Consider the following 57671-nt stretch of genomic DNA (forward strand, 5'->3'; position numbering starts at 1 on the left):
GCCTTGAACTGGGGACTGAACTTACGCCTGGATCTTCCTGCCATGTCCTTGATCCTTCCTCATAGAAGACTGTCCAAGAACCTTGGTACACCCCACCGCCGACCCGGTGCCCAGGTGGTGCGCCGCCGCGGCCGCCTGTACGTCATCAACAAGAAGGAGCCCCGCTTCAAGGGTCGCCAGAAGGGCTGACGGTGAGGGTAGGGCGCCAGCGGCTATCTCGGTCAGGCGCACCAGGCATCCAGCGGGCCTCTCACAGCTCCCGCTCCCGCGGGGATTCGACCTTCCGCTCAGGCAGCTCGAGATCGCGGGGTCGATCGCCTGGACCATCTCCGCCTGGCGCAGCAGGACGGCGCGGCCCACGTCCTCCTTGGACGCAAAGTGGAAGTACATCGCCCCTTTGGTCACGCTGCTCTCGCGCAGGATATCGGCGACCGATGCCTTCTCGTAGCCGCGCTCGTCCGGTGCTTCGACGCGTCTCAAGGCATGACAGTTTCCGACGTTGCGCGGACGGCGATCCTCGAACGTCTCGAGGATGTGCATGATGAGGGTGAGCTGCGGAAGGCGATTGCTGAGGACACCGGGGAACGGTTCAGCATCGATGACGTTCTCGCGGACCTCGAGCAATGACCTCCACCTCGTGACCGCTCGAGTTGAGAGACCTCGGGAGCAGTACTCCGCACGCGTCAGCCCAGGTCGGGGCCGCCCTCCAGCCATTCGAAGGCACGTTGCTTGTCCGGGGTCAGGTCGTAGTTCACGACACCATCCATGGCGGGATCGAAGGCATCGTCGGTGAGCATGAGCTCTGAGGATGGGGCGGGCTCGCGCTCTTCGTCGTCGGGAGCGCACTCGCCAGCGACCATAAGAGCGGTGAAGAGGCGGCTGACGCCGAGAATCTCGCGAAGCCGACGCGCGATCTCCCCGGTCCGCACGCGAACAGCCTGCTGCACGAGACCCCAGTCGGTCTCCGGATATTCCATAGCGTAAATACCCTCACGCTCGCAGTACCGAGCGAGCTCGATCACGGTGATCTTGGGGCGAAACTCTCCCACGGGCTCAACACTCACCTCCAGGTCGCCATCGACCCCTGCAGCCACCTCACCGAAGACATCGCTGAGATGGGAGAGCGCGATGATCGTGATGAGGTGCCGGGGGTAATCGGCGTCATCCTCGCCCACTGTGGGCGGAACGTCTCCGGCGCGCGCCAGCACGGCCCACGCCCACTGGACCCAGTGGCGGTTGTCGTAACCGAAGCGGTTCGGGCAGGTCAGCTCAAGGACCTCTGATGAGATGGAGTATTCAGCGGTCTCGGCCAGCGGCATCGGGGCTCCCCTCGTCGTGCGATCTGGTCACGATGAGCGTTGCACAGGCCCCCGACATTCGTCCGCGGTGCGAGCTCAGGAACCGGCATGCCGCCTTGAGACTCTCGCTGCAGTAGGAGCGTGGTCAGTCAGACAATGAGGGAACTGTGGATCTCACCGAAGATCCACAGCGCTGGCTAGTGGCTGCCGAGGTCCAGGCGGAGGATACGAACCACGGGGCTCGGCTCCTTGCCCTCGGTCACCTGGATGCGCGGGTGGAACTGGTAGTCGATGCGGGCCATGGAACTGGCCTCGTAGTGGTAGATGTGCGACCAGCCGTTCTTCGCGTACTTGTCCATTCCCCGCAGCTTGCTGCACTGGCCGATAGGAGGCGGGCTCCCGGGCTGCATCGCCAGGTGGTCCCACGCACGCTGTGCGTTCGCGAGACCTACCCGATCGACGAACACTTCCCAGCGCGCCAGGTACTTGTGGTGGATCAGAACCCGGTACTTCGGCTTCTCGCTCGGTTTCCCACCCGGTCTGCGGGCGGGAGCGTAGGGCGAGTAGGCACTGTTGGTTCCCGGACTCACGTGCTCAGTCCTCTGATTCCTCGGGCCGCAGCACTTCGTGGAAGCCCTCGATGCCTCCATCGAGGGCAGCGACGGCGTCCGCGTCTGCCATGAAGGCGGCCGTAGCCCGCCACTCATCAAGCAGGCTGTCGACGACGTCAACCCCGGAGAATGCCCGCATGAGCGCATCGCTCACCTCATCGCGGAACTCGGCCAGTTGTTCCTCATCCAGCGAGGAGGCAAATGCCCAGGCTCCGAAGTCAGTCGCCCGCCTCTCAGCACGTGGACGCCGAAGAGCACTCTCCAGCATGACAAATCCGAGAGCGTGGTCACGGATGTGGGAGAGTCGCTCCAGCTCAGCTCGCGGTAGGAAGGCGAGCGCGTCCCCGCTGGGGGTTCTCAGCAGCGTGGTGCCCCGCTGGGCGGCCTCCACGATCTCCTTACGCCGAGAGCCAGCCAGGTCAGAGCTCTGGTAGATGTGATGGGTCGCGACGCTCATGCACCTACCATAGCCCTTACCCCAAAATCGTAGGCAAGATCTTGGTAACGACGGGCCAGCCGACCGCACCCCGCACAACAACACCCCTGACCTATCACTGCAGGTCAGGGGTGTTTCTGGTGGAGCCTAGGGGACTCGAACCCCTAACCCTCTGCTTGCAAAGCAGATGCGCTACCAATTGCGCCAAGGCCCCGTCGCGCCAGTGGCGCTGGGTGGTGGTGCTGTGCGGATCAGGAGCGGGAAACCGGCACCTTATGTGCTTCGGCGTCCTGCTTGTCGAAGGCGTTCTCGGCCTCGGTCCACAGGTCGTTGCGGATGCGGTCGGCCTCGACCTTGCGCCAGGTGAGGATCCCGGCGAGGGACGTACCGATCAGGAGCACCGCGGCCGTGATGAACTTCTTCATGAGTTCCTCCGATCCTCGGGGTGGGCCTAGCTGGACTTGAACCAGCGACCTCTGTCTTATCAGGACAGCGCTCTAACCGACTGAGCTATAGGCCCGTGGGCCATCGACCACCATCATGCCTGGTGTCGACCACCGACGCACTACTTTACGGCCCGATCCGCGCTGCGTCCAACCGGAAACGGTGCTTGTACGCGAGGTCACAGGCACGCAGCCGACCCGTCGGCCCCACCGTGCTAGCCGCCGATCCGTGCCCATCTGACACAAACATAGTGCGATCCGTTCCCATCCGATCCGGGCATCGGCTCCGAACCCATCATGAGCCGCCCTCCCCGGGGCGCCCGGTGCCAGGCTTCCCGCCAGCACTGCCGAACACGATGAAGGAGACCGACATGACCGCGCGCACCACGCTTCACCGCCTCCACCCCGCTGGAGGCCCTCACCGACTCCCGCGACTCCCTGCTGGCCGTCGGCATGAACGGCGCCCCGCTGTCCGCTGACCACGGCTACCCGGTGCGGATGGTGGTGCCCGGGCTGTACGGCTACGTCTCCGCCACCAAATGGCTGACGGAGCTGAAGGTCACGCGGTTCGGGGACGACGTCGCCTACTGGTCCACCCGCGGCTGGTCCGAGCGCGGGCCCAGCAAGCTCGCCTCCCGCATCGACGTGCCCCGAGGCCGCGCAACCGTGGATCGTGATGACCAGGGGGCCGTCATGCTGGGCGGCACCGCGTGGGCGCAGCAGCGCGGCATCGCTGCCGTGGAGGTGCGGATCGACGACGGTGACTGGCGGCCCGCCGAGCTCGGTGCCGAGGTCAACGATGACACCTGGACCCAGTGGTCGCTGCGTTGGGAGGACGCGACCCCCGGGAGCCACACCGCCACCGTGCGCGCTCTGGCCGGGGACGGTGAGCTCCAGACCGCGGAGCAGGCCAGCCCCGCCCCGGACGGCGCAAGCGGCTGGCACCAGGTGCAGTTCACTGTGCGCTGAGCGCCCCCGCGCACCACGCGGAAACGGCTGCGTTTCGGTGGGAATACTCCAGGAGTTTCCACCGAAACGCAGCCGTTTCGCGGAAGAGATGCGGGGCGCCGGGCCGGCCCCCTCCGCCTCAGTCGTCGGTGAAGGTCATCTTCAGCCCGCCCAACAGCGCCGCCACCAGGTTGTACAGGAACGCCAGGAGCGTGCCGAGCGCGGTGATGACCACGACGTTCACGACCGCGACGATGGTGGCGTAGCTCGTCATCTTGGAGAAGCTGAAGAACTCCATGAACGGCAGCGGCTTGCCGTTGTTGAGGTCGCGACCGATCTGCTCGATCTGGCTCCACAGGCCGATGGCCTCCACCAGGTTCCACAGCACGATCGCCGCGACCACGGTGGCGATGCCGATCCCGATCGCCACCAGGAACGACAGCTTCATCACGGAGAACGGGTCCAGCCGCGCGAGCGTCAGCCGCACCCGCCGCGGCCCGCGCCGCTCCGCAGGCACCGCGGCCGTACCGCTCGAGGACCGCACCGGAGAGCGGCTCGCGCCCTTGGACGCCGAGCCCTTCCCGCTGCCCATGCGCGAGGATCCCTCACGCCCGGCATCGCCCGACGCAGACCCCTTCGAGCCCGTCGCCGCGGTGCGGGAGGACCCCTTCGAGCCCGTCGCCGACCCGTCGGCCCCGGAGGTCCCGCCGCGCGCACCGGAGGACTTCTCCTCGTAGGCGGGCAGCTTGGAGGTCTCGTCAGGGGATCCCGTGGACCGCTTCGCGGTCGTGGAGTCGCTGGTGCTCACGGATCACTCCTCGTCGGGGGCGGGCGTCTCGGAGGCTTCGGCTGAAGCCTGCCCTGAGCCTAGTGCGTCTGAGTCCGCAGACCCGTCTGCATCACCGGGTGCGTCCGGGATCTCCACAGCATCCCCGCTCTGCGCACCGTCAGCATCCTCAGCGCCGGCAGAATCCTCAGCGCCTTCGGTGTCCTCGATGACCGGTGCTTCGGTCTCCTCCTCATCCACCTCGGTCTCCTGACCGGTGGCGACCAGCAGGATCCGGTCGCCCTTGTCGGGACGGGCGAAGGTGACGCCCATGGTAGTGCGGCCCTTCGGCGGGATCTGCGCGACCTCGGAGCGGACCACGCGGCCCTTCTCCATCACCACCAGCAGCTCATCGGACTCCTCCACCACGGCGGCGCCCACCAGGTGCCCGCGGTCATCGGGCAGCTTCGCCACCCGGATGCCCAGGCCCCCACGGCCCTGCAGACGGTACTCGTCGATCGTGGTGCGCTTGGCGAACCCGCCGTCGGTCACGGTCACCACGAAGGTGTTCGGCCGCACCACGTCCATGGCCAGCAGCTCATCGTCGTGGCGGAACTTCATGCCGGTCACGCCGCTGGTGGCACGACCCGTCGGGCGCAGCGTCACATCATCGGCGGGGAACCGCACGGACTGGCCATTGCGGGAGACCAGCAGCAGATGGTCGTCCTCGTTCACGGCCCGGGCGGCGATCACCCGGTCCATCTCGGTGCCCTCCGCGGTGTGGATCTCGCGCAAGTTGATCGCGATGATGCCGCCGGTGCGGTTGGAGTCGAAGGCCGGCATCGGCGTCTTCTTCACCAGACCCGAGCGGGTGGCGAGCACCAGGTACTGGGCGTCCTCGTAGCTTTCGAGCACCAGCACCGAGGCGATCCGCTCCTCAGGCTGGAAAGCCATCAGGTTCGCCACATGCTGGCCCTTCGCGTCCCGTGGCGCCTCCGGCAGCTCGTAGCCCTTGGTCCGGTACACGCGGCCCTGGTTGGTGAAGAACAGCAGCCACCGGTGGGTGGAGGTGGTGAAGAAGTGCTCCACCACGTCGTCCTCGCGCAGCGCCGCGCCGCGCACCCCCTTGCCGCCGCGCTTCTGAGCACGGTACTGGTCCTCGCGGGTGCGCTTGACGTAGCCGCCGCGGGTGATGGTGACGACCATGTCCTCTTCGGGGATCAGGTCCTCCATCGACATGTCCCCGGCGTCCGGCACGATCTTGGTCCGACGGTCATCGCCGTAGCGCTCGACGATCTCATCGAGCTCCTCGGAGACGATCTGCCGCTGCTTGGCGGGATCGGCGAGGATCGCGGTGTACTCCTCGATGAGGGCCTGCAGACGGTCGTGCTCCTCCACGATCTTCTGCCGCTCCAGGGCGGCCAGGCGCCGCAGCTGCATCGCGAGGATCGCATTGGCCTGGATCTCGTCGATCTCCAGCAGGTCCATCAGCCCCACGCGGGCCTCGTCCACGTCTGGGGAGCGGCGGATCAGCGCGATGACCTCATCGAGCGCATCCAGCGCCTTGAGGTAGCCGCGGAAGATGTGGATCTGCTCCTCGGCCTTCTTCAGGCGGAAGCGGGTGCGGCGCACGATCACGTCGATCTGGTGCTTCGTCCACTCCCGCACGAAGGAGTCGATCGACAGGGTGCGCGGCACCCCACCGGCGAGCGCCAGCATGTTCGCGGAGAAGTTCTCCTGCAGCTGGGTGTGCTTGTAGAGGTTGTTCAGCACCACCTTCGCTACGGCGTCCCGCTTGAGGGTCAGCACGAGGCGCTGGCCGGTGCGGCCGGAGGTCTCATCGGTGATGTCGGCGATGCCCTGGAGCTTTCCGAGCTTGACCATCTCCGCGATCTTGCGGGCCAGGGTGTCGGGGTTGACCTGGTAGGGCAGCTCGGTGACCACCAGGCACATGCGCCCGTTGATCTCCTCGGTGGAGACCACGGCGCGCTGCGTGATCGAGCCGCGACCGGTGCGGTAGGCATCCTCGATCCCCTGAGTGCCAACGATCGTGGCGCCGCCCGGGAAGTCCGGGCCCTTGATGTGCTCCAGGCACGCCTCGAGCAGCTCGGGCTTGGTGGCCTCGTGGTTCTTCAGCAGCCACTGCACGGCGGAGGCGACCTCGCGCAGGTTGTGCGGCGGAATGTTCGTGGCCATTCCGACGGCGATGCCGGCCGAGCCGTTGACCAGCAGGTTCGGGAAGCGGGCGGGCAGCACGGCCGGTTCATCGACCGTGTTGTCGTAGTTGCCCTGCATGTCCACGGTGTCCTGCTCGATGTCGCGCACGAGCTCGAGGGCCAGCGGCGCCATCTTGCACTCGGTGTACCGGGGGGCGGCCGCGCCGTCATCGCCGGCGGAGCCGAAGTTCCCCTGCCCGAGGATCAGCGGGTAGCGCATGTTCCACGGCTGGACCAGACGCACCATGGCGTCGTAGATCGCGGAGTCGCCGTGGGGGTGGTAGTTGCCCATCACCTCGCCGACGACCTTCGCGCACTTGGAGAAGGAGCGGTCGGGCCGGTAGCCGCCGTCGTACATCGCGTACACGATGCGGCGGTGCACGGGCTTGAGGCCGTCGCGCACATCCGGCAGGGCGCGCGAGACGATCACGCTCATCGCGTAGTCGAGGTAGGAGCGCTGCATCTCCTGGTTGAGGTCCACCTGCATGATGCGGTCGATCTCGCCCTCATCGAGGGGGTCCACGAGGGTGACGGTGCGGGAGGCGACCTCATCGGCACTGACCTCGGTGGTGCCCTCGGGGGTGTCCTGGCCGCCGAGGCCCGCGGTCTCGGCGCGGCTGCTCTCCTCGGGGGCGGGGGTGCCGTCCTGCGCGGTCGGGTCGGTGGGCTCGTTCGGGGTGTCGCTCATGGGAGCTGGGGCCTTTCGGGTGAAGCCGGTGGGTCAGGGGGTCCCGGGGGCGCGCCAGGGTGGGCGCCGCGACCGGGGCCGACGGGTCAGATGTCCAGGAACCGCACGTCCTTCGCGTTCTCCTGGATGAAGCGCCGACGGGATTCGACGTCATCGCCCATGAGGACGGAGAAGATCGTGTCGGCGTTCGCGGCCTCGTCCACGGTCACCTGCTTGAGGGTGCGGGAGGCGGGGTCCATCGTGGTGGTCTGGAGTTCCTTCCAGTCCATCTCGCCCAGACCCTTGTAGCGCTGGATGCCGTTGTCCTTGGGGATGCGGCGCCCGGCGGCGCGGCCCGCCTCGAGCCGCTCATCGCGCTCCGCATCGGAGAACACGTACTCGTGCGGGGCGTTGGACCACTTCAGACGGAACAGCGGCGGCATCGCGATGAACACGTGCCCCAGCTCGATCAGCGGCCGCATGTAGCGGAACAGCAACGTGAGCAGCAGGGTGCAGATGTGCTGGCCGTCCACGTCGGCATCGGCCATGAGGATGATCTTGTGGTACCGCAGTTTCGTCGCATCGAAGTCCTCGCCGATCCCGGTGCCGAAGGCGGTGATCAGGGAGCGGATCTCCTGGTTGTCCAAGGCGCGATCCAGCCGGGCCTTCTCGACGTTCAGGATCTTGCCGCGGATGGGCAGGATCGCCTGGGTGCGGGGGTCGCGGCCGGAGACGGCGGAGCCGCCGGCGGAGTCACCCTCGACGATGAAGATCTCGCATTCGGCGGGGTTGCGGCTGGAGCAGTCGCGCAGCTTGCCGGGCATGCCACCGGCCTCCAGCGGGGACTTGCGGCGCGTGGCGTCGCGGGCCTTGCGGGCGGCTTCGCGGGCGGCCGCGGCGGCCTGCGCCTTGATGAGGATGGACTTCGCCTCCGCGGGGTGGGCGTCGAACCAGTCCTGCAGCCTGTCGGTCATGACCTTGACCATGAAGGTGCGGGCAATCGTGTTGCCCAGCTTCGTCTTGGTCTGACCCTCGAACTGCGGCTCCTCGAGCTTGACGGACACCACGGCGGTGAGGCCCTCGCGGATGTCCTCACCGGTGAGGTTCGCGTCCTTCTCCTTGATGAGGCCCTGGGCACGGCCGTAGCGGTTCACGATCGAGGTCAGGGAGGAGCGGAAGCCCTCCTCGTGGGTGCCGCCCTCATGGGTGTTGATCGTGTTGGCGTAGGTATGGACGGACTCGGAGTAGGCGCCGGTCCACTGCATCGCGACCTCGACGGAGATTCCAGAGGAGGTGTCCTCGGACTCGAAGGAGATGATCTCGGGGTGGATCACCTCGGCGCGCTTGGCGGCGTTGATGAACTCGACGAAGTCCTGTAGCCCGCGCTCATAGCGGTAGGTGACGGTGCGGGGGCCGGAGGTGTCAGCCTCACCCTCGGCCTCGAGCTCAACGTCCACGACGTCTTCCTCGTCCTCATCGGCGGGCTGGGCGCGCTCGTCGGTCAGTGACAGCTGCAGGCCCTTGTTGAGGAAGGCCATCTGCTGGAACCGCTTGCGGAGCGTCTCGAACTCGTACTCGACGGTGTCGAAGATCTCCGGGTCCGCCCAGAAGGTGATGATGGTGCCGGTCTCGTCTGTCTTCTCGCCCTGCTCGAGCGGGGCCACGGGGACGCCGCGCTCGTAGGCCTGGCGCCACACGTGACCCTGGCGGCGGATCTCCACCTCCATGCGGGTGGACAGGGCGTTGACCACGGAGGAGCCCACGCCGTGCAGGCCGCCGGAGACGGAGTAGCCGCCGCCGCCGAACTTGCCGCCGGCGTGCAGAACGGTCAGCACCAGTTCCACGGCGGGCTTGTTCTCGGTGGGGTGCATGTCCACGGGGATGCCGCGCGCGTGGTCCACCACGCGCACGCCGCCGTCAGGCAGGATCGTCACCTCGATGGAGTCGCCGTGGCCGGCCATCGCCTCATCCACGGAGTTGTCCACGATCTCGTAGACCAGGTGGTGCAGGCCCCGCTCCCCGGTGGAGCCGATGTACATGCCGGGGCGCTTGCGGACCGCCTCGAGGCCCTCGAGGACGGTGATGTCCGAGGCGTCGTAGTGGTCCTGGACCGGGGCGGCGCCGCTGGCCTCCGGGGCATCCTCGGGCATGGGGTGGTCGGTCTCGCTCACGAGATGGTGCTCCTCGCAGTCCGCTTCCCCCGGGACGGGAACGCGCCGGGGGTGGTCCGGCCCCGTTCCGAGGTCGCGCCCCAACTGACTCCCGCGCGCGCACGCGCGCGCGTGCGCTCGCGGCGCAGCAGTGCGAAGCAGATGGGGGCTTCCCGAAGGACGACGCTCGACGTCGACCGAACCTCCCCGAGTCTACCGGAGATCCGCTCTCAGACCTATTTCACCGCAGTGCGGTGTGGCCGACGGTGCGCAGAGACGCGCACAGGCGGTGCGCCGCGGCACCACCACCGATCTGTCGGAGCGGTCGCCAAGGGGCCCTACTCCCCTACGCAGTTCCGTCCCGCTACGGCGCCTCTGGCGCATCCGGGAGGTCAGGGATCGGTGCGGCCGCTGCGTCGAGGACCCGTGCTCTCACGCACCGACAGCTCCATCGGCAGCCGCTGCACGGCCTCATGGGGCTGCTGCGGATCCTCGATGAGCCCTCGCAGACGCCGCACCGCCAGCCGACCCTTGGCCGCCGCGTCCTGACCGACGCTGGTCAGCCTCGGTCGCACCCAGGTGCAGTGCTCCTGGTCATCGAAGCTCGCGACAGAGACCTCGTCGGGGACGACCACGCCCGCATCGGCGAGCGCGCCCACCAGGGGCACGCCCAGCAGATCGCCGAAGGCCACCACCGCGGTGAACCGCCCCGGATGCCGCACCACCTCGTCGACGACGGCGGTGACGGCGGTGCTGTCCGCACCCACGTCGAGGGTGGTGATCTCCGGCTCGGCTCCGGTCCCCTCGGCGACGCCCTGGCGCAGTCCCGCCAGGCGGGTGCCCACCACTCCGCGGCGCTCGTGGACCGGTCCAGCGAACAGGATCGAGCGATGCCCCAGCTCTCCCAGGTGCCGTCCCAGCAGCACCCCGCCGTGATGATCGTCCACCCCGACGATCTCGACCGCGGCGGAGGCCGAATGGTTGTCGAGGAAGACGATCGGCTTGGAGGTCAGTCGGCCCAGGGCGTCGACCTCCTCTGCGACCGATCCGTACACGAGCAGGCCGTCGATCTGCCAGGACGCCATCTCCCGGGCGGCCTGGACCACATCGTCCCGCGCCGCGTAGACGAAGCTCAGACCGCCCTCGCTGAGCTCTCTCTCGACCGCGTCGACCAGGAGCGCGTCATGGGGGTTGCGCAGCGCGGCCCCGTCCTCCGGGGGCCTGCGCACGATCATGCCCACCATGCAGGTGCGCCCTGCGGACAGCGAGCGGGCCTGAGCGTTCGGGACGTAGTCCAGCTCGTGGATGGCAGCCTGGACCCGCTCGAAGGTCTGGGCCGAGACCTTGTCGCGGCGGTTGTTGACCACGTTGGAGACGGTCATGACGCTGACCCCCGTGCGTGCCGCGACGTCCCTCAGACCGACCACGTCATCCCCTCCTGTCCACGTCGAAGCCGCTCCGCGCCGGTGATCGCGCCTGACGTGCACGCATTCCCCCGGTCTCACCTTAACGATCTGAGCTCGATGGACCGTCCGGTCTCCCAGACGCTCGTCGGCGGCGGCACTTCCGTGTACGATCCGACACACCTAGGATTAGCGTTAAACCTACCGGAAAACGTCTGCCGCCGCCTCCTCAGCGCGAGGGTTCCGGGCACGAGCCGACGGCCTCGACACACGAAGGAGTGACCATGTCGAACACCCACCTCTCCCCCCTCCCGCGTCCGAGCCGACGAACAGTCCTCGGGACGACCGGTGCGCTCGCTCTGTCCTCCCTGGCGATCGGATGCCGCACCGACGGCGCGACCTCGAAGGACGCCTCCGTCACCGATGGGAGCAACCTGCCGTCGCATGTGCCCAGCGATGCCGTCACCCCTGACATCCCCAGCGTCAACGGCTCGACCCCCGGCTACCTGAGCTACCCCGCGGAGCGCCCCCAGACCGTTCCCGAGCCGCCCGGCACCGGTCAGACCTTCACCGCGATGGTCCCCACCTGGAGCGCGGTGACCTCGAACCTCAAGAACGCCTACACCGACACCCTCGATGCGGCCCTGGGCTCCCGGCTCGAGTTCCAGATGACCACCGGCAACGACTACATCGACCGGCAGTCCGCGGTCTTCGCCGCTCCGGACGACGTCGCCGACTGGGTCTCGGTCTTCGGCTGGAACCCTCCGCCGCGATTCGCCCAGGCCGTCGAAGCCCTCTTCCAGGACCTCACCGACTTCCTCAAGGGCGACGCCATCGAGAAGTGGCCCAACCTCGCCGCGCTGCCCACGGAGGCCTGGCGGTTCGGGATGTTCGACGGCAAGCTCTACGGCATCCCGGTGCCCGGCGAGATCGTGACCGACGCGATCTACTACCGCGCGGACATCTTCGAGAAGCTCGGCCTCGAGCAGCCGCACACGGCCGACGAGTTCCTCACCGTCTGCAAGGAGCTCACCGCTCCCGACAAGAACCAGTGGGCCACGAACGACCTCGCGACCGCGGCGCCGAACCTGCTGTTCGGGGCGCCGCCGGCCTGGCGCGAGCGCGACGGGAAGCTCGAGTACCGCTGGGAGACCCAGGAGTACCGCGACGCCCTCGAGTTCCAGATCGAGCTGTTCGAGAAGGGATACGTCCACCCCGACGTCGCTGCGGACGCCGGCGACGCCAAGCAGCGTTTCGAGTCCGGCAAGGTGGCGATCCACTACGACGGGGTGGGGGCCTGGGGCGAGGCCAACAAGCGCCTCAAGCAGGCCAATCCCGAGTTCCGCCAGCTGGCCATGTCCGCGCTGTCCGCCTCGGGCGGGGATCCCGTCCGCTACACCGGCAATGCGGCGAACTTCTTCAGCTTCCTCAAGAAGTCCGACGATCCGGCCCGCATCGAGGAGCTGCTCGGGATCGCGAACTACCTGGCCGCCCCGTACGGCACCCAGGAGTGGGAGACCATCAACTTCGGGGAGGAGGGCGTCCACTTCACCCGCGGTGAGAACGGTGAGCCCATCGCCACCGAACAGCTCGGCGAGGAGCATCCCGGCGTGCTGTCCACCCTCGTGGCCCCCGCCGTCGAGAAGCACGACTTCGAGGACCCCGACTTCGTCACCACGTACTGCGAGTGGATGCAGGGCGAGACCGAGTTCATGGTCGAGGGGCCCTTCTACGGCTACCAGGTCCAGCGTCCGGTGCAGTGGGCCACGCTCGACCAGCCCATGTGGGATCTGGAGAAGGACGTCGTGCGCGGCCGCAAGACCATGGACGACTTCGACGCCGCGGTCACGAACTGGCGTGACAGCGGCGGCGAGGAGATGCGCGAGCACTACCAGGGGATCCTCGAAGAGATCCGCAGCGAGTCCTGATCGGAGAAGTCGTGGCATCCACGAAGACCCGCCGTCCCGTGCGGACCGTCTCCTTCCGGAAACGGCTCGCACGGGACTGGCCCCTGCTGCTGATGGTCTCCCCGGCCATCGCGCTGGTGGTGCTGTTCATCTACATCCCGATGGCAGGGAACATCATCGCCTGGCAGGAGTACTCCCCCTACACCGGCATCACCGGCAGCCCGTTCGTCGCCTGGGACAACTTCATGAGGGTCTTCCAGAGCACCAGCTTCTGGAACGCCGTCGTCAACACCCTCACGATCTCGGCGTTCCAGCTGGTGTTCTTCTTCCCGGTGCCGATCATCCTCGCGCTGCTGATGAACTCGATCTTGTCCCCGGCGATCCGGACCACGATCCAGTCCATCGTCTACCTGCCGCACTTCTTCTCCTGGGTGCTGGTGGTGACGATCTTCCAGCAGGTTCTCGGGGGTGCCGGGCTGCTGAACCGGCTGCTGCGGCAGAGCGGCTTCGAGCCGCTCGAGATCATGACGAACCCGGACACCTTCCTGCTCCTCGTCACCTCGCAGGTGGTCTGGAAGGACGCGGGCTGGGGCATGATCATCTTCCTCGCCGCCCTCAGCACCGTCGATCCGGCCCTCTACGAGGCCGCGGCCGTGGACGGCGCCGGGAAGTGGCGACGGCTGTGGAACATCACGCTGCCCGCGATCCGCCCGACCATCATCCTGCTGCTCATCCTGCGGCTGGGCGACTCGCTGACCGTCGGCTTCGAGCAGCTGATCCTGCAGCGCGGGGCCGTGGGCGCCGGGGCCGCCGAGGTCCTGGACACGTACGTCTACTACCAGGGCGTCCTCGGCGGGGACTGGTCGTATGCAGCGGCGGCCGGACTCATCAAGGGAGTCGTGGCGCTCATCCTGGTCCTCGGGGCGAACAAGCTCGCCCATGCCTTCGGCGAGTCCGGCATCTACCGACGGGAGGCTCGATGAGCACATCGCTCGGCCCACAGACCACCGAGGCGCCCGACGAGATGCGCCCCGACCCGGCAGCGGCTCCGCGACGAGGGCGCCGCCGCTCCACGCGACCCGTCTGGGACGAGGAGCCCTCGCTCCTCACGCAGACCGCCAAGACTCTGACCCTCGTCGTGATCTGCGCGCTCATCCTCATCCCGCTGTACACCGTGGTGCTCACCTCGCTGTCCACCGAGGCGACCATCAACGCGGCCGGCGGGATGGTGCTGATCCCCGGCGAGCTGACGCTCGAGGCCTATACGACGATCCTCAGCGGCGGTGTGGTGACGCGCTCGATCCTCATCAGCATCGGCATCACCACCGTCGGAACGCTGATCTCGACCACCGTGTCCGTGCTCGCCGCCTACGGCCTGTCCCGGACGGACTCGCTGTTCCATCGGCCGCTGCTGTTCGTCTTCATCATCACGATGTTCTTCAGCGCCGGCCTCATCCCGACCTATCTGGTGGTCTCGTCCCTGGGGCTCATCAACTCGTACTGGGCGCTGATCCTCCCCGGGGCGGTCTCGGCCTTCAACATCATCATCATCCGATCGTTCTTCATGAACATCGACAGCAGCATCCTCGAGGCCGCGCGGATCGACGGAGCCAGCGAGTTCCGGATCCTCGGGCAGATCGTGCTGCCGATGTCCATGGCGGTGGTCGCCGTCGTGGCGCTGTTCTACGGCGTCGGGTACTGGAACTCGTTCTTCAACGCGATGCTCTACCTGCCCGACAGCAGCAAGTGGCCGCTGCAGATGGTGCTGCGCTCCTACGTGCTGGAAGGGGTCACCCTCCCGGGATCGGAGACACGTCCGGTCGGGGTGGAGGGCTACCGGCCCCCGGCCAGCCTCGCGCTCCAGATGGCGATCGTCGTGATGGCCCTGGTCCCGATCCTCCTGGTGTACCCCTTCATCCAGAAGCACTTCACCAAGGGCGTCATCTTCGGGGCGATCAAGGGCTGACCCTCGCGCGCTGCCGCTGCGTCCCCGTCATCCGTGCCGACCCCTTTCCCACCGCTCAGAGGAGCACTCCCCATGCCCAGCGCACTGCGCCGCACCCCCCTGGACTCCGGCTGGTCGATCTCGATCACCGACGGCCCCGCCCCGTTCGAGGTGCAGGACCTCCCGGCCGAGGTGCCGGGGACCCTCATCACCGATCTGCTCGCTGCCGGGCTCATCGACGATCCCTACGTCGACGACAACGAACACGCGCTGAGCTGGACCGGTGAGGTCGGCATCCGGTACCGCACGGAGTTCTCCTGGGACCCGGCCCCGGACGACGAGGTCGATCTGGTCGCGCACGAGGTCGACACGATCGCCGAGCTCCGGCTCAACGGCTCCGTGATCGGCACGGCCTCGAACCAGCATCGCCTCTGGCGCTTCCGCGTGACCGATGCGCTGCAGCCCGGCCGGAACGTCCTCGAGGTGCAGTTCACCGCACCGCTCGCAGCGGCGCGCGCCTTCGAGGCGCAGCACGGTCGGCTGCCGTTCAGCGGCAACAAGCTTCCGTACAACGCGATCCGGAAGATGGCCTGCAACTTCGGCTGGGACTGGGGCCCGGTGCTGACCACCAGCGGTCTGTCCGGTCCGGTGCAGCTGGAGTCCTGGTCAGCAGCCCGCCTCGGCACGATCCGCCCGCAGGTGACGGTCCGCGACGGCGCGCAGGGCGAGGTCCGGCTGGACGTCCCCGTCGTCCGGGCACAGGAGGGACCGCAGGCCGACGTCCGAGCCTCGGCACGGCTGACCGGTCCGGACGGCGCGGTCGTGGCGCAGACCCAGCTGCCGGCGACCACGGATGAGCAGCTCATCCTCGAGCTCGTGGTCGAGGACCCGCAGCTGTGGTGGCCGCGCGGATACGGGGAACAGCCGCTGTACGACCTCGAGGTGATGCTGCACAGCGCTGCGGGCGACGTCCTGGACTCCCGCGCCTCGCGCATCGGCTTCCGCAGCGCCGGTTTCGTGCAGCGGGACGACGAGCACGGACGGTCCTTCCAGGCCGAGGTCAACGGACGTCCGGTCCTGATCAAGGGCGCCAACTGGATCCCGGAGGACTGCTTCCCCAGCCGCCTCACGCGGGAGCGCCTCGCCGCTCGGATCCAGGACGCCGCCGAGTCCGGCATGAACCTCCTGCGGGTCTGGGGCGGCGGCCTCTACGAGTCCGAGGACTTCTACGAGCTCTGCGACGAACAGGGGATCCTCGTCTGGCAGGACTTCGCCCTGGCCTGCGCCGCCTACTCCGAGGTCGAGCCCATGCGCCGCGAGATCGAGGCCGAGGCCCGGCACCAGATCGTCCGCCTCGCCTGGCATCCCTCGCTGATCCACTGGAACGGCTCCAATGAGAACCTCGTGGGCCACCGGGCCTGGGGGTGGTCGGAGAAGATCGAGGAGGGCGTCGGCTGGGGGCTCCATTACTACGACGAGCTGCTGCCCGGTCTGGTCAAGGAGCTCGACCCCACCCGCTCGTACTCGCCCTCCAGCCCGTTCTCCCGCCCCGGGGTGGAGAACCCGCAGGATCCCGGCTCCGGGACCATCCACCAGTGGGGGGTCTGGAACGACCCGGTCGTGGGCGATCCCGTGCACTACCGCGACTCCACCCCACGGTTCGCCGCCGAGTTCGGGTTCCAGGCCCCCGCCACCTGGGCGACCATCTCCCAGGCCGTCACGGAGAGGCCGCTGGACGAGGATTCGCCGGTGATGCTCTCGCACCAGAAGGCCTTCGAAGGACAGCAGAAGCTGCGCCGGGCCTATCGGAACCACCTGCCGGAGCCGACCAGCTTCGACGACTTCCTCGCGTCCACCCAGCTCATGCAGGCCCGTGCGCTCGAGATCGGGATCGGCCACTACCGCTCCCACTGGCCGTTCTGCGGCGGGACCATCATGTGGCAGCTGAACGACTGCTGGCCCGTGACGAGCTGGTCGGCCGTGGACGGCGGCGGCCGCCGCAAACCGCTCTGGTACGCCCTGCGGTCCGTGCATGCTCCCGTGCTCTGGACCATCCAGCCCCGCGACGGCGGCTGGAGCCTGTGCATCGGCAACGACACCGACGAGGACCTCGTGACCACGGCGATCCTCGAGCGCCGGCGGCACGACGGGACCGTCCTGCATGCCCTGACCGAACCCCTCCAGGTGCCGGCCCGCCAGAGCGCCGAGCTCCCGCTCCCCGCCGAGCTGACCATCCCTGAGGACCCCGCCGCGGAGCTCCTGGTCTGCTCCTCCGCGGACTCACCGCACCGGGCTGTCCATCACTTCTGCGCGGACAAGGACTCCGCCCTCGCCCCGGACGCGCTCGAGGCCTCGAGCACACGGGTCGAAGGCGGGGTCGAGCTGCGGCTCACGGCTCGGTCCACCGTCCGGGACGTCATGGTGTTCGCGGACAAGGTGGATCCCTCCGCCCGATGCGACCGTCAGCTGGTGACCCTCCTGGCCGGGGAGACGGCGACGGTGCGCATCCGCACCTCCTCGGCCGATGCCGAGGCCTTCCTCGCACCCGAGGTCCTCATCAGCGTCAACGATCTGCTCGCGCGCGGCGGGCCCTGCGTCCAGGAGGACCCCTCGCCCACGACCCCCACCTCGACCGCCCCTGCGGCACCCTGACCGGCCGCCGGAGACGACGCACGAGGCCCCGGGCGGCCGCGGTGCCTGAAGCGCCCCGGTGCGCTTCAGGCGCCGACGGTGCGGCGCCGTCGGCCGCGCACCCCACCTCACCCGTAGGTGTCGCGCGGTCCTCTCCAGGTCACGGTCCGGCGTCCCTTCTTCCAGGAGCGCTGTGCGGCGGCCGGGCCGGTGACCTTGAGCTCGGAGATCACGTGGGACCCGATGTGCTCCTCGATCGTGGTGATCAGCTGGGGCGTCAGCATCCGCAGCTGGGACGCCCAGGCCGAGGAGGAGGCGCTCACCACCAGGACCCCGGCCTCGAGGGAGACCGGTCTGCAGTGCGCGGCGAGGCGCTCGCCCACGATCTCGTCCCACTCCTCGAGCACTCTGCCGCTGTTCATCCCCTCGGTCCATCCCAGGCCGCCCAGCACCTTCCTCAGCACCGACTCGATGTCCTGGGGGTCGCGCGGATCGGGGCGGGACCCCGAATAGCCGGGTGCCCGCCCTGAGCGGTCCCGCAGATCTCGGGCCTGGGTCTTCGCAGAGATGGGGAAGAGGCCGCGGTCGCGCGCGGCGGCACGGGAGCGGTTGACGGTCCGCCGGGCGAGCTCGAAGGGATCGGCGGCGCTCGGCAGCTCCGGCGGGTCGTACAGCGGTTCGGCGTCGTCATCGCCGCGCTCGGCGCGAGCTGCGGACGCCGCTCCGGCCCTCGGCCGCCACGGTGCGCGGTCCCGGCCGCGCGTGGCCGCGGCAGCGGCATGCCCGGGATCTTCCGCGCGCTGGTCGCCGTCGGCCGCGGCGGCGGACCAGGTCCCGAGGTCGTAGGGGTTGGCGAGTCGCGGGCGCTGGGCCGCCGGACGAGGGGTGCTCATGAGAGCCCGCCGTCCCTCGGGACGGCTCGGCCCAGCTCCACGTCGACCACGTGGATCTCCCCGTGCAGGGAATCGGGGATGTCCGTGTCGTTCGCGGTGGTGATGAGGACCTGGGAGGCCCCGGTGATGATCCGTCCGAGCCGGTCCCGCCGATGGACGTCCAGCTCGCTGAACACGTCATCGAGGATGAGGATGGGTTCGCCGTCGCCCAGGTCCCCTTCCTCCAGGCGCAACAGGTCGTAGCTGGCCAGGCGCAGGGCGAGGGCGAGTGACCAGGATTCGCCGTGGCTCGCATAGCCCTTGGCGGGGAAGTCGTGCAGGCGCACCTCGAGGTCATCGCGGTGCGGGCCCACGAGGTTCACGCCGCGGTCGATCTCCTCATCGTGCCGCTCACCCAGCATGCGCAGCAGCGCATCGTGGATCTCGCGCGTGGGGGGAAGGTCGCCGGGTCCGGCGCCGAGCTCGTCGAGGATCGCGGAGCGGTAGGCGGCGTCGGCCGGGGAGGTGACCTCTCCGCGCTGTCCGGGCGGAAGGTCCAGGGCTTCCTCTGCGCCCTCATCGGTCGCGACCCGCAGGTAGGAGTAGCCCAGGTGCGGGCGCAGGCGGTTCACCAGGTGCAGCCGGGCGCGAAGCAGCTCCGCGCCATGGCGGGCCAGCTGCTGATCCCACACCTCGAGGGTGCTCGCCGCCGCCTCGGCCGGATCGAGCCCGCCCGCGCTGCGGCCAGCGGCGCCGCGGCGCATGGAGCGCATCTGCTTCAGCAGGTTGCCGCGCTGCTTGAGCACGCGGTCGTAGTCGGCCTTCACGGCGGCGAAGCGGGGGGCGATGACGAACAGCAGCTCATCGAGGAATCGTCGGCGGCCCTCCGGATCAGCCTTGATGAGCCCCAGGTCCTCGGGGGCGAACAGCACGGCGCGCACTTCGCCCAGGAGGTCCCGCAGGCGTGGCACGTTCTGGCCCTGCAATCGGGCGCGGTTCGATCGTCCCGGGGTGATCTCGAGGTCCACCTGCAGGGGTCGGCCGGCCCGCTGGAAGCTCGCGCGGATGATCGCGCTCGCGCTACCGCGATGCACCAGGGCAGCGTCATGCGGGACGCGGTGGCTGGAGAGGGTCGCGAGGTACCACAGGGCCTCGACGATGTTGGTCTTGCCCTGCCCATTGGGGCCCACCATCACGGTGATGCCGGGGCCGATGGGCAGGGTGAGGCTCGGGTATGAGCGGTAGTCGGTGAGCTCGAGGGCGGTCAGCTGCACGGAGAGGTGACCTCCCGCGCTCAGATCCGCATCGGCATGATGAGGTACTTGTAGCTGGTCTGCGGCTCACCCTCGAGCGACTCCTGGCCGCTCATGACGGCGGGCTTGATGGAGTCGGTGAAGGTCAGGCGCGCGAACTCGGTGCCCAGCGCCCCGAGGCCGTCGAGCAGGAATCCGGAGTTGAAGCCGACGACGAGGTCCTCGCCCTCGAGGCTCGCCTCGAGCACCTCGGAGGCCTGCGCGTCATCACCGGCGCCGGCCTCGAGAGCCACCTGGCCCTCGGTGAAGGACAGGCGCACGGGGGTGTTGCGTTCGGCGACGAGGGAGACGCGCTTGACGGCGTCGATCAGCGGGCCGGTCGCCACCACGGCGGTGATCGCGGAGGTCTCGGGGAACAGGCGGCGCACGGGCGGGTAGTCGCCGTCGACCAGGGTAGAGGTGGTGCGGCGGCCGCCAGCCTCGAAGCCGATGAGGTTCGCCGCGGCGTCCTCCTCGAGGGCGATCTCGACGCTGCCGCCGGTGGCCAGCGACCGTGCGACCTCGTGCAGAGTGCGGCCGCGCACGAGGGCGGTCAGCTCGGTGCCGGGGGTGGCGGGGTTCCAGGTGATCTCGCGCAGCGCCAGGCGGTAGCGGTCGGTAGCCATGAGCGTCATGGTCTCGCCGCTGATCTCGACCTTCACGCCGGTCAGCAGCGGCAGGGTGTCGTCCTTCGATGCCGCGACGGTGACCTGGGAGATCGCCTCGGAGAACACGTCGGCGCCGACGATGCCTGCCACGGGCGGCATGGCCGGCAGCTGCGGGTACTCCTCGACCGGCAGGGTGGCCAGGGCGAAGCGGGCGCTGCCGCAACGGACCTGCAGCTTCGTGCCCTCCAGAGCCACGGAGACGTCCTTGTTCGGCAGCGCGCGGACGATGTCGGAGAGCATCCGGCCCTGGACCAGGACCTCGCCGGATTCCTCGACCTCGGCCTCGAGGTGGATCTGCGCGCTGACCTCGTAGTCGAAGGTGGACAGCTGCAGTTCGCCACTCGTATCAGCGACGATCCGCACGCCCTGCAGGATCGGCATCGCGGGCCGAACGGGGAGGGTGCGGGTGGCCCAGGAGACGGCGTCACCCAGGACGCCGCGGTCGAGGTGGAACTTCACCGTTGCCACTCCTTCGCAGTGGTCGAATGCCAGAACGCGCCCCAGCGTATCCGGTTCTCGCACCTGCTCGCGACACACCGACTCACATCCTTGACTTCCCTTGCCCCTCGCTGCGCCGCTGCACCTGCCGATCCGTCCACACCCTTTGCGTTGAACTACCTGAAGTCCTCTTCATCACGGCTGTGGATTCCGTGGACAACCCGCATTCATGCTGGTCAGAGCACATGATCGGATCGTGGATGGAACGTTGAGAACGTCGCTTAGACCGTGGGCGAGCTGTGCATGAGCGGCGCTGTGCGCTCGATTCGTGTCACGCGGCCGTACACATCGGCTCCTGCGCGGATGCTCGCCGGTCCACACTGTCCACAGAGTTATCCACATCTGGGGAGAACTGTAGTCTGACCAGCCCTGTCATCCGTGACAGGGATGCGCGTCACTTCCGACCGGAGTTCGAGGACTTGATGCGTGCCGTCAGCTCGGTGACCTGGTTGAAGATCGCGCGCCGCTCCTTCATGAGCTCGCTGATCTTCTTGTTCGCGTGCATGACGGTGGTGTGGTCGCGGCCGCCGAACTCTTCGCCGATCTTGATCAGCGGCATGTCCGTCAGTTCCCGGCACAGGTACATGCCGATCTGCCGAGCAGAGACCAGGCGGCGTGAACGCCCCGTGCCGATGATCTCCTCGACCGAGATCCCGAAGTATGTGGCGGTCTGCGCGATGATCGTCGAGGCCGTGATCTGGGTGCCGTCGTCGTGGGAGAGCAGGTCCTTCAGCACGCTCTCGGCGAGGGTGACGTCCATCGGCTGACGGGACAGGGAGTGCAGGGCCTGCACGCGGATCAGCGCGCCTTCGAGTTCGCGGATGTTCGTGGCGATATGGCTGGCGATGTACTCCAGCACGTCATGGGGGACCTCCCCGGCGTCCTCCTGCGCGACCTTCTTGCGCAGGATCGCGATGCGGGTCTCGAGGTCCGGGGGCTGCACGTCGGTCATGAGCCCCATCTCGAAGCGGGAGCGCATACGGTCCTCGAAGCCGCCGAGCTCCTTGGGCGGCAGATCCGAGGTGATGACGATCTGCTTGTCCGAGTTGTACAGCGTGTTGAAGGTGTGGAAGAACGCCTCCATCGTCTCTGGGGCGCGCTGCAGGAACTGGATGTCGTCGATGAGGAGGATGTCGATATCGCGGTAGCGGCGCTGGAACTCCTGGGCCTTGCCGAACTGGCCGGACTGCACGGAGTTGATGAACTCGTTGGTGAACTCCTCGGAGTTGACGTACCGCACCACGATGTCCGGGTACAGCGACTTGGCGTAGTGGCCTACGGCGTGCAGCAGGTGGGTCTTGCCCAGTCCCGAGCCGCCGTAGATGAACAGCGGGTTGTACGCCTTCGCGGGGGTCTCGGCGACGGCGGAAGCCGCGGCCTGTGCGAAGCGGTTCGAGGAGCCGATGACGAAGGTGTCGAAGGTGTACTTGAAGTTCAGGCGCGAATCCTCACCCACCGGCGCGGGGGCGGGGGATGGCACCGGGGCAGAGGCCGCGGAGAAGGAGCGTGGCGGCAGCACCGGGGCGGTGGAGGGGACTGACGGGGCCGGTGCACCGGATTCGGCCGCTCTGTGGATATCCCGTTCCACTTTGTCCACAGGGTTGTCCACATCCTGTGCACGTGGCGCAGGTGGGGCCGCGGATACAGTCGGCGGGGCAGCATCTTCCTCATCATCGAACAGCAGCGATTCATCGACCGTCACCGCGAAGCGCATATCCTGGCCGGTCGCCTCGGACAGCGCCCCCTTCAGGGCGCCCGCATAGCGGTTCTCCAGCAGCTCCTTCAACGAGGTGGAAGGCACTGCGACCAGCGCGGTATCCGCCACCACGGCCATCAGCTCGGAGAGGGTCAGCAGGGCGTTCACGCGCTGGGAGACAGACTCGTCCTGGCGCAGGATCTGCAGGGCGCTGTCCCAGATCTCGGCGGCGCTCGGCTCGGCCATGAGGTCACTCCCTACGGGTCTGAGGTGGTCGGGATAGTTTTCCACAATCTTCCACAGAACAGCCAGTGATGTGGACCGCGGCTGTGGATGACCGGTCACACCAGCGCACCGCACCCCGGGGGCACGATGAGAAACTGGCCACAACCGGCCGTTGAGCGCGCGGATCCGTTGACCCCTTGCGACCACCCCACCTAGACTCGGGCGGTCAGCGCTGCGGGTCATGTCCCTGATTCCCGTTCCCTCATTCCCGTTCCGGGGAACCTCGGCAGCCGCCCCGCCTCGGCGGGTGCGCCCGGACGTCCCGTTCGTGCAGCAGACCACAGACCACCGCGAGGGCACACCCGTGCCCACGACCGAGGAGAACCATGAGCAAGCGCACGTTCCAGCCGAACAACCGCCGCCGCGCCAAGAAGCACGGCTTCCGCGCCCGCATGCGCACCCGCGCCGGCCGCGCCATCCTGAACGCCCGCCGCGCCAAGGGCCGCTCCGAGCTCTCCGCCTGAGTCGGCCTGAGCCGCCGGGTCGTGGTGCGTCCATGAGCTGGTCCGCCCACCGGCTGCGCAGCAGCGAGCAGTTCCGCGCCGTCACCCGCGGTGGCGTGCGCAGCGCCCGATCCCACGTGGTTGTGCACCTCGGCCCCCTTCCAGAGGGGGACGGGCAGGCACCCCGCGTGGGATTCGTCGTGTCCAAGAAGATCGGCAACGCCGTGATCTGCAACCGCGTCACCCGTCGGCTGCGTGAGATCATCCGGCCACTGCTGGACGAGCTGCCCGCCGGCACCGGCGTGGTGGCCCGGGCCCTGCCCGGCATCGACCAGCAGCCTTTCGATCAGCTGCGTGAGGACGTCCAGGGAGCCCTCGCCTCCGCGGAGCGCAAGCTGCAGCGCCGCACCGTCGGCCGTCGCTCCCCCCGAGCGGGCACTGCGTCCAGAACGGGCACTGCCGCGGAGGCACCCCGCCCCGCCGCGGGGTCCGAGGCCACCGCTGGGACGGGGTCGGGGGCCACCCCCGGGACCACCCCGGCGCGGAAGGGGAGCCGATGAGCCTGCTGCGCACCCTGCTGCGCCTGCCGCGGCGGATCCTCATGCTGCCCGTGCGGGCCTACCAGGTGGGGATCAGCCCCTACACGCCGCCCGCCTGCCGCTATGACCCGGTGTGCTCCCAGTACGGGATGGATGCCCTGCGGATCCACGGCGCGCTCAAGGGCACGCTCCTGACCAGCTGGAGGATCCTGCGCTGCAACCCCTTCACCCGCGGCGGACTGGATCCCGTGCCCGCCCCGGGAATGTGGAGCAATCCACGCCGACTGCGTCATCCGGCGCACTAGCCCTACCCTTGTCCGAGACCCCGATGCTGAGCCGACACCTCGCATGAACGTCATGCGCATCCGTGCGGCAGGAAGACCAGGCCGATGAACCCCCTGTATCCGATCGAGTGGGCCGTGGCATGGCTCATGGTGAAGTTCCATGCGCTGCTGTCCGTGTTCATGGACCCCAATGCCGGCATCACCTGGGTGCTGTCCATCGTGGGCCTTACCGCCGTGGTGCGCACCCTGATCATCCCGCTGTTCGTGCGGCAGATCCGCGCCTCCCGGGCCATGCAGATGGTCTCCCCGGAGCTGCAGGCCGTGCAGAAGAAGTACAAGGGCAAGACGGACCAGGATTCCCGGCAGAAGATGGCCGAGGAGACCATGGCCATCTACAAGGAGGCCGGTGCTTCGCCGTTCTCCTCCTGCCTACCCGTGCTGCTGCAGATGCCGATCTTCTTCGGCCTGTTCCGGGTGCTGTACACCAAGCTCCCGCAGGCCGCGGGCGGTGACCCCTTCGGACCGCTCACCGTGGAGCTGGCCCGCAGCGCCAACGCCTCCACGTTCTTCGGGAACGTCACCATCGCCGACAGTTTCCTGAGCCCCGGGGACGGCGGGATCTCCACCCGCATCGTCGCCGGCATCATCATCGCCCTGATGTGCGCGGTCACCTTCATCACCCAGAAGGAGCTGACCATGCGGAACATGCCGCAGGCAGCCCTCGAGGGACCGATGGCTGGCACCCAGAAGATGATGCTGTACATGCTCCCGTTCATCTACGTGATCACGGGACCGGGCATGCCGATCGGTGTGCTCGTCTACTGGCTCACCACCAACGTGTGGACCTTCGTGCAGCAGTGGATCGTCATCCGGGCCACCCCCACCCCGGGCTCGGACGCCGAGAAGGCCCGCCACGAGCGGATCAACGCCAAGCGCGCCAAGAAGGGTCTGGAGCCGCTGGACTTCACCCCGCCCAAGAAGGTCGTGACCGAGCCGGTGGAGGACAAGCCCATCCGCATCCAGCCCCCGGCCAAGAACAAGGGCGGCAAGAAGCTCACCGACCAGGAGAAGCTCGAGCGCGCCCGCGCCGCCCGCGCCAAGGCGGTCGAAGAGCGCCGGGCAGCCCGCGAGGCCGCTGGCGAAGCCGATCCGCGTCCGCAGCGCGGCAGCAACGCCCTGAACAAGAGTGCACGGAAGAAGAAGCGCAAGAAGTGACCCCCGTGCCCGCCGGGAGCACAGTCGCCCCGGGGGCACACCCCGCACCCCGTAAGGACCTGCCATGAACGACACCACCATCGACAATCCCGAGGTCGACGAGCGCGACCAGGAGCAGCCCGCCGAGCTCACTGACTCCGCAGCCTCTGCAGCGTCTGCTGAGCCAGCGGCGCCCGTTGAGTCCGCGCAGGAGCGCATGCGGCGTCTCGAGGAGGAGGGCGACATCGCCGCCGACTACCTCGAGGAGCTGCTGGACATCGCGGACCTCGACGGCGACATCGATATCGACGTGGACGGCGACCGCGCCTCCGTGGAGATCGCCAGCGCGGACCAGCTGGCCCGCCTGAACCGCCCCAAGGGCGAGCTGCTGGACGCCCTGCAGGAGCTGACGCGCCTGGCGGTCCAGACCCGCACCGGCAACCGCTCCCGCCTCATGCTGGACATCGGCGGATTCCGCGCCGAGCACAAGAAGTCGCTCGAGTCCCTCGCGGATGACGCGATCGCGGAGGCGAAGGAGACCGGGCAGCCGGTGCCGCTGAAGCCCATGAACCCCTTCGAGCGCAAGGTGGTCCACGACGTCGCCAAGCGCGAGGGGCTGCGCTCGGAGTCCGACGGCGACGGCAAGGGCCGTCACGTGGTCATCTACCCCTCCGCCTGATCGTGCAGATCGAGCTCCCCGAGAACCTGCAGCAGGTTGCCGCGCGTCTGCTCGGCGACCGCCTGCCGCTGGCCGAGCGTTTCGTCCGCCTGCTCGCGCAGCAGGGGGTCGAGCGCGGACTGATCGGCCCGCGGGAGGTGGACCGGCTGTGGGAGCGCCACCTGGTCAACTGCGCGCTGCTGGCTGATGCGATCGGCCCTGAGGTGCGCACGCTGGCGGACGTCGGCTCCGGGGCGGGCCTACCCGGCGTGGTCATCGCGATCGCGAGGCCGGAGCTTGAGATCACTCTGATCGAGACGATGCAGCGGCGCACCACCTGGCTCGATGAGGTCAATGGCGAGCTGGGCCTGGGCCTGGAGGTGGTGCGCGCCCGCGCCGAGGAGCTGCACGGGATAAGGCAGTTCGATGCGGTGACCGCACGGGCCGTGGCGGCGCTGGACAAGCTGGCGCGCTGGACCCTGCCACTGGTGGCCCCCGGCGGCGAGCTGCTGGCCATGAAGGGCTCCTCAGCGGCGCAGGAGATCGAGAAGGCGCACAAGGTTCTCACGAAGCTCGGCGGTGAGGATCCGCGCATCACGACCCACGGGGACGGCGAGGTGGAGGTTCCCACTACAGTGGTCCACGTGCGTCGCCGTGCCGAGGCGACCCGGAAGGGAGATGGACGTGGCTGAGAAGCGCGACGACTCCTCCACCAGCCCCGGCGCGATGGAGGACACCCCGCTGATGCGGGAGCTGACGCGCGATCATGCCCGTCGGCGACAGCTCGAGGGACTGGACTTCGAGGCGCCGCAGCGGACCCGCATCATCACGGTCGCGAACCAGAAGGGCGGGGTGGGCAAGACTTCATCGGCCGTGAACATCGCGGCGGCGCTCGCGATGGGCGGGCTGCAGGTGCTGGTCATCGACGCAGACCCGCAGGGCAACGCCTCGACGGCGCTGAGCATCGAGCATCACGCCGAGGTGCCGGGGATGTACGAGGTCCTCGTGGACTCCACCCCGATCGCCGAGATCATGCAGGAGGTCCCGGACATGCCGGGCCTGCTGTGCGCTCCGGCCACGATCAACCTCTCCGGGGCGGAGATCGAGCTGGTCTCCCTCGTGGCGCGGGAGAACCGCCTGAAGAACGCGATCACCGAACTGCTTGAGCAGCGCGAGCATGAGGGACTGCCCCGCCTGGACTACGTGATCGTGGACTGCCCGCCGTCCCTTGGCCTGCTGACGGTCAACGCGCTCGTCGCAGCCCGCGAAGTGCTGATTCCGATCCAGGCGGAGTACTACGCGCTGGAGGGCCTGTCCCTGCTGCTGAACAACATCGAGCTGATCCGTCGGCACCTGAACCCGGATCTGGTGGTCTCCACCATCATGCTCACCATGTACGACGCCCGCACGCGGCTGGCGGCGCAGGTGGCGCAGGATGTGCGCGACCATTTCCCCGAGCAGACCCTGGAGACGACGATCCCGCGGTCGGTGCGGATCTCCGAGGCCCCCAGCTACGGGCAGACCGTGCTCACGTACGATCCGAGCTCAAGCGGTGCCCTCGCCTATCGCGCCGCTGCTCATGAGCTGAACTCCCGTACCGCCCCCTGAACCCCCTCGGCGATGCCGCGCACCGTCGCGCGGCTGCCGCTCACCCCGTCGGAAGGACATCGGCATGACGCAGAAGCGCGGACTCGGACGCGGCTTGGGCGCCCTCATCCCGGGTGCGGGCTCTCCCGCCCCGGCTCCGGAGCCGGAGCTGCGCACGCGCACGCGCCCGGCCGGGGAGAACTCCAGCTCCTCGCGCCCGGTGGACATGTTCTTCTCCGGTGAACAGGTCGAACGCTCCGAGGAGCGAGCTCAGCGGCGCTCCAGCAGCCGAGACCTCGCCAATGACATGGCGAGGGCCGCCGCCGAGCGACGAGGGCGGGGCACCGCGAAGACCACCGCGAAGGGGCGCCGCAGCAGCGGGGACACGGAGACGGCCGACGGGGCCGAGGACACGGCGAAGGCCAGCACCCGGGCGCCGCGCACGAGTGGCGGGACAAAGCGCACGACGACCACGAGCGCGGGGACGGGCACGGCTGCGAAGAGCGCGGCAGCGAAGAGCACATCGGCAAAGAGCACGGGCAAGAGTGCGGCATCGAAGAGCGCCGGGACGAAGCGCTCCGGCACAACGACCTCAGCGGCGAAGACCTCGGCCGGGGGGACGACCGACGACGCTCCCTCGACCAGCACGAAGACTGCTGCGAAGAAGACGGCCCCGCAGAAGCCTGCCGCGAGGAAGACCACCGCGAGGAAGACCACCGCGAAGAAGCCCGCGGCGAAGAGCTCCCCGGGCAACTCCTCGACCCGGAAGCCCTCGAGCGCCAAGACGAGTGACGCGACCGCTGACCAGCAGGTAAATGAGCCGATGCCCGAGAGCATCGAGACTGTCGATCAGGCGCCGGAGACGGATCTCGCGGAGACCATCGGCGCAGCCCAGAGCCCCACTGACCCGGCGGTGACGGATGAGGGCACCGCGACCGCGGGCGCGTCAAGCGCTGTCACCGCAGAGCAGACCGATGAGGTACCCAGCGAGGCCCCGGCAGTCGACGAGCCGCGGGAACTGGTCAGCGTGCCGGGTGCGGAGTTCGCCGAGATCCCGATCCACGAGATCCGCGAGAACCCCCGTAACCCTCGCACCCTCTTCGATGAGGACGAGCTGGATGAGCTCGCCTACTCGCTGCGCGAAGTCGGTGTGCTGCAGCCTGTCGTGGTGCGGCCCATCCCCGTCACCGCGGATGGTGAATCCTTCGAGCTGGTGATGGGTGAGCGCCGCTGGCGGGCCGCCCGCCGGGCCGGTCTGCCCGCGATCCCCGCGATCATCCGCGAGACCAGCGATGATGACCTGCTGCGCGATGCGCTGCTGGAGAACCTGCACCGCAGCCAGCTGAACCCGCTGGAGGAAGCGAACGCCTACCAGCAGCTCCTGGATGACTTCGGCTGCACCCAGGACGAGCTCGGTGAACGCATCGGCCGTTCCCGTCCCCAGATCACCAACACGCTTCGCCTGCTGCGCCTGCCTGCACTGGTGCAGCGCCGGCTAGCCAGCGGAGCGATCAGCGCCGGGCACGCCCGTGCCCTGCTCTCGCTCGACAGCCCCGCGCTCATGGAAGAGCTCGCCCAGCGGATCGTCAGCGAGGGCCTGTCCGTGCGGGCCGTGGAACGCCTCGTGGCCCGCGGCGGCCGCGACACCACCTCCCGTCCCGTGCGACGCAGCACCTATGACCCGCACGTTGTGGACCTGACGAGCCGGCTGTCCAACCGCCTCGAGACCCCGGTGCGGATCGATGTGGGCAAGCGCAAGGGCCGGATCACCCTCGAGTTCACGAACCTCGACGACCTCGATCGCCTGGTGGAGAGCATGGGACTGGATATCCCGCTCCCCCAGGGGAGTGCTGACGACGACGACGCCGCACAGGAGTGAGACGCGTCCACGGGTGAGGACCCGTGACGTCATGACGTGACACGCGGTGTCGGTACGCCGTGTGGCACTGCAGGGGCTGCGGAGTGTTGGTGAACTGAGCCCGGTGATCCGAGGATCATCGGCGGTGGAAACCCATCAGGTGATCTGACATTATCGTCAAAATATGTCAGGTAAATGTGTAGGCCCGGACCCCGTCGCGGCGGTGGTTCTCGTCTGACGCTGCTGTCTGCCTGCAGCTATACCCCGTGATGTGCTTATCCACTGATGTGCACAACACTGTGGATAAATCGATGCAGGCTACGGCGCCGACTCAGCTCTCGGATCCCGAAGTGGACCTGGATGAGGGTGGAGTCCTCCTCCGCTGGCCGCCGGTGAGCCTCTCGGACCTCGTGTGGGTCTGCTGTCAGATAGTTCTCTGCCGCGTGACAAAATGCCCGTGCGGGTGCGTGGGTGAGACCGCTGAATGCACGCGGCTCTGTCTACCTCGTGGGGTCGTGATCTGTACGAGGCGGTGTGTAGGGGGAAGGTTCGAGCAACAGTTTCCCGTGAAACTCCGGCCGCTAGATGCGACGTAGAGCGGTGCATAAGGGGCTGAGCTGCAGGGAGCCCGTGCCCACTGTTTCCCGTGAAACCTAGAAGATCGCCAGCGGCCGCGCCTCAAGGCGCACCCCGATCACAGTTGTCGGGCGTTTTCGTATGCGGAGCCATCACCATGTTTCGCGTGAAACGATGCGTTGAAAACGAACGACCATGGAGGATGGGGCCTCCCTCATAGCGACAATCCGCGCTCTCGCCTGGAGCTCCAGGCTGACTGAGTACGCGAAATGTTTCCCGTGAAACGCGGGAGTCGGAGGGCGTGCGCTCGTGGGCGAATGCTCTGCCGGGAAGGGGTTCATGGGCTGCCGGTGCGCGGCTTTGGCTATTCATGTTGGCGTTGACGATGGGTGATGACGCCACGTGGACATGTTCCACGGGAAACGTGCACCGTTCGGCATGCTGTACGCACTCCCCGGGGACCGCGGCGAACTGTTCAGCATGACGATCCTCGGTCGCAAGTTGGAGCCGCTGAGCCCCGGTGCGTCATCTGCTCCTCCTGCGAAGCGAACCCAGGAGCAGCTCATGTTCCTGGTCCGTCTATCTGGCGTCACACGATCTCCATTTCACGCACCCTGTGAATTATCGACTCGCATGTACGCCCCATCCCCCGTGATGGCGGTGATGTATCGGTGCGTCAGCCGAAGAGCCCCTGCCCTATGTCGAGCGCATCTCGCGGATCCAACAGTTCACGCGTGTCACCCGTCCGATAGGTTTCACGGGAAACTCAGCGATTGGGCGGCTCGACGATCACTCCACGGACTGCATGCATGAGAGTGGTGCATCAGCAGCCCAGGCGTCGTCTGCACGTCGCCATTGTGTGAGGAAGCAGTCCCGGCCCGAGCCTCAAGTCTCCGCAGTCAATACGGTCTCGGTCGGGATGGGTTTCCACAGTGTTTCCCGTGAAACCCAGCAGCGGGAACAGTCGGCGACGCGGTACTGATGCGAGGGGCCATGAGGGTTCACACTGCGTGTCGGGTTCCCGCGCAAGAGGTCTGCGAGCGGGTTTGTCAGCGCTGTTTCATGTGAAACTGCGCCCCGAGGCCCTCGAGAGGATGATCCCCGCTCATCCCGTAGTGGCACGGACAGGAGTGCGCCGCAGCACAGACTCAACGGCGATCTGATATGGAGTGGATGGTGCTCTTGATTGGTACGAAGCCTCCACAGCACGGAGTTTCACGGGAAACATGCCGTGCAACGTGGCGTAACGGGTGGTCACGCCTCACTCGCGCGCTCAGTGGGGTCTGAGGAAGCGTGGGCATGGGTAGACACCCTTCAGGGACACGCGACGGGCACCCCGTGATCTGCGTGCCTGAGAGGTTGATCTACGAGAATGCCTACTGGGGTTCATCGATGTCAGCTGCTATGAGACTGTTGACATTTCCCGTGAAACGCTGTGCTGTCTAGCGAAGGACGGCTGCGCAAGCCCAGGGCGTGGGGCGGACTGGTATGTGCCCCTGACCCTCCTTGCGCTCTGAGGAGCTGAGTGGAAGCAGTCGGTCCAATGGTTCACATGAAACCCACTGTGGAGTATGTCGGCTCGGCCCTCTCTCAGGTCCCTAGAGTCGCGGAAGACGATGGCACTGCCGCTGATAAGGCGCGCGACGCCGCATACTGTGCTGCATGGCATGGTTTCGCGTGAAACCAGAAGAACCGCAAGGAGCCAGAGGGAATGTCGGCCCCTGGGCGTCACCCTTGGAACCGGCCTGCAGGTAGGCTCGCGCGGTGTTCATGCCTGACTGTCACCGGTCTCCGTGATGACTAAGAGCACCTGAAAGAGGGCAGGGGCGATGGGAGCCCCCGAGGAGAAAAGCCCGCAGCATTCATTGATACAGAAATTGTTGGACCGTCAGGAAGATGTCTAGCCTCGGGTTTCACGGGGAACCGACTTCCTTTTCACTCCCCAGACATGGGTCCTCTATGGACCACCGGCGGGTTGAGAGAGTCGGATCTCGAGCGCCGAGCCCTCTGCGGACAGCCCCGCTCGATAGTCCATAGCATCAGAGCAGGCGCCGGGCGAGTACGGTGTCGCCCTCGGTGCACCTACCGATCCGGTGTCTCAGGCTCAAGGGTGCCGACAATTCGCCTCTATGCCACGATGACCTGCACTGATGATCGGTGTGAACGGGAGATGGACTGCGGGTGTACAACGAAACCCTGCGCCAGGCAGGTTTCCTGTGGAACGTGGTGAGACCGCAACAGGGTCGCGTTTCGTGTGAAACTTGTCCTCCCCCGGAGAGGGGAGATCGCGGTGCAGCTCTGGCTCCCGGCACCCGGCGTGTGTGCGGTGACAGATGCTCACTCGGCGCATGCAACGATCGATACACCTGAGCGGCTGGCCGGCCGGACGTCTGGTGGTTCAGAGTTCTCGGACTCTCGGGAGCTGTCATGCACACTGTGTGCGCAGCAGTGTGGATAAGTGGCTCTCGTGTGCCCGTACTGTCCACGTGAAACTGTGTATGAGCGAAGGACTTCCGCGTCACCAGATCGGCAGCACAATATCCACACCTGTTCATCAGCACTGGTCAGGGCATTTGTGCGAGAGGTTCTCAGGACAAAACATCTCGAGAGCTGTCCACACCCGATTGTGGATAGCTGTGTGGACAGGCCCTCCCATCACTGTGGATAACAGTGTGGAAGACGCTGTGGATGGAGCATCGCAGCACGTCGCAGGGATACGCGGTGTGGATTTGACAGCAGCCTCGTGCCCGGTCTGGCCGGGGCCCACAAAATCGCACCGCAGTGCTCAGGGCTGCGGTGCTAGGAGGGTGGCCTTACCCGGGCACGTACCGTGACGCGCCGTCGGCGCGGCACCGCGTCCGCCCCCCGCGCGATACCGCGTCCGCCCTCCGCGCGATACCGCGTGCGCCCATGACGGCCCCGGTGCGGACATCGGCCCCGGGGCTGTGCTACCTGTCATGCTGCGCCCGGACCGAACTCTGCATCCACCGCATGCTTCGGCAGCGCCCCATCCCGTCGGTGGAGGACCTGCCAGGGTCCCTCCCACACGGCGTCCTCCCCGCTCCCCGTCGTGCCGGAGAGTTCGGGAATCGTCTGCGGACCTTCTCCTGGGGCGCACAGCAGCCACGTCGGCAGCACATTGACCTGCAGCTGGTCGAGCACGGCGTCATCGGGATCCTCGATGAGTAGAGTGCGTCGGCCCTCTCCCCATCGCCGCGCAAGCTCCCGCAGCACCGTCGGGGCCGGACGTGACGGGCCCGCCCAGTCGGCGGAGACCAGAACGACGACCCGGTCGTCGGCCTCGGTTTCCGCCACAGACGCACTCACGCCTGCGGGGCCGCGGTCCCCTGAGCTTCCGCGGAATCCTCAGCATCCTGGTCCGCGAGCCACCGTTCCGCGTCGAGAGCGGCCTGGCAGCCGGTGCCCGCCGCGGTGATCGCCTGGCGGTACGTGTGGTCCACGACGTCACCGGCCGCGAACACGCCCGGCACCGAGGTGTAGGTGCCCCGCCCCTGGCACACGATGTATCCCTCATCGTCGAGCTCGAGCTTTCCATGCACCAGATCCGTGCGCGGCAGATGCCCGATCGCCTCGAAGACCGCGGAGGTGGGATGCTCGCGCTCCTCACCGGTCACGGTGTCCCGCAGCGTCACCGACTGCACCGACTCCGTGCCGTTGATCCGCGCGATCTCCGTGTTCCACAGGATCTGCAGCTTCGGATCGGCCTCCGCGCGGCGCGCCATGATCTTCGAAGCCCGCAGCTCATCGCGTCGGTGCACGAGCGTCACGGACTTCCCGAAGCGGGTCAGGAACGTCGCCTCCTCCACGGCGCTGTCACCGCCGCCCACCACGATGATGTCCTGATCCTTGAAGAAGAACCCGTCGCAGGTCGCGCACCAGCTCACCCCCTTGCCGGAGAGCTCCTCCTCGCCGTCCACTCCGAGCTTGCGGTACGCCGAGCCGGTGGTGAGGATCAGCGCCCGAGCCCGATGCACCGTGCCATCGGCCAGCGTCACCTGCTTGACTTCTCCCTCGAGCTCGAGCTCGACGGCATCGTCGTAGATCACCTCCGCACCGAAGCGCTCGGCCTGCTCCTGCATCTGGGTCATGAGCTCCGGGCCCTGAATGCCGCTCGGGAAACCCGGGAAGTTCTCCACATCGGTGGTGGTCATGAGCGCCCCACCCGCATCCAGAGCCCCGGCGATCACCAGCGGCTTCATCTCCGCCCGGGCTGTGTAGATGGCGGCGGTGTACCCGGCCGGACCGGAGCCGACGATGATCACCTCATGGATGGGGCCTGCCTGCTCCCCGGCGGCGACCGGCGCGGTCTGCGGCTCGGCGGGAGTCGCCGAGGTGCCGAGGATGTTCAGGGCCTGGATGGGCTGGGTCATGGAGGGATTGTCCTTCCGGGTCTAAGAACGATGGGTGGGTTCGGTGGGGGCGTGTGGTCAGACGCAGTAGGTGCTCACGGGATGGAAGGGCCAGAGGCTCGGGTGCCGAAGGTTCGGGTGCCAGAGGTACGAATGCCGAAGGTACGAATGCCACAGGATACGGGCGGTCAGGGGCTGGGGTCAGAGTGAGCCGATCATGACGTCACCGGACCAGATCAGGTCCTCGGTCGCTGGAGCATCGGCCCCGAAGGTGGTCTCGCCGCAGCCCGGCAGCACCACGGTGGCGGAGATGATGCCGCCCGCGGCCTGCAGGGTCTCGCGGTCGGTGGGGCCATGCACCAGCAGCCAGCTGGGTGTCTCGTCCCCACCCCAGGCGACCTCCTCCATGATCAGGATCGAATCATGCACGCCCAGCCGTTGCAGGCATCCGGGCGCATCGAACGTGGTCAGCGGCTGGATGGAGCCGGAATCCACCAGCCGCTGCACCTCCGTGCCCAGCGTTGTCTCAGTGACAACGGGCAGGCCAGCCGAATTCTTCCCCGCGCCGTCCACGGAATCCACCGACGCTGCTTCCGAGCGTCCAGAGCCGGCCGTGGACTCCTGAAGCGCCCCGGCCAGCTGCACTCCCAGCAGCCCGGAGATCACCAGGGCCGCGAGCACCACGGGCAGTGGCACGCCCAGCAGCGTGCCCGGCCGGTGGCGCGGCGGACGCACCCCGCTCATTCGACGCGAATCTCCGCGATACGGGCGCGGAAGTTCCCCGCCTGGTCGCTGTCCGGCGGCAGCTCAGGAATCCACAGCGCGACCTGCTCGGTCTCGAGCGGCTCGGGCAGATCTAGTCGCACCTCGCCGTCACCGGCGAAGCTTCCGCTGGTCAGCACGTCACCGAGGCTGCCATCGTCGTTCACCGCCCGCAGCTCGAGGGTGCCGCCGGTGTTCTTGGCCGTCGTGACCGTGACCGCCTTCAGTTCGGAGGGCTCGGCCAGGTGGACGCGCACCCCCACTCCATCCTTGAGACCGCCGTAGTCCGGAGTCGCGTAGTACTTCGTGGACCAGAATGAGGCGGGATCCCCGTCGTGGATCCGATCCTGCTGGTCCGCATTGTCGACCTCGTCACCGCCCGGGGTGAACAGCTCGACGCTCGCCAGCTGCGCCGCGGGCAGCTCCTCCTCGGTCTCCTCGGCCGTGGGCTCGACCGGAGCCTCCCCGGTCTCCTCGTCCGCCGTCGGCTCCTCACTGGGGGCTTCCGATGTGGCTAGCGGGTCCTCGATGATCGAGGGCAGGTCGCGGGTGACCGTCGTGATGGCGAGTACCAGCGCGAGCATCACGAGGATGACGCCACCGGCGATGATCCACTGGGACTGCAGCGACCGGCGCTCCTGATCCTGCGGGCCCAGCGCAAAGGTGTCCGGGTCATCGGCATCGGTGGCGACCCCCACGACGTCGCGCAGCAGGGACGAGCGACCGCCCGCCCACGCGGCTGACGGTGCCGTCTCCTCCAGCACCGACCGATCGCGTCCGTGCACCACGATCGGGCCCGACGGCTCCGGTGCGGCGGCCGGGGTGGGGTCATCCTCGTCCTCAGTGGGCGGCGTCGCCGGAGATGCCGCCGGCGTGGCGGGCGGGGAGGGCACGGCGGCGGCCGCCGCTGCCCCGCCTGCGGCGAGAGGGGTGGCCGATGGTGGCTGCTCGGGGGAAGGCTCCGGTGAGGTGGCCGACGGGGGCTCGTCGGTGGGAGCCGTGGCGGCGGACGTCCCGGTGGTCTGCGCCGGGGCAGCTCCCGCGTCCGCTGTCGCATCTGGTTTGGCGTCCGTCGCCGGAGCGGGATCCTTGGCGGGAGCGGGCTGCTGCGGAGAGATCGACATCTGCCCCGGGAACGGGCTGCTGCTGCGCTTCTGTGTCAGATGCAGTTCCTGGACCAGGGCATTCGCGGCGCGAGAGGACTCTGCGGCGGCTGCCGCATCGGCCCCCTCCGCGGCCGGGCTCGGCGGAGCTGTGGCAGCCGTATCCTCTGCCGGATCCTGATCTGGCGGCGCCGCGTCGGTGGAGTGCTCGGCCACGGTCCCAGGCGCCGCGGTGCTGTCCGTCGATTTCTCCTGGGGGGAGCCGGTCGCATCTGGTGCGCCAGGCAATGCCGCAGCAGCGGCCGCGGCCCCGGCGAGCGTGGCTACGCCAGCTGCCGCAGCGGGCACAGCGGGCGGCGGACCCGTCGGTGCCGAAGCGGGTCCCTGCGGCGCCGCGGCCTGCGGCGCTTCAGCTTCCTGCGGGGCCGTGGGCTCCTGCGGGGCCTCGGGCCCCTGCTCTGCCTCAGGCCCCTGCTCAGCCGCGGGCGCCGTCGGCGCCTCGGCAGCCGGCTGCGCTCCTGCCGCCGGCGCCGTGGGTCCCGCCACCGGCTGTGCCGCCGTCTCTTGCCGCGACCCGTAGGCCTCGAGCGTCACCGGGATCGACTGCCACGGCCGCAGCTCCTCGATGAGAGACCGCGTGGTCACCGGCATGTCATCAGAGGACTCATTGAGCACGGCATCGCACAGCAGATCCAGATCCGGCGGGATCTCCTGCGCGGTCACCGCAGAGGGCCGCGGCACCGTCCCGCCCTCCCCGCGGCGCGGGCTGCGGCCCGTCAGCGCCCGGTACAGGAGCGCCACAAGCGCCGCCGTGTCCTGGAACGACGCCACCTCCCGGGACCGATCTAGACCCGGATGCGAGGCCGCCTCGGCCCCCACCCCCAGAACGACGACCTCCCCGGAGGCGGTGTCCACGAATACGCGATTGGAATCCAGGAACTGGTGACGCACCCCGCGTCGGCGAGCGACCTCGAGCCCTGCGGCCGCCTCGCCGATGATCGCGCGAGCCGTCTCCGGATGCAGCGCCCCCTTGCTCAGCAACGCAGCCAGCGGCGGTGCCGGAGGCAACGGGTACTCCACCACCGTCAGCTCATCATCCGGTGCCGCGATCTCCCGCACCGGCAGCAGCCGCGCATCCTCCACCAGGTAGGCGCGCCGCACCGCATCGGCCGTCTCCGCGGCGGCCTGGCCGCGCACGATGAACAGCACCACCGATTCGTCGGTATCCACCACCCGGGCCCGGCGCCACTCGGCACCCTCGGCCACCCGGGACAGGGGGATGCGGCCCTCCAGCGTCCATCGCGTAGACAGGGCATCCTGCTGCGAGTTCGTGTTCACCGACCATCCTTCTGTGCTGTGGCCGTCGAGGGTGGGAGTCGACGTCCGCCCATGCTACGAGGTCGCCGTGGATCAGCGGCGCAGAAGCGCCCTGCCCCGTCGGCCCACCATGTTCACCAGGCGCCGCGCATCCGGCACTCGCAGCATCCACGCCACGAGGGTGAACACCGCCGTCATCACCACGGCCACCATTGCTCCCAGCACGACGGCGAGGATGCGGTGCTGCCACATCGGCCCCTCCAGCAGTCGCACCAGAACGGCCCCGACGGCCCAGGCCAGGACTGCGGCGCCACCCAGCTTCACGAACACCAGCGCACTCTGCGCCGTCCCGGAGGTGCCGGCGCCATGCCGGGCGGCCAGACGCCGCAGCAGCCACAGGCCCATGACCCAGGCGGCGATGTTCCCGAGCGTGGTGGCGCCCGCCGCGGCCATCGCGGCATGCCGGGGATCCACCAGGGTCAGGATCAGTGGAACCGAGAGCAGCGTGATCGCGGTGATCGGCACCTGGCACAGGAACGGCGTGCGCGCATCCTCGTAGGCGTAGAACACCCGCTTGACCAGGTACAGCCCCGCGAACGGTACGAGCCCCAGCATGTACGCCACCAACACGGTCCCGTTGGCGCGGGCCGCGATCTCCCCGGTGCCACCGCCGATCACCCACATGATCGGCGCGGCCAGCGCGACGAACACGGCTGTGGACAGCATCATCGGCACCGCCAGCAGACGATTCGTCTCGCGGTAGCGAGCCAGAGCGGCGCTGTGGTCGGCCTCCGCCGCGCTGCGGGAGATCGCCGGGAACGCGGCGGTCACCACGGCCACGGCGATGATCCCCTGCGGAATCATGAACGCCATGAACGCCCATTCCATCGTCAGCAGCGCCGGATAGTTCGCTGCCTGCTCCGGGGAATCCTGCAGACGCTCGGCAGCGGCCACCGCCCCTCCCGTCGCCCAGCGGGACGCCCAGACCCCCAGCTGCCCCAGGCCCAGCATGGCCAGGGCCCACAGGCCGATCCGGCCCAGCTTCCCCAGGCCCAGCCCGCGGAAGCCCCAGCGCGGCCGCAGCCGCAGATCCAGCTTCTTGACGTACCAGAACAGGAACAGCACCTGCGCGGCCGATCCCCCCACATTGATCGCCGCCATCGCCAGGACCATCGGTAGCGTCCACTGCGTCGGATCGCCCACCGTCCCCCAGGCGGCCAGGAACATGCCCGCCCCCAGGATGCCCACCAGATTGTTGAGCACCGGAGCCCACTGGTAAGGGCCGAAGGAATCATGCGCGTTCAGCAGCTGACCGCACATGACATACAGCGCCGAGAAGAAGATCTGCGGCATCATCCAGTAGCCCAGCTGCACGGCCAGCGCATACGTCACCGGGGGCAGCAGGCCGCTGGTGAGCGTCAGCAGCAGCGGCACCGCCAGCAGGCACACCAGCGTCAGCCCCAGCGACACCGCCGCCACGAGCGTCATCAGGCGCGAGATGTAGTCGCTGCCGCGGTCCGGCCGCTTCACCGCCCGCACGATCGCCGGCACCAGGATGGCGTTCAGGGTGCCGCCGCCCACCAGCAGCCAGATCGTGTTCGGCAGGGTGTTGGCGGCGCTGAAGGCATTGGCCGCCGCCGACATCGAACCGCCCAGGATCGCACCGAACAGGAAGGTCCGCACGAAGCCCAGCAGGCGTGAGACGAGCGAACCGGCCGCCATCAGGGCGCTGGCCCGCAGCAGCGTGAAGCGGCTGGAGGGTGTGCCCTGTCGCCGGTGGCGCGGCACATGCTGCACGCGGATCGTCCGGCTCATCGAGTCTCCTTCGAGTGGGTGTCAGGGGTGGAGCGGCCGGAGCGGGCCAGTTCCTCGGGATCCTCGGGTCCGGCCACCCCCGGCGCCCGGGTGGTCGACCCGACGCGGCGGGCTCGCAGCACCCCCACCACCACGAGCACCCCCATCGCGATGACCAGCAGCAACGTGGTCCAGTTCTCCCAGGAGGGATTCACGGTCAGCGGCGTGCTCACGGGCTCGCTGAGCGGCCGCCCATCGGCCGTGGCCACCACCGTGGTGAGGGTGACCGATCCGTTGGCGATCGCGTCGACCTCCACCATCACATCCACCTGACCGCCGGCGGGCACCACCACGGGATCCGACGGGGCGATGCGCACGAGCGGTTTGTCCGAGGTCACCAGCGGGCGCACGGTGATGGGCGTGTCCAGCCGGTTTGTGATCGTGATCGGTACCCCGGCGGTATCGGAGATGACGTTGTAGCCGGACGCCGGAACGACCGCGATCTCCCCGCGCAGCGCGGCAACCTGCTCCGTCACGTCCTCGATGTGCTGGGCATGCCCCTGCGGATCGGTGCGCCATCGGCGGGCCAGGCCCTCCAGGATCTTCCGCCGCGGCTCCTCCAGGGCGGTCTCGTCCTCCATCACCTCGCCCAGCGACACCAGCTCTTCCTCGGTCCGGGACAGGGTCTGCAGGCGCTGCGGATCCAGCGGGCTCGGATGAGATCGCTGATCGATGTGCTGCCAGCGCCCCTCAGGGGCGGGAGACGCGGCCGAAACATCGATGGGGCCCACATTGCCCAGAGCCAGCAGATTTTCCTCATCACCCAGCGGGCTCGTGGTCCAGGTCTCCTGCTGGGCTGCTTCCAGCAGGGCGTCGGTGCGCCCGGCGCGGATCCAGGGGGCCTCCTGCATCGCCTCGAGCACCTGCTCGGCTGCCTGCGTATCCAGGCCCGCCTCAGCGCTGGGGGCGATGACCAGGTGACGCGGGGAATCGGTGTACTCCGAGGCGATCGTCGCCGTCTCCGCCAGCAGCCGCTGGCGGATCTGCTCGGTGTCCGCCTCAGCGGTCAGTAGGGTGAACTCGGTGGACAGCTCGGGATCCGGGGCGATCACTGGGACGGACCCGGCCTCGGAGGTGTACTGGCCGATCGAGCTCGGGGTCGTGTTGCTCGCCGGATCCGCCCGCAGCACCGCCGAAGGCAGCACGAGGGCCTTCGCGCCCGCACGAATCTGGGCATCGATCAGATCCGCCGTGGCGCTCGCGGCCGGCAGGCCGGTCGTCGGCCCCGTCAGATCTGCCTCCAGTTGGTCCCGGACTCGGGCATCAGCCTGCTGCACCGCCGCGGTGAGCGGGCCGGTTCCCGCCTGCTGCAACGACACGAGATCCGCCTGGGCGTAGGGCCGGGCGAGAATGGTGCGCCCCGGGGCTGCAGCGGTGAGCTCTTCGGCGGCCGTGACGGCAGCGGGATCCGGGGCGTAGGTCACGGTGCCGAGGGGGTCCGCGGTCTCCTGCTCGCCGCCGCCATCGCTGGGGGTCGTCGGATCCATCGCCCGGGCGGGAGCCTCCAGCAGCGCGGGATCCAGCCACCAGTCCACCTCGGGACGGATCGCCAGGGGAACATCATCGGCGCTGGTCACGGGCAGCAGCACCGACTGGGTGATCTCCTCTTCGGCGTCCGCGGGCCGCCACACCACGAAGCTGCGCAGCGCCGCGAGCGGACGGTCCTCGCTGACCACCGTGAGCGACACCCGGCGCGTCCCCCAGAAGTACGGTTCAGGGGAATAGCCCAGTTCCTTCGCCGACGTGCGCACCGTCAGCACCGCTGATTCGCCCGGCTGGATGGTGTGCGCCGCGGAGGTGGCCACCGGCGCCCCTACCGCATCGGGCTGGGTGTCCTCCTGCCACTGCGCCAGCAGCGCCCGATCCGTCACCCGCGGGGCGCGGGTGCGCAGCTCAAGATCCACGTCGGTGAGCGGCTTCGAGGAGGTGTTCGTCACCTCCACCTGCGCCTCGAGCACCCCATCGGGGGCGAGTGACGTGGGAGAGAGCTCCACCAGGTCCAGGTGCACCGGGGCGCCCGGCTCCTGCCGGGGAGGTGCCGCCTGAGCTGTGCCGACCAGGCTCACCGGCAGGCCCGTCGGCACCGCCAGAACGAGCAGCAGGGCCGTCAGCAGCGCCGCGAGCATCGGGCGCACGGACGGCGTAGGGGACGGCATGGGGCCACTCTAAGCGGCGGCTACCGTAGGAGGCCGGAGGCCACACGAGACCTCCGCCTCCCCACCGCAGTCTCTCCCCGCAGCACCCCATCGGCCCCGACCTGAACGAGGACCCCGCATGACCGACCTGGCCACCGCCCGCACCCGTGCGGCCTCCATGTTCCAGGCCCTGCCGGAGGAGATCCATGCGCTGGGCCGGGAGTTCGAGGCCGCTGGGCATGAGCTGGCGCTTGTGGGCGGGCCCGTGCGCGATGCAGTGCTGGGGCGCAGCAGCGCCGACCTGGACTTCACCACCTCCGCGCGTCCCGATGACACCGAGGCGATCCTGCGGCGGTGGAACCGCGGCGGCGCGATCTGGGACATGGGCCGGGAGTTCGGCACCCTGGGCGCGTCCCGCGACGGCGTGAAAGTGGAGGTCACCACCTACCGCACCGAGAGCTACGATCCCTCCTCCCGCAAACCCGCCGTCCAGTACGGCGACACGCTCGAGGGGGACCTGTCCCGCCGCGACTTCACCGTCAACGCGATGGCGGTGCGCCTGCCCTCCCTGCAGCTCGTGGATCCCTTCCATGGCCTCGAGGACCTCTCGCGCACCCTTCTGCGCACGCCCGTGGACCCCCGGCAGTCCTTCGATGACGACCCGCTGCGCATGATGCGCGCGGTGCGCTTCGTCTCCCAGCTGGGCTTTCGCATCGAGGACGCCACGGCCGATGCGATCGAGGAGCTCGCCGAACGGATCACCATCGTCTCCGCCGAACGGGTGCGCGAGGAGCTGGTGCGCCTCATGCTGGGCGCCCACCCCCGCGGCGGACTCGAGCTCATGACCGAGCTGGGGCTGGCCGCGCACGTGCTGCCCGAGCTGCCGGCCCTGCAGCTCGAGATCGACGAGCACCACCACCACAAAGACGTCTACGAGCACTCCCTGACGGTGCTGGACCAGGCGATCGACCTCGAATCCCCGGCCGGTTCCGGCGGGCCCTGCGAGCGCCCCGACCTGGTGCTGCGCCTGGCCGCGCTCATGCATGACATCGGCAAGCCCGCTACGCGGCGCTTCGAGCCCGGTGGGGTGGTGACCTTCCGCTTCCATGAGACCGTCGGCGCGAAGATGACCGCCAAGCGTATGAAGGCCCTGACCTTCGACAAGGACACCACCAAGAGGGTGGCGCGCCTGGTGGAGCTGCACCTGCGCTTCCATGGCTACGCCGATAACCCCTGGACCGACTCCGCGGTGCGCCGCTACGTCACCGACGCCGGGGACCTCCTGCAGCACCTGCACCGGCTCACCCGCGCCGACGTCACCACGCGCAACCGCCGCAAGGCCCGCATGCTCTCTCGCGCCTACGACGAGCTCGAAGCCCGGATCGGCCACCTGGCCGAGCAGGAGGAGATCGGGAAGATCCGCCCCGACCTGGATGGCAACGCCATCATGGAGCTGCTGGGGATCCCCCCGGGCCGCGAAGTGGGCGAGGCCTACAAGCATCTGCTCGAGCTGCGGATGGAGCATGGGCCGCTGGGCGCAGAGCGCGCCGAGCAGGAGCTGCGTGCCTGGTGGGAGGCCCGCTCCGCGCAGTGAGGACACTGCGCGAAATCTGGGCGGGACCAGGCAGGCGGCGGTGCCCTCGGCCCGGCGTGGCCCGATGTGAGCGGGGCCGCATGGAACGTGCACACCCTGTGTGTTTCGCCGCCCTAGCATTCCGCCCGTGTGCACAGCGTGCGCATACTGAGGGACTGGGCACCGCCGTGCCCGCCTCTCACCGACCCGTAGGAGCACAGCTGACATGAGCGATTCCCGCCGCTCGTCCGGAAGCGCGCGACGCGCCGCCGGCGTGCGCCGTGCCTCCGCACAGCGCTCCGGACAGTCCTCCCGCCCACGGGCCGCGCAGAGCCCCAAGGGCAGCAGCCGTACAGGTAAGCGCGCCGCCTCGGCCGGCGGCGCCTCCCGCGGAACCCGCGCCCAGAGCACCGGCAAACGCGCCGCGGGCACACGCTCCGCTGCGGCTCGCCGACAGAAGAAGAACTTCCTGAACTACCCGCGCGCCGGGGCGAAGAACCCCTGGCGCTGGATCCCCTCCCTGCGGATGATCGCCGGGGCGCTCGCGCTCATGGTCCTGGCGGGCCTGGGCTTCGCCGTGTGGCTGTACAACGACACCGATGTGCCCGCTCCGAGCGACTTCGCCCTCGCCCAGTCCAGCCGCGTCTACTACGCCGACGGCGAGACGGAGATGGGGCGCTTCAGCGAGATCAACCGCACCGAGATCCCCGCCGACGAGATCCCCGAGAACATCAAGCAGGCGGTCGTGGCCAGCGAGGACTCGACCTTCTACGAGAACCGCGGGATCTCCCCGCGCGGCATCGTGCGAGCCCTGATCAACAACCTCTCCGGCGGCGCCCGGCAGGGCGGCTCCACGATCACCCAGCAGTACGTGGAGCGGTACCACACCGGCACCAACACCTCCTACCTGGGCAAGATGCGCGAGATGGTGATGGCGCTGAAGATCGACCAGGAGCTGAGCAAGGAAGAAATCCTCGCCCGCTACCTGAACACGATCTACTTCGGCCGCGGCGCCTACGGTGTGCAGGAAGCCGCCCAGGCCTACTTCAACAAGGACGCGAAGGACCTCACCGACGCCGAAGCCGCACTGCTGGTGGCCGTGATCCCGGCCCCGTCGGCCTATGACCCCGCCAACGATCAGGACAAGGCGGTCTCCCTGTGGGATCGCGTGATCACCCGCCAGGTGAACCTCGAGCAGATGACCCCCGCCGAGGGCGATGCCCTCGAATTCCCCGAGACGGCCAAGCCCAGCAGCGAGAACGAGCTGGGCGGCACCAAGGGCTACCTGCTCGTGGAGGTCCGCAAGGAGCTGCTGGAGCAGGGCTTCACCGAGGAGGAGATCGACACCGGCGGCTTCACCATCATCTCCACGATCGACAAGGAGATGCAGAAGCACAGCGTCGAGGCCATCAAGGACCTGCCCGATGACCGCCCCAAGAACAATCGCGTCGGCACCATGACCCTAGATCCCGCGACGGGGGCGATCCGGGCGATGTACGGCGGTCCGGACTACGTGAAGCAGGCCCAGAACGACGCCACCCAGTCGCGGATGCAGGCCGGATCGATCTTCAAGACCTTCACCCTGATCGCCGCGCTGCAGGACGGCTACCCGCTGGACTCGCTCTGGCAGGGCAACTCCCCGCAGACCTTCGATGGCGGCTGGGAGGTCAACAACTTCGCCAACGCCTCCTACGGCACCGTCACCCTGGAGCGTGCGACCGCCAGCTCGATCAACACCGCTTACGCGCAGCTGAACCTCGAGATCGGCCCGCAGCGCACGCGGGATGTCGCCGTCGAGCTGGGTCTGCCCGAGGACACCCCGGGCCTGACCGAGGACGCGGCCAATGTGCTGGGCTCCGCCTCACCGACGGTCGGGGAGATGGCGGAGGTCTACGCCACCCTCGCCGCCGGAGGCGTGCACCGCGAGCGCTACATCGTCGAGTCGGTGACCCGGCCCGACGGCTCCTCCCGCTACGAGCACGAGAAGGAGGAGAAGCGCGCGATGGACCAGGACGTGGCGACGAATGCGACTGTGGCCCTGCAGGGGCCGCCGACCGTCGGCTCGGCCCGCAAGCTCGAGGGGATCATGGGCGGGCGTCCGGTGGCCGGCAAGACCGGCACCTCCGAGAAGATGCGCTCGGCCTGGTTCGTCGGCTTCACCCCGCAGCTGGTGACCGCCGTGGCCATGTTCCAGCCCGGCGAGGACGGCTCGGAGCAGTCGCTGGCCCCCTTCGGCGGCGAGCAGTACATCACCGGCTCCACCTGGCCCACCAGCGTCTGGGGCCAGATCATGTCGCGCTCGCTCGAGGGCCAGGAGTTCATCGACTTTGCGCCCGCGGTCCCGCTGGACAACGAAATCCGCAGCCGCAGCCAGCCCTCCCCGCAGCCCCAGCCGACCCAGGCTCCGCCTCCCGAGGAGGAGGAACCGAGCGAGGAGCCGACGGAGGAGCCCACCGAGGAGGAGCCGACCGAGGAGGAGCCCACCGAGGAGGAGCCCACCGAGGAGGAGCCCACGGAGGAGCCAGAGCCCACCGACGAGCCGGAGCCCACGGAGGAGCCCGAACCGGAGCCCACGGAGGAGCAGCCCTCCGATCCGCCGGGCAATGGCGATAACCCCGGCCGCGGCGGTGGCGGGCGGGGTAAGCCCACGGAGAAGCCGACGGCCGAGGAACAGGCTGCCGGCATTGGCTGAGAGGACACAGCACGATGGCCACCATGTGTGAGCAGTGCAAGGGTCGCATCCGCGGCCGCATCCACACCTCGATCACGGGGCGCTACCTGTGCGAGCGCTGCCATACGCAGCTGCAGGGCCGCACCGCCGGTGTGGTGGCCGGCGGCGGGGTGCGCGGCGGTATCGCCACCGGCGGCTGGTACGCCCGGGTCAAGCAGGCGATGAGCGGACGCGGCCGACGCCGCTGAGCTCCCGGTCAGAGCTCCCCGTCGAAGCCGACGTGACCCTGCGCTGTCGCGTCGGCGCCCGTTTCGTCCCCGCGCCCGGCGGCCCACGCGCGCTGCCGTGTGATCCCGCCCGCCCGCCGTGGCCGATGTCCCACCGGCCCGGTAGGCTGAGCCGGTCCGTTCCGCACGTCGCCGACGCCGCGAAGCGGATGGCATGAACCCTCCTGCCACGGAGAGACCGTGGCCGCGAAAGACCACAGGAGGTGGGTACCAGAACATGCGCAAGTACGAAATGGTCGTCATCCTCGACCCGTCCGTCGATGAGCGGACCGTCGCAGGGACCTTCGAGAAGCTCGTCCAGGTGATCCCGAACGAGGGCGGCACCATCGACGAGGTCGACGTGTGGGGCAAGCGGAAGTTCGCCTACGAGATCGACAAGAAGTCCGAGGGCCTCTACATCGTCCTGCAGTTCACCGCGAAGTCGAGCACCGCCCAGGAGCTCGACCGTCAGCTGGGTCTGAACGAGTCCGTGATGCGCACCAAGCTGATGCGCCTGGACGACAAGTGACGTCAGGCCGCTGCTGACACCCCCACCTTCTGAGGAGCATTCATGGCGAACGACACCGTGATCACCGTGATCGGCAACCTGACCGCTGACCCCGAGCTGCGCTTCACGCAGTCCGGCATTGCGGTCGCGTCCTTCACCATCGCGTCCACCCCGCGCACCTTCGACCGCCAGTCCGGTGAGTGGAAGGACGGCGAGGCGCTGTTCCTGCGCTGCTCCATCTGGCGCGATGCCGCGGAGAACGTGGCCGAGTCGCTTGAGAAGGGGTCCCGCGTCGTCGCGCAGGGCCGCCTCAAGCAGCGCTCGTTCACCGACCGTGACGGCAACAACCGCACCACCATCGAACTGGACGTCGATGAGATCGGCCCGTCCCTGCGCTACGCCACCGCGAAGCCCAATAAGGTGCAGCGTGGCGGTGGCGGCGGTCGCGGCGGCTTCGGCGGCGGCCAGGGCGGTTACGGCGGCGGGAACGCCGGCGGTGGCCAGGGAGGCTACGGCGGTGGCGCCGGCGGCTACCAGAACAGCGGCCCGCAGGGCCAGCCCGACGCCGACCCGTGGGCCGGCGGCGGCAACCAGGGCGGATACGACGACCCGCCCTTCTGATCCCCCATTCCATTCCATCCCGGGTGCATGCCCGGGCTCCCCGTAGAAAGAAGGAGCACCACGATGGCCAAGCCTGTTCTTCGCAAGCCGAAGAAGAAGCAGAACCCGCTGAAGGCCGCCGGTCTGGAGACCGTCGACTACAAGGACGCCGCGCTGCTGCGCAAGTTCATCTCCGACCGCGGCAAGATCCGCGCCCGTCGGGTCACCGGCGTCACCGTCCAGGAGCAGCGCAAGATCGCGAAGGCCGTGAAGAACGCCCGCGAGATCGCCCTGCTGCCGTACTCGACCTCCGGTCGCTGAGCGAGGAAGGGAAGCACATGACCACCAAGCTCATCCTCACCCACGAGGTCACCGGCCTTGGCACCGCCGGTGATGTCGTCGACGTCAAGGACGGCTACGCGCGCAACTTCCTGCTGCCCCGCGGTCTCGCCACCCCGTGGACCAAGGGCGGCCAGCGCCAGCTGGACCAGATGCGCGCCGCCCGCGGCAAGCGTGCGATCGCGAGCCTCGAGGAGGCTCAGGCGCTCAAGGTGACCCTGGAGTCCAAGCCCCTCGTCATCGCTGAGCGCGCCGGTCAGAACGGCCGTCTGTTTGGTGCGGTCTCCTCCAAGGAGGTCGCCGAGGGTGTGAAGGAGATGTTCGACAAGGACATCGACCGTCGCACCGTGGAGTTCGCCAGCCCGATCCGCTCGCTGGGCGAGCACAAGGCGACCGTGCGCCTGCACGAGGACATCTTCGCGAACCTCGTGGTCCAGGTCGTGGCCGCCAAGGGCGCCGCGAAGGCCTGATCCGCCTTCCACGTGACGATGCGGGAGCATCCACCTCCGGGTGGGTGCTCCCGCGTCGTCCGTCGTGCCGTCAGCGGTGCTCGAGCGCCGGGAGGGCGGGTATGGTGCGCGGGGCCTTCCGATAGGCTCAGACCATGTTCGGACGACGCAGTGAGCAGGACCAGAAGCAGATCAGGGCGCTCCAGGCCCAGGTGCGGGACCTCGAGTCCCTCGTCCTCGAGCTCGGTGGGCGCGCCGGCCTCGATCGGATCGAGCTCGCACGGCTCCGCGAGGACCGTGCCGGCCGCATAGCGTCCGAGTGCAAGCGTCTCGTCGCGGACGGCAAGTACATCGAGGCCATCAAGGTCTACCGCGAGCACACCGGCGCGGGCCTCAAGGACGCCAAGAACGCGATCGACGCGTACCGCGATCAGATCTGACGCGAGGGGCTGCGGCCTGCACGCGAACGCGCCGGCACCCCCGCCGCGCCGCGACCTCGTATCCTCGAGCGGGTGAACACCCCCGCTCCCACCTCCTCGACCCCCGCCACCGCCGGCCGATTCGGCCTGGCCCGGTCCCTGGGCCACGGCCAGATGGCGATGATCGCCATGGGCTCGGCGCTGGGCACCGGGCTGTTCCTCGGCTCCGGGGAAGCGATCGGCATCGCCGGCCCGGCCGTCATCGTGTCCTTCGCGATCGGCTCCCTCATCGCCGCGACGATCGCCCTGGCCATGGGGGAGATGGCGTCCCGGCACCCCGTCCGCGGCGGCTTCGGCACCCTCGCCGCGCACTACCTCTCCCCGTTCTGGGGCTACCTCTCGCGCTGGCTGTACTGGATCGTCACCGTGTGCGTGACCGGCGCGGAGGTCGTCGCCTGCGCGGCGTACCTGGGCTACTGGGTGCCCGGAGTCCCGCTGTGGGCCGGGATCCTGCTGTTCGCCGCGGTGATCATCGGGATCAACCTGTCCTCCGTCGGCTCCTTCGGGATCGTCGAGTTCGTGCTGTCCTCGGTGAAGGTCATCGCCGTGGTCGTGTTCATCCTGGTGGGCGCGCTGCTGGTGCTCACCGGACTGCCCGGCACCCCCGCCGCCGGGTTCACCCACCTCACGGCCGACGGGGGCTTCGCCCCGATGGGATGGTCCGCCGTGTGGGTCGCGCTGTCGGTGGTGATGTTCTCCTTCGGCGGCATCGAACTGCTGTCCATCACCGCCGCGGAGGCGAAGGACCCGGCCCGCTCCATCCGCACCGCCGCCCGCACCACCGTGGTGCGCCTGGCCATCTTCTACGTCGCCTGCATCACGATCGTGCTGTGCCTGGTGCCCTGGCGGACCGCCGCGACCACCGGCGAGGACCTCGCCACGAGCCCCTTCGTCATGGTGTTCGACCAGCTGGGGGTGCCCGGCGCGGCGCACTTGACCAATGCCGTGGTGCTCATCGCCGCCCTGAGCGCCGCGAACGCGAACCTCTATGCCGGCAGCCGCATCATGCACTCCCTGGCCTCCGATGGCCTCGCGCCGCAGCCGATGGCCCTGACCACCCTGCGCGGGGTGCCGCTGGTGGGCATCGCCATCAGCTCGCTGGGTCTGCTGCTGGCCGCGACCCTCGCCTTCAGCGGCGTCGGTGGCGTGTTCGGCTACATGATGAGCCTCGTGGTGTTCTCGGTGCTGACGGTGTGGGCGCTGATCCTCATCACCTTCATCGCCTACCGCCGCCGCGGCACCGAGGGGGCCACGTTCCGCATGCCCGGCGGGGTTATCACCGCCGGGGTGGGGCTGCTGGGTCTCGCGGCGATCTTCGGCACCATCTTCGTGCGCCCCAGCATGATGATCGCCGCCGCCGTGGGGATCCCCGCGATCGCCGTGGCGACGCTGCTGTACGTGCTGGTGGTGCGCCACCGCATCGACCCGGCGGACATCGAGGCGGCCTTCGCCGAGGCCGACGGGATGCGCTGAGGCCGCGTCCGCCGGTCAGAGGCGGGCGATCGCGCGGAAGCTCGCGTCCAGCGCCTCGTCGGTAGCCTGCGGATCGATCGCGGTGATCGCGGCGAACAGGCAGTCCACCGCCATCAGCTGCGCGGTGCGGGAGGCCATGGCGCTGGGCCGCAGCGCGGACTCCCGCGAGGCCGTCACCAGCACCACCTCGGCCAGGTCGGCGAGCATCGAGGCGGGATGGTTGGTGATCGCGATGACCGTCGCACCGCGCTCGGCGGCGAGCTTCGCCGGCTCGATGACATCCACCGTCCCCCCGGAATCCGAGATTGCGATGACCACATCCGAGGGCCGCTCGAGGGCCAGCACGGTCAGGGCCTCATGCCGCTCACTCACCCGCGCAGCCGGCAGCCCCAGGCGCGTGAGCTTCTGGTACAGGTCCAGGCTCGCCACCCCACTGCCACCGATGCCCAGTAGCGTGATCCGCCGCGCCTCCACCACCGCCGCAGCCGCCCGCTGCAGCGCCGCCAGGTCGAGCGTCCCCGCGGTCTCCTGCACCGCCTGCACGTTCGCGCTGCGGATGCGGGCCACCACGCCCAGCAGCGGCTGCTCGGGATCCTCCGGGATCTCCTCCTCCTGCTGCGCCTCCATCATCCCGACGTCCTTGGCCAGCTGCAGCCGCAGCTGCGGGTAGCCGGAGAAGCCCAGGCGGCGGGAGAAGCGCACCACCGTCGGCGCCGATGTGGAGCAGCGATCGGCCAGCGCCGTGATCGTGTCGCGGGCCACCGCCCCGGGGTCGGCCAAGATCGCATCGGCGACCCGTCGCTCAGCCGGCCGCAGCTCCGGCAGCAGCCCGTTGATGCGGGTCAGGATGTTCATCCCGGCCTCCTCTCAGCCGTCGATGACCTCGCCCAGGCGACCACCGGCCGCCTCCAGCAGCTTCTCCGCCCCGGCCCGATCAGTGTCGCGCTCGAGCATCACCACGGCCGTCTTGACCCGGTCATCCGCGGCGCGCAGGGCCGCAGCGGCAGCGGACGCATCGGCTCCCGTGATCGTCGCGACCAGACGTTCCGCGCGCGCCCGCAGCTTCTCATTGGTCACCGACACGTCCACCATGAGATTGCCATGCACTCGGCCCAGGCGCACCATCACCGCGGTGGACAGCATGTTCAGCACCTGCTTGGTCGCCGAACCGGCTTTCAGACGGGTCGACCCGGTGAGCACCTCCGGACCGACCACGGCCTCGATCGCAATATCCACTTCGGTGGCTAGCACGCTGTCGGCATTGCACACCACGGCGGCGGTCAGCGCCCCGGCCTCCCGGGCCGCCCGCACCGCGCCGCGCACATACGGGGTGCGCCCGCTCGCGGTGATCCCGACGACGACATCCCGCGGGCCCACCGCCACCGCGGCGAGATCGGCCGCGCCGAGCTCAGGGTCATCCTCCGCCCCCTCGACGGCTACGAACATCGCCCCCTGGCCGCCGGCCATGAGGCCCTGCACCAGCTCGGGGTCGGTATGGAAGGTGGGCGGACATTCGGCGGCGTCGATCACGCCCAGCCGGCCCGAGGTGCCGGCGCCCACGTACAGCAGGCGCCCACCGGCCTGCAGCCGCTCCGCCGTCGCATCCACCAGGGCAGTGAGCTGCGGCAGCGCGCGGCGCACCGCGGCGGGAACCTCCGCCTCGGCGTCGTTCAGGGCCTCCAGCACGCCGATGGTGGAGCGGCGGTCCAGGTCTGCGAGCCGCTCATCCTGGCTCTCGGTGGACAGCTCCGCGAGCCGTTCATCCTCACGCGCCGTCTGACGCGCCCCGTCGGGTGCCCCCGTACGACCCGGGCCGCCGTCGACGTCGATCCGTGCCACCATCACGCGTGCCTCCCGCCGGCCGCACCCTCCCGGCGGCGCCGCGGGTTCGGGGCGGCGGCCAGCAGGCGCTGCGTGTACTCATGCTGCGGATCATCGATCACCGCGGCGCTCGTGCCACGCTCGACCACCACACCGCGGTGCATCACCAGGGTGTCGTCGGAGTAAGTGCGGGCCGAGCCCAGATCGTGCGTGATGTACAGGATCGCGAGGTCCTCGGTGCGGCGCAGGCCGTCCATGAGGTCCAGGATCTCCTTGCGGATCGTCACATCGAGCATCGACACCGGCTCATCGGCCACCAGCACCTCCGGCTCCGCCGCCAGAGCACGGGCGAAGGAGATGCGCTGGCGCTCGCCGCCGGAAAGCTCATGCGGGTAGCGGTGCAGATACCGTTCCGGCGGATCGAGGTTCACCTTGCGCAGCAGGTCGAGGGACTTCTCCTCCACCTCATCGGCGCCCTTGGCCTTGCCGTGGATGGTCAGGGCCCGGCCCAGCGTGTAGGAGATCCGATGCACCGGGTTCAGGGAGGAGAAGGGGTCCTGCAGGGTCATCTGCACGGTCTTCGTGTACTGCCGGAACCGGGCGCCCTTCATGCCGGTGACGTCCTTGCCGTGCAGCAGGATCTGCCCGGAGGTGACCGGGATGAGCTGCGCGATCATGCGGCCCATGGTGGACTTGCCGGAGCCGGATTGGCCCACCAGGGCGGTGACCCGGCCCTGATGCAGATCCACCGAGACGTCGTCCACGGCACGGAAGGTGGTGCGGGCGAGGCCCTTCCGGGGACCGCGGAAGTCCTTGACGATGTTCTGCGCCCGCAGGATCGGAGTGGCCGACGGGGTGGTGTCCGGCGCGGAGGTCGGGACGTTCACAGCTGTGCTCCTAGGTTGGACAGCGACTGCAGCAGCATCCGCGTGTAGGGGTGGCCCGGGGCGGTGTACACGTCCATCGCCGGCCCGTACTCCACGAGCTTCCCGCGCTGCATGATGGCGATCGAATCGGAGATCTCCAGCAGCAGCGACAGGTCGTGCGTGGTGAAGATGATTGCGAAGCCGAAGGTCTCCCGCAGGGCCATGATCTGGTCCAGCACCTCGCGCTGCACCAGCAGGTCCAGGGCCGTCGTCGGCTCATCCATGATGATCACGTCCGGGTCCAGCACCAGGGCGATCGCGATCGCCACCCGCTGCTTCATACCGCCGGAGAGCTCATGCGGGTAGGAGGTGATGCGGTCGGGGTCGATCCCCACCTTCACCAGCCGGTCCCGGGCGATCGCCCGGCGCTCGGAGGCGCTGAGATCGGGACGATGCTTGGCGATCACGTCATCGAACTGGGCGCCGACGGTGATCACCGGGTTCAGGGCGTTCATGGCGCTCTGGAACACGATGGCAATCTCGGTCCAGCGCATGGCCCGCAGCGACTCGGGGTCCAGGGCCAGCATGTCCACGTCCCCGCCGCCGGACTCCTCATCGCGGTGGTAGGTCACCGAGCCGCTGACCACCTTCGCGGGATTGCGCAGCAGGCGGGTGATGGCGTTGGTGAGGGTGGATTTGCCGGAGCCGGACTCACCGGCCAGGCCCAGCAGCTCCCCGCGATGCAGGGTGATGGACACATCGTCCACCGCGCGAGTGGTGCCCTCCGCGGAGGGGTAGTCCACCACGAGGTTCTCCACCGTGATGATCGGCTCGCCGGGCACCTGCACCGGGCGGATCGACGGAGCGATGTGCTGGTCGACCTCCTCGGCGTCCACGGGAGCCTCCCCGGCCGGGGCGGTCTCCACCGAGACCTCGGCGCCGCCGGCGGTGCTGGAGACCTCGGTGCTGCCGCCACCCGCCGCGGCCAGCAGACCGGGCCGGGCGGACTTCGCCCGGGAGCGCTCGGTGCGCAGGCGCGGGTTGGCGTACTCGTCGATGCCGAAGTTGATCAGCGCCAGCCCGGCGCCGATCGCGGAGATCGCGAAGCCCGGCGGGATGAACCACCACCAGGCGCCGATGCGCAGTGCCTGCGCATTCTGCGCGAAGTACAGCATGGAGCCCCAGCTGGTGGTGGTCAGCGAGCCGATGCCCAGGAAGGACAGCCCGGCCTCGGCGAGGATCGCGCCGATCACCGAGAAGATGAAGCCGCTGACCGCGATGGGCAGGGCATTGGGCAGGATCTCCGCGAAGATGATCCGCAGCCGCGATTCGCCGGTGGCACGCGCCGCCTCGACGAAGTCGCGGTTGCGCAGCGAGAGGGTCTGAGCGCGCAGCACACGGGCCGCACCCGCCCACGACGTGATGGTGATGACGATCGCGACGGAGACCATGCCCTGGGTGGGCAGCCAGCCGGTGAGCACCACCAGCAGCGGCAGCCCCGGGATCACCAGGAACACCGAGGTGAGGATGTACAGGATGTCATCCACGATGCCGCGCAGGTAGCCGCCGATCAGGCCGACCACCACGGAGATGATCTGCGAGAACACCCCGGCGAACAGGCCCACCAGCAGGGAGACCCGGGCGCCGTGCACGAACTGGGAGAAGACGTCCTGACCCAGCTGGGTGGTGCCGAACCAGTGCTTGGCGGATGGGCCGGAGAGGATCTCGGGACCGGAGGCGCGCGGACCGTAGGGGGTGATCATCGGCCCGAAGATCGCGATCAGCACGAAGATGATGACGATCACGAGCCCGGCCCGGACCTTGCCCGAGGTGGGGATGAAACGGGAGATACGGCTCATCTCAGGCCTCCACTCGAGTGCGCGGATCCAGGAACACGTACACCACGTCCGCGAGGAGGTTCGCGAGGATCACGGTGAAGGAGATCATGAGGAACAGGCCCTGCATAAGGGGGAAGTCCTGGCCCTGCACAGCCTGGAACAGGATGTACCCGATCCCGGGGTAGTTGAAGATGACCTCGGTGAGCATCGAGCCGCTCACCACGGCGCCCAGCGACATGGCGAAACCGGTGATGGACGGCAGGATCGCGTTGCGCGCCCCGTAGGTGAACAGCACCGTGCGCGGGCGCAGGCCCTTCGCCTCGGCCATCGTCACGTAGTCCTCGCCCAGCACGGTCACGGTCATGTTGCGCATGCCGATGACGCTGCCGGCGAAGGAGCTGAGGATGATCGTGATCGCCGGCAGCAGCGAGTGGTAGAGCACCGAGAGGATGTACTCCGGGTACCAGCCGCGCACCAGGAAGCGGTCCGCACCGCCCGCCACCGGGAACCAGCCCAGGTTCACGGAGAACACGAGCACCAGCAGCAGCGCCATCCAGAAGTACGGCACGGCGTTGAGGAAGGTCAGGGCCGGCAGGGTGTAGTCCGAGAGCCGGCCGCGCCGCCAGGCGAGGATGACGCCCAGGCCCGTGCCCAGCAGGAAGCTCAGCACAGTGGTGGTGCCCACCAGGCCCAGGGTCCACGGCAGGGCGCTCAGCGCGATCTCGCTGACCGGCACCGGGAAGTACGTGATGGAGCGCCCGAAGTCACCGGTGAGGATCTGCCCCATGTACTGGATGTACTGCACCAGCAGCGGTTCGTCGGAGATGCCGTAGGCGGCGGTGAGAGCCGCGACGGCGTCGGGGGAGATCTGTCCCTCCATCCGCTCCATGAGCAGGGTGACGGGGTCACCGGGCATGAGGCGCGGGATGAGGAAGTTCAAGGTGATCGCTGCCCACAGGATGAACGTGTAGAGCAGGACCTTCCGCAACAGATACTTCACTGCGGGTCCTCCGGGTGCGGGAGTCGGGATGGGGCGTTTCGAAGAAAGCGGTGACAGCGGGGACGGGGGCCGACGGGTCGGGAGCCCCGCGGGGAGGCTCCCGACCCGTCGGCTGTGATCAGCCCTCGTTCGGGGTGAGCTTCTGGACGATCAGCAGCCGGTCCGGGGTCTGGAACGGTGCGCCCAGGGCGTAGGGGTCATCGTCGTTCGGGAAGCCGGTCCAGTTCTCGGTGTTGTAGTGGAACCAGTTCGGCGCCGGGTAGAGCGGAATGTTCGGCATCTGCTCGACCATGATCTGCTGCAGGTCGCCGATGGCCTCGGCGCGGGCGTCCTCATCGGCGGCGACCGAGTACGCCTCGAAGGCGGCGTCGGCGTCCTCGTCGTAGTACCGGCCGAAGTTCTGGGTGACCGCGCCGGAGTCCACCTTGTACTCCGAGCTCATCATGTAGCGGTACATGTCGAAGGGGGTGTTCCCGGCGCCAAAGGCACCCAGGTTGAGCACGAACTGGCCGGTGCCGCGCTTTTCGATGTACGACTCGAGGGACACACCCTGCGGGGTGAGCTTGACGCCCACCTTCTCGAACTGCTCGCCCAGGAGCGTGGCGACGTCGATGAGGTCCACCCAGTCCGAGGGCAGCTCGACGGTGAAGTCGAGCTTGTCACCGTTCGGGGCCACGCGGATCCCGTCGGAACCCTTTTCGTAGCCGGCCTCATCGAGGATGCGGTTGGCCTCTTCGGGGTCGTAGGTGAACTCCGCATCCGTGTACTCCGCGGAGATCGCGTCCTCAAAGGTGGGCTTGGGCAGCGCGGTGGGATGCGCGGGCTTGACGTAGTCCTGCATCGCGACCTCGCAGATCTGCTGGCGGTTGATCGCGTGGGACAGGCCCTTCTTGAGCTCCACGTCATCCCACAGCTCGTTCTCGCTGTTGGGGATCAGAGAGACGACACCGGCACCGGGCAGCCACGTGCCGCGGTTCTCGGGATCGGCCTTGTGGTAGATGTCCTCGACATTGGCGACGAAGCCGCCAGCCCAGTCGATATCGCCCGCGGCGAGGGTGTTGACGAAGGTCTCACCGGTGATGGCGGGGAACTGCAGCTCGGGGACCTGGAAGCCCTCCTCGTTCCAGTAGTCCTCGCGCTTGGTGAGGGTGTACAGCTGCTCGCCGAACTGGCCCAGCACGTAGGGGCCGGTGCCGATGGGCTCCTCGATGACCGCCTCGATGGGGTCGAGGTCCTTCCAGATGTGCTCGGGCAGCATCTGGATATTGCCGATGGCCTCGCGGTAGGCCAGCTGCGGGGTCTCGAAGGTGACCTCGGCGGTGAGCTCGTCCACGGCCTTAGCGTCCTTGATGGGGCGGGCGGTGGTATTGGTAGCGGGCTCGTCGCGCATCATCAGGAAGTTGAACACGACGTCATCGGCATCGAAGGCCTCGCCGTCGCTCCAGGTGACACCCTCGCGCAGGGTGAAGGTGATGACGGTGCCGTCCTCGTTGTACTCCATGGACTCCGCGAGCCACGGCATCTGGTTGCCCAGCTGGATCGGGGTGGAGATCATGAGCGGCTCGTAGACGAAGGAGCGCGAGCCGTTCAGCGAGGTGGGGCTGAAGGGGTTGAAGTTCTGCTGGAAGGTGTTGGCGCCGACGGGGTAGAGCGTCAGCGGCGGCAGCTGGCGGTTGTCGCCGCCGCCCCCGGTGCCGCCCCCGCCGCCACCGGATCCGCCGCTGCAGGCGGCGAGACCCGCGGTGGTCACTGCGCCGGCGGCTCCGGCGGCGATCGCACGTCGTCGTGAGATGAGCATGATGGTCCTTTCCGAGGGGCTGGTCCCCGGGGCGGGGACGGAAGTGGGGAACTGCGGTGGTCCGCCGACGTCGCCGTGCTGCGGTGCACGGCCGGGTGCTGAGGTGTCACCCATCACAGCGTGGACTCGATAGTAATTTTCTTACGCGACGGATAGTGCCGTAAAACACTTACTGAGACCGCTTCGTGACCTGCAGTACCGACGGTGCCGGCCGACGGTTCCGGTCAGCGCCGTGGTCACAGGGCGCGACGCATGGTGGTGAAGCGCCGATACACCTCGAAACCAACTTTCCTGTAGAGGATCCCGGCGGGGGAGTGCTCCCCGGTCCAGAGGAACCACGAGGTGTGCGCGCCCTCGGCCTGCTGGGCGCGCAGGGTGGCGTTGAGCAGGGTGCGCCCGAGCCCTCGGCCGCGCTGCTCCTCATCCACCCCGTAGGGACCGAACCGCTCGATCGAATCCCGATACGAGCCGTAGGTGGACACCCCCACCACGTGACCGTCGGGCGCGCGGATGATCAGCACGTGGCGGCCGTCGTCCTGCTCGGGGGCGGCTGCGCGCAGGATCGTCGCCCAGTCCGG

48 protein-coding genes, 2 tRNA genes and 3 pseudogenes (1 of these 53 running past the window's edge) are annotated in these 57671 nt (G+C 68.6%); 24 read left to right on the forward strand and 29 right to left on the reverse strand.

Going from position 1 to position 57671, the window contains the following annotated elements; translation table 11 throughout:
- Positions 1-99: 99 nt before the first annotated feature.
- A pseudogene (locus CJ197_RS15850) lies at positions 100-189 on the forward strand (ribosomal protein bL36); the annotation flags it as partial.
- Between the two features lie 213 nt (positions 190-402).
- Here the strand turns inward: CJ197_RS15850 and CJ197_RS15855 are convergent.
- A pseudogene (locus CJ197_RS15855) lies at positions 403-540 on the reverse strand (hypothetical protein); the annotation flags it as partial.
- Between CJ197_RS15855 and CJ197_RS15105 the strand changes: the two are divergent.
- Positions 484-627 (forward strand): hypothetical protein, encoded by a 144-nt coding sequence (locus CJ197_RS15105; protein ID WP_158239374.1) that lies wholly within the window; start codon positions 484-486, stop codon positions 625-627. The pseudogene CJ197_RS15855 and the gene CJ197_RS15105 sit on opposite strands and share 57 nt — an antisense overlap.
- 56 nt (positions 628-683) lie before the next feature.
- Here the strand turns inward: CJ197_RS15105 and CJ197_RS04465 are convergent, their stop codons facing one another.
- The 6 genes from CJ197_RS04465 to CJ197_RS04485 all read right to left on the reverse strand — a co-directional run bounded on the left by CJ197_RS04465 (position 684) and on the right by CJ197_RS04485 (position 2865).
- Positions 684-1319: a hypothetical protein gene (locus CJ197_RS04465; protein WP_102235563.1), complete on the reverse strand. Its 636-nt coding sequence runs from the start codon at positions 1317-1319 to the stop codon at positions 684-686.
- Between the two features lie 176 nt (positions 1320-1495).
- Positions 1496-1888, reverse strand: coding sequence for a hypothetical protein (locus CJ197_RS04470; RefSeq protein ID WP_102235564.1), 393 nt, complete (start codon positions 1886-1888; stop codon positions 1496-1498).
- A 4-nt stretch (positions 1889-1892) separates the two neighbouring features.
- Positions 1893-2366 (reverse strand): hypothetical protein, encoded by a 474-nt coding sequence (locus tag CJ197_RS04475; protein WP_102235565.1) that lies wholly within the window; start codon positions 2364-2366, stop codon positions 1893-1895.
- A 117-nt stretch (positions 2367-2483) separates the two neighbouring features.
- Positions 2484-2559 (reverse strand) — tRNA-Ala (locus CJ197_RS04480).
- Between the two features lie 37 nt (positions 2560-2596).
- Positions 2597-2770, reverse strand: a complete 174-nt coding sequence (locus CJ197_RS15320; protein WP_199173872.1) for a DLW-39 family protein — start codon at positions 2768-2770, stop codon at positions 2597-2599.
- Positions 2771-2791: 21 nt separating this feature from the next.
- Positions 2792-2865, reverse strand: a tRNA-Ile gene (locus CJ197_RS04485).
- A gap of 313 nt (positions 2866-3178) precedes the next feature.
- Here CJ197_RS04485 and CJ197_RS04490 point away from each other — a divergent pair.
- Positions 3179-3757: pseudogene (locus CJ197_RS04490) on the forward strand (molybdopterin-dependent oxidoreductase); the annotation flags it as partial.
- 118 nt (positions 3758-3875) lie between these two features.
- On the opposite strand, the gene CJ197_RS04495 reads toward CJ197_RS04490, so the two are convergent.
- The 4 genes from CJ197_RS04495 to CJ197_RS04510 all read right to left on the reverse strand — a co-directional run bounded on the left by CJ197_RS04495 (position 3876) and on the right by CJ197_RS04510 (position 10962).
- Positions 3876-4544, reverse strand: a complete 669-nt coding sequence (locus CJ197_RS04495; RefSeq protein ID WP_102235567.1) for a DUF3566 domain-containing protein — start codon at positions 4542-4544, stop codon at positions 3876-3878.
- 3 nt (positions 4545-4547) lie between these two features.
- Positions 4548-7406 (reverse strand): DNA gyrase subunit A, encoded by a 2859-nt coding sequence (gyrA, locus tag CJ197_RS04500; RefSeq protein ID WP_102235568.1) that lies wholly within the window; start codon positions 7404-7406, stop codon positions 4548-4550.
- 86 nt (positions 7407-7492) lie between these two features.
- Positions 7493-9535, reverse strand: a complete 2043-nt coding sequence (gene gyrB, locus CJ197_RS04505) for a DNA topoisomerase (ATP-hydrolyzing) subunit B (RefSeq protein ID WP_158239382.1) — start codon at positions 9533-9535, stop codon at positions 7493-7495.
- A gap of 392 nt (positions 9536-9927) precedes the next feature.
- A complete protein-coding gene (locus CJ197_RS04510; RefSeq protein ID WP_102235570.1) occupies positions 9928-10962 on the reverse strand; it encodes a LacI family DNA-binding transcriptional regulator in 1035 nt (344 codons plus the stop codon).
- Between the two features lie 260 nt (positions 10963-11222).
- Here CJ197_RS04510 and CJ197_RS04515 point away from each other — a divergent pair, with 260 nt between their 5' ends.
- The 4 genes from CJ197_RS04515 (at position 11223) to CJ197_RS04530 (ending at position 17442) form a co-directional block, all read left to right on the forward strand.
- Complete coding sequence (locus tag CJ197_RS04515) at positions 11223-12866, forward strand: extracellular solute-binding protein (protein ID WP_102235571.1); 1644 nt, start codon at positions 11223-11225, stop codon at positions 12864-12866.
- Positions 12867-12877: 11 nt separating this feature from the next.
- Positions 12878-13828: a sugar ABC transporter permease gene (locus tag CJ197_RS04520; RefSeq protein WP_233190640.1), complete on the forward strand. Its 951-nt coding sequence runs from the start codon at positions 12878-12880 to the stop codon at positions 13826-13828.
- Entirely contained in the window at positions 13825-14811 is a 987-nt protein-coding gene (locus tag CJ197_RS04525; protein WP_102235572.1) for a carbohydrate ABC transporter permease, read from the forward strand. Before CJ197_RS04520 ends, CJ197_RS04525 begins: the two co-directional genes overlap by 4 nt.
- A gap of 72 nt (positions 14812-14883) precedes the next feature.
- Positions 14884-17442 carry a glycoside hydrolase family 2 protein gene (locus tag CJ197_RS04530; RefSeq protein ID WP_102235573.1) on the forward strand — a complete coding sequence of 853 codons (2559 nt, stop codon included), beginning with the start codon at positions 14884-14886 and terminating at the stop codon, positions 17440-17442.
- Positions 17443-17549: 107 nt separating this feature from the next.
- Here the strand turns inward: CJ197_RS04530 and CJ197_RS04535 are convergent, their stop codons facing one another.
- From CJ197_RS04535 to dnaA, 4 genes are all read right to left on the reverse strand, one after another.
- Complete coding sequence (locus tag CJ197_RS04535; RefSeq protein ID WP_102235574.1) at positions 17550-18314, reverse strand: DUF721 domain-containing protein; 765 nt, start codon at positions 18312-18314, stop codon at positions 17550-17552.
- Positions 18311-19567, reverse strand: coding sequence for a DNA replication/repair protein RecF (recF, locus tag CJ197_RS04540; protein ID WP_102235575.1), 1257 nt, complete (start codon positions 19565-19567; stop codon positions 18311-18313). The genes CJ197_RS04535 and recF overlap by 4 nt, the downstream gene beginning before the upstream one ends.
- Before the next feature lie 20 nt (positions 19568-19587).
- Positions 19588-20712, reverse strand: coding sequence for a DNA polymerase III subunit beta (gene dnaN / locus CJ197_RS04545; protein ID WP_102235576.1), 1125 nt, complete (start codon positions 20710-20712; stop codon positions 19588-19590).
- 433 nt (positions 20713-21145) lie between these two features.
- On the reverse strand, positions 21146-22693 hold the full coding sequence (dnaA, locus tag CJ197_RS04550; protein WP_102235577.1) for a chromosomal replication initiator protein DnaA: 1548 nt from the start codon (positions 22691-22693) through the stop codon (positions 21146-21148).
- Positions 22694-23058: 365 nt separating this feature from the next.
- Here dnaA and rpmH point away from each other — a divergent pair, with 365 nt between their 5' ends.
- From rpmH to CJ197_RS04585, 7 genes are all read left to right on the forward strand, one after another.
- The gene (gene rpmH / locus CJ197_RS04555; protein WP_102235578.1) at positions 23059-23196 is read left to right on the forward strand and encodes a 50S ribosomal protein L34; all 138 of its coding nucleotides are present in this window, start codon (positions 23059-23061) and stop codon (positions 23194-23196) included.
- 32 nt (positions 23197-23228) lie between these two features.
- Positions 23229-23735, forward strand: a complete 507-nt coding sequence (gene rnpA, locus CJ197_RS04560; protein ID WP_199173873.1) for a ribonuclease P protein component — start codon at positions 23229-23231, stop codon at positions 23733-23735.
- Positions 23732-24019 carry a membrane protein insertion efficiency factor YidD gene (gene yidD / locus CJ197_RS04565; protein WP_102235579.1) on the forward strand — a complete coding sequence of 96 codons (288 nt, stop codon included), beginning with the start codon at positions 23732-23734 and terminating at the stop codon, positions 24017-24019. The genes rnpA and yidD overlap by 4 nt, the downstream gene beginning before the upstream one ends.
- A gap of 84 nt (positions 24020-24103) precedes the next feature.
- On the forward strand, positions 24104-25213 hold the full coding sequence (gene yidC / locus CJ197_RS04570) for a membrane protein insertase YidC (RefSeq protein WP_102235580.1): 1110 nt from the start codon (positions 24104-24106) through the stop codon (positions 25211-25213).
- Between the two features lie 196 nt (positions 25214-25409).
- Positions 25410-25871 carry a R3H domain-containing nucleic acid-binding protein gene (locus CJ197_RS04575; RefSeq protein WP_233190661.1) on the forward strand — a complete coding sequence of 154 codons (462 nt, stop codon included), beginning with the start codon at positions 25410-25412 and terminating at the stop codon, positions 25869-25871.
- A 2-nt stretch (positions 25872-25873) separates the two neighbouring features.
- Positions 25874-26542 carry a 16S rRNA (guanine(527)-N(7))-methyltransferase RsmG gene (gene rsmG, locus CJ197_RS04580; RefSeq protein WP_233190641.1) on the forward strand — a complete coding sequence of 223 codons (669 nt, stop codon included), beginning with the start codon at positions 25874-25876 and terminating at the stop codon, positions 26540-26542.
- Complete coding sequence (locus CJ197_RS04585) at positions 26529-27458, forward strand: ParA family protein (RefSeq protein ID WP_199173874.1); 930 nt, start codon at positions 26529-26531, stop codon at positions 27456-27458. The genes rsmG and CJ197_RS04585 overlap by 14 nt, the downstream gene beginning before the upstream one ends.
- A gap of 249 nt (positions 27459-27707) precedes the next feature.
- Here the strand turns inward: CJ197_RS04585 and CJ197_RS15500 are convergent, their stop codons facing one another.
- Positions 27708-28274 (reverse strand): hypothetical protein, encoded by a 567-nt coding sequence (locus tag CJ197_RS15500; protein WP_233190642.1) that lies wholly within the window; start codon positions 28272-28274, stop codon positions 27708-27710.
- Between CJ197_RS15500 and CJ197_RS15505 the strand changes: the two genes are divergently transcribed.
- The gene (locus CJ197_RS15505) at positions 28261-29316 is read left to right on the forward strand and encodes a ParB/RepB/Spo0J family partition protein (protein WP_233190643.1); all 1056 of its coding nucleotides are present in this window, start codon (positions 28261-28263) and stop codon (positions 29314-29316) included. The two genes, CJ197_RS15500 and CJ197_RS15505, sit on opposite strands and share 14 nt — an antisense overlap.
- Before the next feature lie 3510 nt (positions 29317-32826).
- Here the strand turns inward: CJ197_RS15505 and CJ197_RS04595 are convergent.
- The 6 genes from CJ197_RS04595 to CJ197_RS04625 form a co-directional block, all read right to left on the reverse strand.
- Positions 32827-33186, reverse strand: a complete 360-nt coding sequence (locus CJ197_RS04595) for a hypothetical protein (protein ID WP_102235583.1) — start codon at positions 33184-33186, stop codon at positions 32827-32829.
- An 8-nt stretch (positions 33187-33194) separates the two neighbouring features.
- The gene (gene trxB, locus CJ197_RS04600) at positions 33195-34262 is read right to left on the reverse strand and encodes a thioredoxin-disulfide reductase (protein ID WP_102235584.1); all 1068 of its coding nucleotides are present in this window, start codon (positions 34260-34262) and stop codon (positions 33195-33197) included.
- A 180-nt stretch (positions 34263-34442) separates the two neighbouring features.
- Positions 34443-34985 carry a hypothetical protein gene (locus CJ197_RS04605; RefSeq protein WP_102235585.1) on the reverse strand — a complete coding sequence of 181 codons (543 nt, stop codon included), beginning with the start codon at positions 34983-34985 and terminating at the stop codon, positions 34443-34445.
- The gene (locus tag CJ197_RS14845; RefSeq protein ID WP_146007701.1) at positions 34982-37444 is read right to left on the reverse strand and encodes a hypothetical protein; all 2463 of its coding nucleotides are present in this window, start codon (positions 37442-37444) and stop codon (positions 34982-34984) included. The genes CJ197_RS04605 and CJ197_RS14845 overlap by 4 nt, the downstream gene beginning before the upstream one ends.
- A gap of 72 nt (positions 37445-37516) precedes the next feature.
- On the reverse strand, positions 37517-39238 hold the full coding sequence (gene murJ, locus CJ197_RS04620) for a murein biosynthesis integral membrane protein MurJ (protein WP_102235588.1): 1722 nt from the start codon (positions 39236-39238) through the stop codon (positions 37517-37519).
- Positions 39235-41433 (reverse strand): DUF6049 family protein, encoded by a 2199-nt coding sequence (locus tag CJ197_RS04625; protein WP_146007702.1) that lies wholly within the window; start codon positions 41431-41433, stop codon positions 39235-39237. Before CJ197_RS04625 ends, murJ begins: the two co-directional genes overlap by 4 nt.
- Positions 41434-41551: 118 nt before the next feature.
- On the opposite strand from CJ197_RS04625, the gene CJ197_RS04630 reads away from it, so the two are divergent.
- The 9 genes from CJ197_RS04630 to CJ197_RS04670 all read left to right on the forward strand — a co-directional run bounded on the left by CJ197_RS04630 (position 41552) and on the right by CJ197_RS04670 (position 49770).
- Complete coding sequence (locus CJ197_RS04630; protein ID WP_158239375.1) at positions 41552-43006, forward strand: CCA tRNA nucleotidyltransferase; 1455 nt, start codon at positions 41552-41554, stop codon at positions 43004-43006.
- A gap of 205 nt (positions 43007-43211) precedes the next feature.
- The gene (locus CJ197_RS04635) at positions 43212-45677 is read left to right on the forward strand and encodes a transglycosylase domain-containing protein (RefSeq protein WP_102235590.1); all 2466 of its coding nucleotides are present in this window, start codon (positions 43212-43214) and stop codon (positions 45675-45677) included.
- A gap of 14 nt (positions 45678-45691) precedes the next feature.
- Positions 45692-45904 carry a hypothetical protein gene (locus CJ197_RS04640; protein ID WP_102235591.1) on the forward strand — a complete coding sequence of 71 codons (213 nt, stop codon included), beginning with the start codon at positions 45692-45694 and terminating at the stop codon, positions 45902-45904.
- Between the two features lie 256 nt (positions 45905-46160).
- On the forward strand, positions 46161-46451 hold the full coding sequence (gene rpsF, locus CJ197_RS04645) for a 30S ribosomal protein S6 (protein ID WP_102235592.1): 291 nt from the start codon (positions 46161-46163) through the stop codon (positions 46449-46451).
- 42 nt (positions 46452-46493) lie between these two features.
- Positions 46494-47051 carry a single-stranded DNA-binding protein gene (locus CJ197_RS04650; RefSeq protein ID WP_102235593.1) on the forward strand — a complete coding sequence of 186 codons (558 nt, stop codon included), beginning with the start codon at positions 46494-46496 and terminating at the stop codon, positions 47049-47051.
- A gap of 63 nt (positions 47052-47114) precedes the next feature.
- Positions 47115-47351, forward strand: a complete 237-nt coding sequence (gene rpsR, locus CJ197_RS04655) for a 30S ribosomal protein S18 (RefSeq protein WP_015777137.1) — start codon at positions 47115-47117, stop codon at positions 47349-47351.
- Positions 47352-47368: 17 nt separating this feature from the next.
- Positions 47369-47839, forward strand: a complete 471-nt coding sequence (rplI, locus tag CJ197_RS04660) for a 50S ribosomal protein L9 (protein WP_102235594.1) — start codon at positions 47369-47371, stop codon at positions 47837-47839.
- A gap of 134 nt (positions 47840-47973) precedes the next feature.
- Positions 47974-48258: a hypothetical protein gene (locus tag CJ197_RS04665; RefSeq protein ID WP_102235595.1), complete on the forward strand. Its 285-nt coding sequence runs from the start codon at positions 47974-47976 to the stop codon at positions 48256-48258.
- A 153-nt stretch (positions 48259-48411) separates the two neighbouring features.
- A complete protein-coding gene (locus CJ197_RS04670) occupies positions 48412-49770 on the forward strand; it encodes an amino acid permease (RefSeq protein ID WP_102235771.1) in 1359 nt (452 codons plus the stop codon).
- Between the two features lie 15 nt (positions 49771-49785).
- Here the strand turns inward: CJ197_RS04670 and CJ197_RS04675 are convergent, their stop codons facing one another.
- The 7 genes from CJ197_RS04675 to CJ197_RS04705 all read right to left on the reverse strand — a co-directional run.
- Positions 49786-50625, reverse strand: coding sequence for a MurR/RpiR family transcriptional regulator (locus tag CJ197_RS04675; protein WP_102235596.1), 840 nt, complete (start codon positions 50623-50625; stop codon positions 49786-49788).
- A gap of 12 nt (positions 50626-50637) precedes the next feature.
- Complete coding sequence (gene murQ, locus CJ197_RS04680; RefSeq protein WP_102235772.1) at positions 50638-51612, reverse strand: N-acetylmuramic acid 6-phosphate etherase; 975 nt, start codon at positions 51610-51612, stop codon at positions 50638-50640.
- Positions 51612-52478, reverse strand: a complete 867-nt coding sequence (locus tag CJ197_RS04685) for an ABC transporter ATP-binding protein (RefSeq protein ID WP_102235597.1) — start codon at positions 52476-52478, stop codon at positions 51612-51614. The genes murQ and CJ197_RS04685 overlap by 1 nt, the downstream gene beginning before the upstream one ends.
- On the reverse strand, positions 52475-54316 hold the full coding sequence (locus CJ197_RS04690; protein ID WP_102235598.1) for a dipeptide/oligopeptide/nickel ABC transporter permease/ATP-binding protein: 1842 nt from the start codon (positions 54314-54316) through the stop codon (positions 52475-52477). The genes CJ197_RS04685 and CJ197_RS04690 overlap by 4 nt, the downstream gene beginning before the upstream one ends.
- 1 nt (position 54317) lies before the next feature.
- Complete coding sequence (locus tag CJ197_RS04695) at positions 54318-55295, reverse strand: ABC transporter permease (protein ID WP_102235599.1); 978 nt, start codon at positions 55293-55295, stop codon at positions 54318-54320.
- Positions 55296-55413: 118 nt separating this feature from the next.
- Positions 55414-57093, reverse strand: a complete 1680-nt coding sequence (locus CJ197_RS04700; RefSeq protein WP_102235600.1) for an ABC transporter substrate-binding protein — start codon at positions 57091-57093, stop codon at positions 55414-55416.
- Between the two features lie 236 nt (positions 57094-57329).
- Positions 57330-57671: the 3' portion of a GNAT family N-acetyltransferase gene (locus tag CJ197_RS04705; RefSeq protein ID WP_102235601.1), read on the reverse strand. It continues 618 nt past the right edge of the window; the window shows 342 of its 960 coding nt (coding positions 619-960); its start codon lies off the right edge, out of view; the stop codon is at positions 57330-57332.

This window comes from Brachybacterium sp. UMB0905, from assembly GCF_002871795.1.
GTDB lineage: Bacteria > Actinomycetota > Actinomycetes > Actinomycetales > Dermabacteraceae > Brachybacterium.

What these genes read in the sequence shown, in the direction of transcription:
- CJ197_RS15105 (WP_158239374.1), top strand. Translation starts at nt 484, where the DNA reads ATGACAGTTTCCGACGTTGCGCGGACGGCGATCCTCGAACGTCTCGAG.
- CJ197_RS04465 (WP_102235563.1), bottom strand. Translation starts at nt 1,319, where the DNA reads ATGCCGCTGGCCGAGACCGCTGAATACTCCATCTCATCAGAGGTCCTT.
- CJ197_RS04475 (WP_102235565.1), bottom strand. Translation starts at nt 2,366, where the DNA reads ATGAGCGTCGCGACCCATCACATCTACCAGAGCTCTGACCTGGCTGGC.
- CJ197_RS15320 (WP_199173872.1), bottom strand. Translation starts at nt 2,770, where the DNA reads ATGAAGAAGTTCATCACGGCCGCGGTGCTCCTGATCGGTACGTCCCTC.
- gyrA (WP_102235568.1), bottom strand. Translation starts at nt 7,406, where the DNA reads ATGAGCGACACCCCGAACGAGCCCACCGACCCGACCGCGCAGGACGGC.
- gyrB (WP_158239382.1), bottom strand. Translation starts at nt 9,535, where the DNA reads ATGCCCGAGGATGCCCCGGAGGCCAGCGGCGCCGCCCCGGTCCAGGAC.
- CJ197_RS04515 (WP_102235571.1), top strand. Translation starts at nt 11,223, where the DNA reads ATGTCGAACACCCACCTCTCCCCCCTCCCGCGTCCGAGCCGACGAACA.
- CJ197_RS04525 (WP_102235572.1), top strand. Translation starts at nt 13,825, where the DNA reads ATGAGCACATCGCTCGGCCCACAGACCACCGAGGCGCCCGACGAGATG.
- CJ197_RS04530 (WP_102235573.1), top strand. Translation starts at nt 14,884, where the DNA reads ATGCCCAGCGCACTGCGCCGCACCCCCCTGGACTCCGGCTGGTCGATC.
- CJ197_RS04535 (WP_102235574.1), bottom strand. Translation starts at nt 18,314, where the DNA reads ATGAGCACCCCTCGTCCGGCGGCCCAGCGCCCGCGACTCGCCAACCCC.
- dnaA (WP_102235577.1), bottom strand. Translation starts at nt 22,693, where the DNA reads ATGGCCGAGCCGAGCGCCGCCGAGATCTGGGACAGCGCCCTGCAGATC.
- rpmH (WP_102235578.1), top strand. Translation starts at nt 23,059, where the DNA reads ATGAGCAAGCGCACGTTCCAGCCGAACAACCGCCGCCGCGCCAAGAAG.
- rnpA (WP_199173873.1), top strand. Translation starts at nt 23,229, where the DNA reads ATGAGCTGGTCCGCCCACCGGCTGCGCAGCAGCGAGCAGTTCCGCGCC.
- yidD (WP_102235579.1), top strand. Translation starts at nt 23,732, where the DNA reads ATGAGCCTGCTGCGCACCCTGCTGCGCCTGCCGCGGCGGATCCTCATG.
- yidC (WP_102235580.1), top strand. Translation starts at nt 24,104, where the DNA reads ATGAACCCCCTGTATCCGATCGAGTGGGCCGTGGCATGGCTCATGGTG.
- CJ197_RS04575 (WP_233190661.1), top strand. Translation starts at nt 25,410, where the DNA reads ATGCGGCGTCTCGAGGAGGAGGGCGACATCGCCGCCGACTACCTCGAG.
- CJ197_RS04585 (WP_199173874.1), top strand. Translation starts at nt 26,529, where the DNA reads ATGGACGTGGCTGAGAAGCGCGACGACTCCTCCACCAGCCCCGGCGCG.
- CJ197_RS15505 (WP_233190643.1), top strand. Translation starts at nt 28,261, where the DNA reads ATGCCCGAGAGCATCGAGACTGTCGATCAGGCGCCGGAGACGGATCTC.
- CJ197_RS15500 (WP_233190642.1), bottom strand. Translation starts at nt 28,274, where the DNA reads ATGCTCTCGGGCATCGGCTCATTTACCTGCTGGTCAGCGGTCGCGTCA.
- trxB (WP_102235584.1), bottom strand. Translation starts at nt 34,262, where the DNA reads ATGACCCAGCCCATCCAGGCCCTGAACATCCTCGGCACCTCGGCGACT.
- CJ197_RS04605 (WP_102235585.1), bottom strand. Translation starts at nt 34,985, where the DNA reads ATGAGCGGGGTGCGTCCGCCGCGCCACCGGCCGGGCACGCTGCTGGGC.
- murJ (WP_102235588.1), bottom strand. Translation starts at nt 39,238, where the DNA reads ATGAGCCGGACGATCCGCGTGCAGCATGTGCCGCGCCACCGGCGACAG.
- CJ197_RS04625 (WP_146007702.1), bottom strand. Translation starts at nt 41,433, where the DNA reads ATGCCGTCCCCTACGCCGTCCGTGCGCCCGATGCTCGCGGCGCTGCTG.
- CJ197_RS04630 (WP_158239375.1), top strand. Translation starts at nt 41,552, where the DNA reads ATGACCGACCTGGCCACCGCCCGCACCCGTGCGGCCTCCATGTTCCAG.
- CJ197_RS04635 (WP_102235590.1), top strand. Translation starts at nt 43,212, where the DNA reads ATGAGCGATTCCCGCCGCTCGTCCGGAAGCGCGCGACGCGCCGCCGGC.
- CJ197_RS04640 (WP_102235591.1), top strand. Translation starts at nt 45,692, where the DNA reads ATGGCCACCATGTGTGAGCAGTGCAAGGGTCGCATCCGCGGCCGCATC.
- rpsF (WP_102235592.1), top strand. Translation starts at nt 46,161, where the DNA reads ATGCGCAAGTACGAAATGGTCGTCATCCTCGACCCGTCCGTCGATGAG.
- CJ197_RS04650 (WP_102235593.1), top strand. Translation starts at nt 46,494, where the DNA reads ATGGCGAACGACACCGTGATCACCGTGATCGGCAACCTGACCGCTGAC.
- rpsR (WP_015777137.1), top strand. Translation starts at nt 47,115, where the DNA reads ATGGCCAAGCCTGTTCTTCGCAAGCCGAAGAAGAAGCAGAACCCGCTG.
- rplI (WP_102235594.1), top strand. Translation starts at nt 47,369, where the DNA reads ATGACCACCAAGCTCATCCTCACCCACGAGGTCACCGGCCTTGGCACC.
- CJ197_RS04665 (WP_102235595.1), top strand. Translation starts at nt 47,974, where the DNA reads ATGTTCGGACGACGCAGTGAGCAGGACCAGAAGCAGATCAGGGCGCTC.
- CJ197_RS04670 (WP_102235771.1), top strand. Translation starts at nt 48,412, where the DNA reads ATGGCGATGATCGCCATGGGCTCGGCGCTGGGCACCGGGCTGTTCCTC.
- CJ197_RS04675 (WP_102235596.1), bottom strand. Translation starts at nt 50,625, where the DNA reads ATGAACATCCTGACCCGCATCAACGGGCTGCTGCCGGAGCTGCGGCCG.
- murQ (WP_102235772.1), bottom strand. Translation starts at nt 51,612, where the DNA reads ATGGTGGCACGGATCGACGTCGACGGCGGCCCGGGTCGTACGGGGGCA.
- CJ197_RS04690 (WP_102235598.1), bottom strand. Translation starts at nt 54,316, where the DNA reads ATGAGCCGTATCTCCCGTTTCATCCCCACCTCGGGCAAGGTCCGGGCC.
- CJ197_RS04700 (WP_102235600.1), bottom strand. Translation starts at nt 57,093, where the DNA reads ATGCTCATCTCACGACGACGTGCGATCGCCGCCGGAGCCGCCGGCGCA.